Here is a 57671-nt window from a genome sequence, read left to right on the forward strand (position 1 = left end):
GCGGTCGATGTTGACGAAGCTGCGATCCTTCAGGCGCTTCTTCTCCACCTCGGAATTGCCGCCGAAATCGCCGACAACACCCATCACAAAGGGCAGTTCCTTGTTTTCGATTGCGTCGCCGATCTCCACGTCATAGGTCATCTGGACCCGTGGCGGACGGATTTTCTGCAGGCGCTTCTGGACGCTTTCGTTTTTGGACATGGCTTCTCCTTCTTTGGACTTGGTGGTTATTTCAGTGCGCCGAATGGGTCGGCGCTAGGGGTCGATGCAGGTGGTTTGACTGCCTGGGCCCTGCTGCGCACAGCATTGGCGGCGGCATTCGCGGCGGAATTGCTGCTGCGGGCCTGCGGCTTTTTATCGGCATTCGGCACCAGCACGGTCTCGCCCAGGCTCTCGCGCAGCAGCTTGGCCAGGTCTTGGGATTCGGTACGGATGGAACCGGACAGGTTGTTCTGGCGGCTCAGGTCACCCAGGGCGCGGGTGGACAGGCGCAGGCCGGAAATCGCAATGATGCTGTTGGCCAGCTGGTCGGACGGATCGCGCACCAGGATTTCCTGGGCGCTGACGATCGCTTCGCCATATTGCCCTGCGTCATAGCGGGACTGGGCGATGTTCACCCATGGCGATTTGTCGGCAGGGTATGCCGTGGCAGTTTCCTTCCACAGGGTGATGGCCTGCTCTTGTTTACCGGCCACCTTGGCTTCGGTAGCCCGGGCCAGCATGTCTTCCAGCTTCGGCTTTACCGGAGCGGCGACCTTGGGGCTCGTGGTCTGGCAAGCAGACAGGGTGGCAGCGATTGCTGCGATGCACAAAATACGGGAGACAACAGTGATTTTTTTCATAACTAACCTCATCGAACGGACAAATAGCTTTTTTACAATAGTTGCGTGCGACGAACGTTAGCAGAAAAAAAATATTACCTACGCACAATTGAATCTCACCAATATTCACACCCCCGCGCACGATTGAGCCTTTTAATACGGGCTTTCCACGGAGGTGTTATTGTTCTGGCACTTACCAGAAAACAATTATCAGAAGGATCATAGATGGCCAGCAAGGTGTTATGGGGGGAAGGTTTATTTCTGCGCCCCCAGCATTTCCAGCAACAGGACCGCTATCACGAGCACCGTTTGCATCGCAGCGTAAAGGCCGTCCACCCTTACGCGTGGGGCGTGGATCGCCTCGCGATCGACATGGAAGCCCTGGCGCATAACACATTGCGCCTGCTCGATCTGTCGTTGGTATTGCCGGATGGGGAGTTGATTGAAGCGCCGGGCCACGACAACCTGCCGGAAGCAATCGACCTGGGCCAGCTCGCGCAATCGCAGCACAGCGTGACCTGGTACGCCGCCCTGCCCGTGTTCAAGCACTTCGGCGGCAATTTCGCGCAAGCCGGCCAGCCGTCGAACGGCGCCCGCTTCTCGCAAAGCAATGCCGACACGCCCGACCTGTACACGCAAGCTGCGCAAGCCGAACTGGCCTACCTGAAAAAATCGCTGCGCCTGATGTCGGACGCGGAACCGCGCGAAGGCTATGTATGCCTGCCGCTGCTGCGCCTGCGCCGCCTGTCCACCGGCGGCTTCGAGCTCGACCCCGGCTTCGTGCCGCCAAGCCTGACCATCCGCACCGCGCAGCCCTTGTACCTGCAGCTGCGCCGCCTGCTCGACGCGCTGCAAGCCAAAGTCAACGCGCTGTACGGACACCACCGCGAACCAAGCCGCAACGTGATCGAATTCCGCAGCGGCGACATGTCAACTTTCTGGCTGCTGCATACCGCCAGCACCGCGTTCGCATCGCTGTCGCACTACTACCATAACCCCGAGCTGCATCCGGAGCGCCTGTACGAACAACTGCTGTCGCTGGCCGGCGCGCTGATGACGTATTCGCGCAGCTGGTCGCTGTCCGACCTGCCGCCGTACCGCCACGACGACCCCGGCCCCGCGTTCTCGCAGCTCTACATGATCGTGCGCGAATTGCTGGATACCGTGATTTCCTCGCGCTACTTCGCCATCGCCTTGTCGCAGCCGAAACCGGCCCACCACCGCGGCATGCTCGATTCCGGCAAGATCAGCGAAGACACCACCTTCTACCTCGCCGTCGGCGCCGAAATGCCGGCCGTCGAACTGGTGGAGGTGGTGCCGCTGCGCTTCAAGGTGGGCGCGCCGGACGACGTGGAAAAGCTGGTGCTGTCGGCCATGCCGGGCGTGCGCCTGGCACACGCGCCGCAGGTTCCGGCCGCGGTGCCGGTACGCCCGGATACCTGCTACTTCACGCTGGACTCCAAAGGCCCGCTGTACGAGCGCATGCTGCAGGCCCAGTCCATCGAAATCTATGCCCCAGCCGGCATGCGCGAATTGCGCCTTGAATTGATTGCTGTGAACTCCTGAACCAGAGCAGAACATGAACACCATCGCCCCACCTTCACTTATCGCCGAACCAATTGCCGCACCGGCCTCCAACGCCACCCTGCTGGACATGATGTACGACGGCTTCTACGCCCTGTTCATGCTGAAGAACGGCAGTGCCCCGCAGGACCACGCCGAATTCCAGTCGCGCATGGCGCGCTTCCTGGACGACTTCGGCCGCAATGCGCGCAAGAAGAACGTCTCCGCCGACGACGTCGATGCCGCCAAATATGCGTTCTGCGCCGCCGTCGACGAGATCATCCTGCGCTCCCATTTCTCGATTCGCGACGCGTGGGAACTGAAACCGCTGCAACTGACCCTGTTCGGCGACCAGCTCGCCGGTGAAAACTTCTTCAATCGCCTGGAGGCGCTGCGCACGCGCAGCAGCGAGCACGTGGAAGCGCTGGAAGTGTTCCATATGTGCCTGCTGCTGGGCTTCCAGGGCCGCTACATCCTGGAAGGTTCGGAAAAGCTGGGCTACCTGACCAGCCGCCTGGGCGACGAGATCGCCCACATGAAGGGTCGCCGTCCCGGCTTCGCCCCGCACGCCGAACGTCCCGACCAGGTCATGCACAAGCTGCGCAGCGACCTGCCACTGTGGGTGCTGTGCTCCGTGTTCGCACTGATTTCCGCGCTGGCGTATATCGGCCTGCGCACTTCGCTTTCCAGCCATACGGCGCAACAAGTGAGTTCCTATAACGATGTGGTGCGCATGGCGCCGCGCCAAGCCCACGTCACCATCACCTTGCCGTAATGCGGTCGCTGTTTGGGACAGGCCTGGCCCAGCACGGCCGCCTGTTGGCGCTCTCCAGCGCCCAGGAATCCGGCTTGCCGGAAAGCCTGATGGCGGAGCGCTGCGTCGGCCGCGAAGGCGTGAATGAGCTGTTCTGCTTCGACATCGATGCGCTCAGCACGTCCTCCAGCCTGGAGCTCGGCCAATTCATCGGCGAAGAACTTACCATCCGCCTATTGCAGCCCGATGGCAGCCACCGTTCCTGGCACGGCCTGTGCACGCGAGCCAGCTGGCTTGGCACCGATGGCGGCGTGGCGCGCTACCGCCTGCGCCTGGAGCCTGCGCTGGCCTTACTGCGCCTGCGCCGCGACAACTACATCTTCCAGGACAAATCGGTACGCGACATCGTGCAGGAGCTGCTGGCCGATTACACGCAAGTGCGGCTCGATTTCGATGCCACGCAAGAGCTGGCGCCGCGCGCCACCACCACGCAATACCGCGAGAGCGATTTCGAATTCCTGTGCCGCATCCTGGCTTCCGAAGGCTTGAACTGGCGCTTTGAACACGATCAGGAAGAGCAAGCCACGCAAGACGGCCAGTCGCGCCACCGCGTCGTGATCTTCGACAGCCAGGCTGCCCGCCCCGCCGTGCAGGCCCTGCGCTTCCACGGCGTGCGCGCCACGGAACGCGACGACTCGATCGACCAGTTCTCCGCACGCCGCGCCATCGCGCCCAACGCCATCAGCATCGCAAGCTGGGACCCGGCGCAGGTATCGGCACCAGCCGCAGAACAAACCAGCAATCTCGACGCCGGCGAACTGCCTTCGATGTCGATCTACGACGGCAGCGAAGAACGCAGCTACACCAATAGCGGCGCCGCAGACGGCCATAGCCTGCTGATGCTGCAGGCGGCCGAGCTGGCGAACAAACAATTTACCGGCGAAGGCTCGGCCCGCCGCCTGGCCGCCGGCAGCAATTTCGCGCTGACCGGCCATGAACGTTTCGACGGCGATGAATTCACCACGCTGTGGGTCGAACACGACGCCCGCAACAACTTCACGTCGTCGCTGAAAGCCGGCCCCGGCGTCGCGCCCGGCACCTACCGCAACCGTTTCTCCTGCGTGCGCTCCGCCGTGCCGCTGGTGCCGCCCGCCACCGCCCTGCGCGTGCACGGCGCGGCACTCGGTGCGCAAACTGCACTGGTGGTCGGCTTGCCGAATGCAGCCAACACCACGCAGCGCGGCCAGCAAATCCGCATCCAGTTCCCATGGCAGCGCGGCCCTGGCGCCAATGCGGGCGGTGCCAACCACAATACGGACAAGGAGGGCAATGCGCCCGGCGACGACAGCTCCGGCACCTGGGTGCGCGTCTCCGAAGCACTGGCTGGCCCGAACTTTGGCAGCCAGTTCACGCCACGCATCGGCACTGAAGTGCTGGTCGATTTTATCGAAGGCGATATCGACCGCCCAATCGTGGTGGCCCAGCTCTATACCGGCAGCGACCGCCCGCCTTTCTCGGCCGGCATTGACTCGAGCGCCAACCACGCCGGCGTCATTTCCGGCATCCATAGCCACGCCCTCGACGGCGGTGGTTACAACCAATGGGTGCTGGACGACACCAGCCAGCAACTGCGCATGCGCCTTGCCAGCAGCACGGCGGCCAGCCAGTTAAACCTCGGCCACATCGTGCACCAGGCGCCCGATTCCGCCACGCGCGGCGCGCATCGCGGCACCGGCTTCGAACTGCGCACCGACGCCTGGGCAGTGCTGCGCTCGGGCGAAGGTCTGCTGCTGACAACCAGCCGCCGCGGCGCGCAAGGCAGCGGCATCAGCTCGACCCAGCTCGAAGCCGACGACGCGATCGAACGCCTGCGCGCCAGCCAGAAGCTGGCCGACAGCCTGGCCAAGCCCGCCGCCCAACAACACGCCCTGTACAGCGCAGACGCCATCAAGGCACAGCAGGACATGCTCAAGCAGCTCGACCCGAAGCAGGACGGCAAATATAGCGGCGCCGTCAACGGCCAGGCCGCCCAGCGTGCGCAAGAAGGCGCCCGCGACCTCGATTCCGCCAAGCCGGTGGAACGCTTCGGCAGCGCCGTCACCGTGATCGACAGCGTCGACAGCATCAACTTCGCCACGCCCGCCTCCACCCTGCTGTTCGCAGGCGAGCAACTGCACTGGACCAGCGGCTCCGACCTGCACCTGACGGCCGGCCAGACCTATTCCAGCGTGGCCGCCAACGCCGCCACCCTGTTCACACGCGAAGGCGGCATCAAGGCCATCGCAGGCAATGGCGACGTCTCGCTGCAAGCCAATACCGGCGAACTGGAAATCCTGGCCGACAAGGAAGTCGTGATCATGTCGGTCAACGACGGCATTGAGATCAAGGCCAACAAGAAGATTGTGCTGCACGCCGGCCAGTCGTCGATTGTGCTGGAAGACGGAAACATCACCTTCGCCTGCCCGGGCAACTTCACGGTCAAGTCCGCCAAGCATGATTTTCAAAGTGCCGCGTCAAAACCTGCAGAATTGCAGGTGCTACCAACAAATCTCACGAGGGTGGATAACTACATAGCCTTAAGTTATCGTGATATGGACGGTGATCCAATGGCCGGAGTGAAATACAAGATCAAATTTGAGGGCGGAACTGTGATTGCCGGAGTATTGGACGATCAGGGAATCGCACGGCATGAAAATGTGCCGAGTCGACCGCTTCGCGCCGAATACGAGGCTCGCGAACCCAACGCTGAAAAGCCCTGGCCACCACTTTCTCAAATGGTTGCTCAAGCGAATAGTAAGTTCGCGCGCGGATAGCTAAGAATATGAATGACGAATTTGAGAATGCCCTTGCCTGGTTCCAGGCTGCGCCGGCAAACTGGTTAAAGAGTGCAAGACAAGACTTCGAAGCGTGTGCAGAATGGATCTGGGGCGTACTTCAAGGCGATTTCAACGAAAATGCATCGACAGCTCAAACTGTCACATCCACAGTTGTTTCGATGGTGCCTTTCGTTGACCAACTCTGTGATGCTCGAGATCTAGTCGCAAACTGCAAGAAGATTAATCAGGAGCCCAATGAAACTTGGCACTGGATCGCATTGGTGCTTACCCTATTAGGCCTTTTTCCAACCGTAGGCTCGCTACTGAAAGGCTGCGGGAAAGTCATGTTCGCGGGCATTCGGAAGGCAGCCCACAAGCGTGGAATTGCCGCAGCGGCCGGCAAAGGAATCGACGCTGCGATAGCAAACCTCAACAGGTTCCTTGAGAATCCGCAGGTAAAAAAAACGCTTAAGGCGCTTAAGATCGACAATCCGTATAAATTCCTGTCCAACAAAGTTAGCGGTCTTGCAGCACAACTCAATAGTTCCAAGCTGATGTCGGCGTTCAATGAAGTCAGGAATGCTGCGGAATCACTGCTGACCCTCGTAAAGAAATGGGGCAACGACGCACTCTCGACACGTGCAGGAGCCCTGCTGCTTACAATCGATAAAGTAGCTCGCTTTGCGCCTAACAAGCTCGCACGGGCTGTGCAGCCAGTTCAAGATCTATTGAACAGGCTCGCAACCAGACTAAATATCGAGGCCGATATGATGCATCGTGCGCGCCTCAACACTACAAACCCTCATGCATGGAAGTACCTGTCGGAGGCGGAAGAGCTGAATGAGTTCGAGAAGTTGAAGCCCAAATGGGTCGACAAGAGGGTCGACTTCCCTTATGACCCAGCAGAAAATTTCACGCCCAAAAGGGATTGGCCCGACCTCAGCGATGCCGGGCCAAAAATGACAAAAGGGAAGTTCAGGACCTTCCATGACCTTGAGGCAATTACCCTGCCTCCAGGTACTAAGATTTACCGCGTAGTGGCGCCAACTTCAGTGGACAATAGCATTTGTTGGATGTCGGAGAGCGAGTTCAAGGCGCTCAAATCCAAAGATGACTGGCGCCGCAAATTTGCGGTCTGGGCAAGTTGGAATAGCAATGGTGAATATGTAACCTACATCGTCCCCGCTGGGGCCGGTCTACGAGTATGGTCCGGCCCCGCTGCGTCACAGCGGCTTGGGGCATCGCAATACGTACTCGAGGGAGGGGCGGAACAGATTGTTCTGGATCCAACGATGTTAGAGAAGCAGTTTGTTGGGCGACGAAATCCGACAAATTGGGGTTATGACAGCTTCGGCGAAACGGTAGACCTTACTGGCGTGCCTGTTTTATCAAATAACTGGATGTAAGTGCAACGCTATGGACGCCGCAACTAAACAAACCATTTTTCTTCTGGAACGTTATACCTCACCGGAGTACTTCGCGCGACTCTTAGAAACCTGGGAGAATTTCGTTGCGCTCAACGAGGCTTCCGTCACTAAGCTTTCGTCCAACCTTCCGCTCGACCTCAGGCAAAGGCCTCTTCCAGAACAAGGCGATATAGTGTGGAATTCCATCGTGCTCCCAAATTACAGGAGGACGTTAGAAGCATTACGCGATGCGCATCACAGGATTGAACTTGGAGACTTGACTGCGCTGGCCACCGCCAACAAAGTCATGAACGACTTCAAAGGAGAGCAGGACTATTCAAACGAGTGGATGACGCCGGAGGATCAAGACAATTACTCGAACCTGTTGTCCACAGCCGTTCAGTATGCATCCAACATCGTCGCAACTGAAGATGCCAATTGGAAGGCCGGTTCCCTATCAACCGATTACTACGCTTCTGGCCGAGGACCGCTCGATCTCCCGAACAGAATGCCGCGATATCGAATAAGCTCCAAAATCTCTACTGCATCGGGTGAGCCTTTGTCCATCGCTGGAATTTACATGCCGGACGTTGAGCACAGTATGCCGCAGTTCCTTTCAACCCGTAAGGAAATTGCGCCCTCTGCTTCAATCTTGGTCGGCTACAAAAACGAAGTCGATGAAGATGGCGCAGTCACAGGCCAAAAGCGAATCCTAAAAAAGTCCGCTTGCATTTGGTCTCTGGTTGAATTGGTTGCAGATGCGACCGCTGAAGAACTGCCGCCCATTTCATCGGACTTGGAACGCGTTCCAGCGCTCGAACGCTGTCCAAGGTCCGGAGACTACTTTTCTCCAGCCAAGCCGGATTCACGCAGGTATTTCGAAGCCGGCGATCTTATGCCGGACCTGGGAAGTACGTATGGACGCACCATTTGGCAATGGGTCCAGGACCAGTAGCGCATTGCAAATGAAAGGTGTCGCACTAACCGATAGCCGCAGAATGATGAAAATGCTTTTAGCCGCCTGTATTCTTTTCACGACGACGAGCCCAACCTTCGCATTGGATGATCCCAAATCGAAGCCAAAATGCACCAGCATCCCATGCGCAAATACGCTTACTGGTGAAGACCTGACTCAATTTACCTCGACGACGAGGCAGGAAAAGAGATGGCAATTCCCGCGAGCGAGCCAATGAAGGGGGTTCTCGCCTGGTCTTTAATTGCCCTTCTCCTCCTGGCTGGCTGTACCCCCGATGTGTCAAAGCCAGGCGTATCAGATGATCTGGAAAAGCTGCGTGGAATGATTGATCTGCAAATTCCGGCCAAGTCGGGGCGCTGGGAAGTCTTTGGCACGCCTGAATACACAGGCGGCGTGCCGGGACCGACCTTTCTCATTACGCTCGTCGCCGAGCTCCATGCGGAAAGGCCCTGGCTGGATACGCAAAGGGACTCGACCGGCCCTATCTATATCGCACCCGAAGCAGCAAGGGCCTGGCTATCCGACGACTTCCGTCAGTTGCTGGAAAAGGATAAAGGCGCCCAAGTAGAACTTTCCAGCAAAGCGAACTGCAGAAAGTTCACCACCGCACTGAAGAAAACGGGCGAGCCGCTTACAGGATTCGTTTGCGCAAGCCCAGATCGAATATTGCTCTACTTGACCATATGGTCTGAACAATAGAATTCCAGTATGAAGAAAATCAAACTCGCCGCATTTGCACTTATCACCTCCTGTACCGCAGCCTTCGCGCAGTCGCCCATTGCCGCGATCGAGGGTGAGTACAAGCTCACTTCATCGACTACCGTACCGGCGAGCAAATGGGGTTACAACAAGGCCCACATTTCGATCAGGAAGCTGGATGAGCGGCACGCGGTGATCCTGCTATCCTGCGAATGGAAGGATGAACCTAAAGCCAGATGCGATGACTATTACTTCGCACAATGGCGCGATGAGGGTCTTTATCTGCAGGATATGAACACGGACGGCTTCTTCCGCATGTATTTCGATCCGGCTGCCCGCATCTTTACCGTGATATGGCGCGGCGCGGATCGAAAAGGAAGCGTCCGTCGCGACGTGTACGGACCTGCCAACGGCGCTCCTGAAGATGCGGCGTTAGCCCGGCGCCTGAAACGCGCCGAGAAGAGTTATGTACATCCGGATAACGTGCGTGCGTTCGGCACGCACGATAGATGGAAGTACGAGGCAAACCGCATCGAGTTCCAAAACACTACACTTTGATGTAGATCCTCCGCTTGTCCAGCCAATAGCCGACCAGCCAGCAAGCAAGCATGAACAGCAGCGCAAAGGCCAGCGAGGCAGCTTTAGGGCTGCCGATCGGCCCCAGCGCCGCGGCGAGAGGCGCATAGGTGCCGGTCTTGTCCAGCGCAACAACTGCTACTTGCGACAGCATGTAGATGAACAGGGTGTTCTTGCCGAACACTTCAAAGAAGTAGGTCCAGCGCTGCGCGCCACGCACCTCGATAACCCAGGCGAGCGCCGCCAGCGCGAGCAGCGCCGTTCCGGTCGAGAACAGCACGTAGCTGCCAGTCCACAGTTTCTTATTGATCGGCAGCAGCGGGGCCCAGAGCAGCGCCAGCGCCGAAAGTACGACGCCGGCCGCAGCCAACACGCCAAGCGTGCGGCTTGTCGCGCCATTCTCGCGCAGGTAGCGGCCAGCAAAATAACCGCCGATGACGTTCACCGTAGCAGGTAAGGTACCGAGCAAGCCTTCAGGGTCGAAGGGAATGCCCTCGCCTTTGTACAGGTGGCTGGAGCCAAAGACCCAAAGATCAACGGCCCGGCCAGCGTTGCCGTCCAGGCTGTAGTCGCCGAACAGCGCCATGACCAGCCAATGGCCTAGCAGCGCGACAACGCTGACCGCCAACGCACCGCGTCCGCTAAGGTAATGCAGCACCAGCGCAGCGATACCGAAGCACAGGCCGATTCGCTGCAGCACGCCGGGCAGGCGAACGTCGCTTAAAGGCCCACCCAGCTTGGGCAAAAGGCACAGCAGCAGGCCAAGGGCAACGATTGTAACGGTGCGCTTGCCGATTTTCGCCAGCACGGCGCTGCTACCCATGCCTTCATAGCGCGGCAACGTGAACGCAAGCGCATTACCCACCACGAACAGGAAACTGGGGAACACCCAATCCGTCGGTGTAAAGCCGTGCCAGGGTGCATGCAGCAGTGGCGTGTAGACGTAACTCCAGCTGCCCGGCGTATTCACGATGATCATCAGGGCCACTGTCAGGCCGCGCAGGACGTCCAGCGACTGGTAGCGAGTGGCGGCATTCATTGGACAAACTCGCGCGAAGGATTCGTGGCTGGCGCCAGGATACGCCGGTAGGCTCCCGCCGGCACATTCGTCATCGAACTGCAGTTCGGTTCCGCCCCCTTGGACGGCTTGCCGCACGGCTGATCGCGGTCAAGCGACCAATAATGGATACCCGCCATGCCCATCTTGCGCACTGCTGCGGCGGTTGCGCGCGCATCAGCCAGGGTGTAGACGTTTTCCACCACGTCGTTTACCCCGATCATGGGTGTCAATTCAATCTGCGAGTACGGCACCTTGTACTTGCGGTGCACATTTTGCGCGGCCTGGATGGCGGATGCTCCCATGTCGCAGCGCCCACGTCGTACCACGCATGCCTTTCGGCTCGCCGGCCCATAATCCATCACCATCAGGTTAAGCACGAAATCCTGGACTCCATGCTTGCGCAGCGCGGCCAGCACCTGCTCGCCCGTCTCATTGAGGCTGCGCCCACTTCCGTCAGAGGCGGCGTGGGTGGCGATGGTAAAGCTGAAACGCAGCTGTGGATGCGCCCTCTGCGCCAGGGCGATGCGCGCGAGCAGCGCATCGATCTGCGCAGCCGTCTGGCCGTGCTCGATGTCGAAGTCAAAACCGATCAGCTGTGGCGATGCGTAGCGCGATACGAAAGCCTCCATTCCCTCGTCGGTGGTGCAGGTGAAGATATTGCCCTGCCCTCCCGTCGAAACAATGTAGCCAACGCCAGCCTTGACGAAGCGCGGCACGTTGTCGGCGGCGACGGTGGCGCCATCAAGCTCGCCCCAACGCTCTTGGCCACATTCGCCGCGCGCGAAGGCCCAGGTCTGCACTCCCTGCGCCGGATCCCAAGGCGACAGGTATTTGTAGGGACTATGGACGACCGACGGCGCCGCAGCGGCAGCAGTCGTGAGGGCGGCAAGCACTGCCAGCATTACTTTGCGCATTCAAACTCCGGATACAAAAAAGGCAGGGCTCCGAGGGAACCCTGCCATAACACTCTTACATCGGGATCAATTACATCTTGCCGCGCACGCCGAAGAAGATCTGCTTGCCGTTCTTGTAGAACGCGCGCGGCTGGTTACGGGACGTAGCGTACGACTTCAGGGTCGGATCGTTCAGGTCCTTGCCTTCCAGCGACAGCGTGATGTTGTCGGTCAGGTTGTAGTTGAAGGCAGCGGACAAGGTGCCGACATCATCCTGGTAGATAGCGCTGTTACGGTCCAGGCCATTCAGGAACGCCGAACGGTAGCTGTAGTTGATACGAGCGCTGAACTTGCTGGTCTCGTAGAACACGCCCAGGTTGTAGGAGTTCTTCGAGGTGCCGATCATGCTGCAGTCGCCCAAGTCGGCACATGCTGATTTCGGTGCGGCTTCGGTTTCCTTGCCGTCGGCGTAAGTGTAGTTGGCGTTCAAGCCGAAACCGTTGCCCAGGTCCTGTAAATACTGCAGTTCCACGCCGCGTACACGAGCCTTGGTGTTCACTGCGGAGCTCATGTTGTAGGTGGTGACCCTGCCGGCCGACTGGTTGAAGAAGTCGGCCTTCGAGGAACCGAAGGTCACGTAGGAACCCATGTTCATGTTGTAGATGTTCATGCCCAGCAGGGACTTCGGCATGAAGTACCACTCCAGGCCCACATCGACGTTGTTCGACATGATTGGGCGCAGGTTCGGGTTGCCGCCGGAACCGGAGAAGGTCAGGTCGTTCAGGCTCAAGGCACCCAGCGAACCAAAGTCGGGACGAGCCAGGGTGCGGCTGGCGGCACCGCGCAGTTTCAGGTCCGGCGTCAGGTTGGTGTACAGGTTGATGCTTGGCAGGAAGTCGTTATAGGTGTTGGAGCTGTGGGTCGGGTTCCACACATTGTTCGGCGAGCCGTTGTCGACATCGATCTTGGTCTTCACGAAGCGCACGCCGACGTTACCGCCGAAGTTGCCGAACTCCAGGTCACCCATCACATATGCCGCAGTGGCTTTTTCCTTGATCAGGAATTCGCTCTGGTAGGCGTGGTTGGCGAAGCTGACGTACTTGTCGCCCCAGGCTTTCATCGATTCGGCATCGAAGGTCCATGCATTGCTCAGCAGGTTAGGCAGTGGGCTGTTCGGGAAGTTGGTCAAGCCGGTCGGACGGTTGGCCAGCAGCGAGCCGGCCGGGGCGACAGTACCGCCCAGCCAGGTCAGGGAACGCTCGTGGCTCGCGTTGCGCAGGCCGAAATGCAGGGTCGGCACGCCGTTCCACTGCGTCTTGTACTGACCGTCGATCTGGCCGTAGGTTTCCTTGTCCTTCGCGGTCACGTCCGAGGCCCAGCCGCCGAAGAAGTCGGCGCCGGTGCGCGGATTGAAGGTGCCGGCGTTGTCCACGATCACGGTGGCAGGCGAATCCAGCCCATGGGTGGTCAGGCTGTTGCCCGCATAGGCCAGCCAGGCTTCGTAACCGTAGTCGCGGGCGTAGCCGGTACCGCGGGTCGTACCAATCTGGCCTTTGAACTTCAGGTCTTGCGTAGGACGGTAGTTGAAGTCGAAGTTGACGAATTTCGAATCGCTGTAGGAGCCAGGGCGGGCAATGATGTCCTGCACCGATGGACCCATCTTCGAGCAGTCCGCCACCGGACAGGTGCTTGGGAAGGTGATCGAGGTAATGGTGTCGCCGGTGACGGTCCACTTGGAAGGGATCACGCCGCCCACGCCGGACCAGTTGTTGGTCAGCGGCTGGTATGGCGCCAGCATGAAGTTGGCGTTGATGTTGTCCGCATCCAGGCGGGTATAGAAGCCGTTGATGTCGAAGTCGAACTCTTTATTGACCTTGACCTGCACGTCGATCATGCCGCCTTTGCGCTCACGTTCCTGGTTGAACATGGCGGTACCGGTCAGCAGGGAGATGTATTTGCCTGCCACTTCAGGATTGGCGGCCACCCACTGCGGCGCATAGGCTGCGCTCAGCTTGTCCCACCACAGGAACTCCTGGCCGATACGGCGCAGGGTGCGTTTTTCGTCGAACACCTGGACCAGCACGCCCACATTGTTCTGTTCATTTTTCCAGTTGCCCAGGGCGCTGAACTGCGCATCGGTTTTCTTCGAGCCTTCGCTGTACACACCGGTCACGGCGCCCATCAGGGTCAGCGGCTCCTTGAAGCTCAGTGGCTTGCGGGTTTCGATGTCGACGTTGCCGGATGCGCCGCCTTCGATCAGGTTGGCCTGCGAAGACTTGTGCACGGTAACGCGGCCGATCAGCTCCGACGGGAACATCGAGTAGCTGACGGAACGGCCGCCGTTGGTGATGTTGGAGATGTACCAGTCGCCGCTCGACACGGTGTGGCCATTCAAGGTGGTCAGGGCCAGGTTGGATGGAGTGCCTTTCAGGCTGACGCGGTCATTCTCGCCGAAGCCGCCTTCCGAACCGCCGGCCGTAGCGACCGAGACGCCAGGCACGCGCTGCAGCGAGTCAGCCACGCTCTTGTCCGGCATCTTGCCCACATCTTCTGCGGTAATCACTTCAACCAGCGAGTCGGCATTGCGCTTCTGGTTGATCGACTGCGCCAGCGCGGCACGCACGCCGGTCACGACCACGACGTTCTGCTCGGCTGGAGCAGCCTGCTGTGCTTGCGCCATGCCGGCGGTGGCGGTCAGGATGGCGACTGCGGTCGCGATCGGTGTCATATTGCGGTTCATTTACTCCCCCTAAGTATGGGCTGTCTCAAAGCCCGGTCTGTTGTTACCAGTTTCTAAAACCACGTTCAAACCAATTGGACGCCAATATACCCCGATCAAATACCAGAACACTACCAATTTTCGTATTTTTTTCACATGTTGTACTGAAAAGACATACCACTTTTGCCTTAGAAGCCTGTTGTTAGCGCTATCCCATTGGGAGGGTGGAATAGGAGTGGCTGCATACCTCTGGCCATACGGTCTTTTTTTGGTATTATCAGCCGCACACAAGGGGAGACTAAATGGCATCGCTCGCGCAGCTCATGGAAGACCTGGTGCAGACCAGTAGCCAGCCGCTTTACCAGCTTCTGCAACGCGCCTTGCGTGAAGCAATCAACCTGCATGTGTTTGGTCCCGACGAAGCCCTGCCCGCCGAACGCGTGCTGGCAGCCGACCTGAATATCTCCCGCATCACCGTGCGCAAGGCCATCGACGGCCTGGTGGAGGAAGGCTTGCTGGTGCGCCGGCCGGGCTCCGGCAATTTCATCAACACGCGTATTGAAAAGAACTTCGCCAAGCTGACTTCCTTTTCGGAAGACATGCGTTCGCGCGGGCGCACGCCGCGCAGCGTATGGCTGAAGAAATCGGAAGGCACTGTGACGCCGGAGGAAGCCCTGCGCCTGCGGCTTAGCCCTGGCGCACCGGTGTACCGCTATCACCGCATCCGCTTTGCGGACGAAGTGCCGATGTGCGTGGAATACGCCACCATCGTGGCCGATGCGCTGCCTTCGCTGGAGTCGGTCGACGTGTCGATGTATGAGGCGCTGGAAGCGGCCGGCCACCGGCCGGTGCGCGCGCTGCAGCGCCTGTCCGCCCTGCTGCTGACAGGCGAACAGGCCAAGCTGCTGCAGGCCAAGGAAGGCGACGCCGGCCTGGCCGTCGAACGCCTTGGCTTCCTGCGCGATGGACGCGCAGTGGAGTTTTGCCGCTCGATCTTCCGCGGCGACATGTACGACTTCGTCGCGGAACTCTCCACGCCTTAGTCTTCTACATAGCCCTTGCGCAGCTTCTCGTCGACCAGCTTTTCCATTTCACGCACGGCGCGCTCCGGCGTTTCGAACTGCTTGAGCAAGGACTGGCCGGCGCTGCCGATACGGCCGTAGCTGACGGTCAGCTCGACGCCGCGCACCACGGCGCGCCAGAACTTGCGTGATGCCCCCTGTTCGAAATGCAGGCTGCGCATTTGCTCCCCGACCGCGGCGCCCGTCCCCGTTCCGCCCGTTGCCGTTTCGTCCGCGGGCGCCCCGCGCGCTGTGGCGGCCGGCGCGGTTGGCGGCGCGGTTGGAGGCGCGCTCGGCACTGGATCAACCATCTGGTCCAGCGCCCTGTCCTCGCCTGCCGACAGCATGGCCTCGATACGCTGCAAGACGGCGCCCCGGTTATCCAGCCAGTCCTTTCCTGGAATATCCAGCACACGCCAGCCAAAACTGCGCAATACGCCGGGGCGGAACACATAGCGCTCCACACTGTCGCCAACCACTTCAGCCGGAGTATCCAGCAGGATCGCCAACGCATACCCGGCGGCCGATGCGTCAACGATGGCCAGGTCGCAGCGGAACTGGGAACGGCCGACATTCAGGTGCACCTGGTGACCGCGTTCGCGCAGTGCCGCCGCCAGCGCATCGCGGATGCTGTCTTGCGGCATATCCCTGGTGAACGCATGGCGCGCACCGTGGTTCAACGCGCCCAGTACCGATTGCGCACGCTCGAACTGGCCAACTGCGCTGGCCTGTGCGAACTGCAGGAACGAGCGCAGGGCCGCCGCGCCGTCGTTGTGGATATTGGTAATGGCTTCTGCGTGGATGGTCGACACCACCGCCATGCGATGGCGCGCGCGGCTGAAGATCACGTTCAATCGCTTTTCCCCGCCGCGCTGGTTGATCGGGCCGAAATTCATCAGCATCTTTCCATCCGGGCCCGGCGCATAGCAGATACTCAGGATAATCACATCGCGTTCGTCGCCCTGTACGTTTTCCAGGTTCTTCACGAACAGGCCGTTGAACTGGTCATCGTCCTCCCGCACGTACTCGCGCTCCAGGCGCATCGCAAAATCCGAATCTTCCTCTGCCAAGGCTTCCAGGGCGGATTCAATTGCGCCCTGCTGAGCCTCGGAGAACGCCACGATGCCCAGGCTCATTCCCGTTTCGCGCCGCAACATTTCGCGCACGGTATGCGCGATATAACGCGCCTCCGCTTCATTGCGGCGCCCGATATAGACACCGTCAGCCACCTGGTGGAAGCTGACCGGGCGCGCCATCAGTGCTTCGGCGGCCGCGATGCCGACGCCTTCGTCCTCGGATCTGCGCGGTGCCGCAAGCACGGATTCCTGTTCCAGCACGCGGTCGGGAATCGTCACCAGGCGCCCTTCGTAGAACGCGGCATTGGAGAAGCTGATCAGCGACTCGTGGCGGCTACGGTAATGCCAGGCCAGCAAGGTCGCCGGCAGGTTGCGCGCCGCCTGGTTCAACAAGCTGTCCGCATCGAGGTTGATGGCGATACGTTCACCGCCCTCCTCGACCATGATCTCGTCTTCGCCTTCGCCAGCGCCGGCGCTGAAGAAGCTGGTCGGTGGCAGCTGCATTTCATCGCCCACCACCACCACCTGGCGCGCGCGGCACAGCGCCGGCACCGCTTCCTCGGTCGGGATCTGGCTGGCCTCGTCGAAGATCACCACGTCGAACAGGTCGGCCGATAGCGGCAGCGTATCCGACACCGACAATGGACTCATCAGCCAGATCGGCTTCAGGTCGTTCACCACCAGCCCGGTCTCGTCGTCGCTCAAGTCGCGGATCGAGCGATGGCGCATGCTCTTGCCGAATTCGTGCTCCAGCTCGCGGCGCCCGGTCGCATACAGCTTCTTGAACGCCTTGGCGTCGCCGTCGAGCTGGGTCGCCGATGTTGCCGAAACCCGCACATGCTCGCTGAAGCGTGCGTGCTGCGTCGCCTGCACCACCTGCGCATTCAGCGCCAGCAATTCGCGCTGCAGCGAAGACATCGCATGCACCGCTTGTGCCAGCGCGGCGCCATTGAAGCCTGCGAGTACCGGATCGACCCGTAAAATGCGGCGGAACGCTTCCTCGGCCACCAGCGCATCCAGGACGTGCGGCGCATAGTCGAGGGCTTGCAAGGTTTGCGTGCAGGCCGGGTCGGCACCATGCACTGAGCGAAGCAGGGGTAGCATGTCAGGCAAATCGTCCAAGGCTTCACGCAAGTCACGCAGCAACTCGGCCAGCTCGCCCAACCGCATGCCGGCATCCAATATCAGATCGTCCCCAACGCTGTGTGCCAGGCTGGCCAAGGCCTGCCGCGAGGCCGCTTCGGAACGCGCCGCGGCAAGGGGATCGGCCGACTGGCGCAGCCGTGCCACCAGCGCGGACGGGCTATCGGGCTTGGCGAGCCGCTGCTCAAGTTCATCCAATGCACGCAGGAAGGCCTGCATGTCTCCCACGCCGTACTGCTGCTGGCTGGCCGCGGCAAATGCCGCCTGCGTCGCCTGCGCAGCGTGTTCCGCTGCCAGCGCTTCCAGCACCTGCCGATAACCCGGGCGCACGGCGTGACGGCTGAAATCGTAGCGCCGCTGTACTTCACCACGCATGCGCCACCATGCCGGCTGCAACCAGCGCAGGATGGAGCCTTCCAAACGGCCAGCCAGTTCGAGCGCCGCTGCGGTGTCGCCCGGCGTCAGCTTGTCGCGCCAGTTTGCCGTTGCCTCCTGCGCCTTGGCCAAGGCCTGCCCGTGGCTTGCCAAAGTGCTGCGCACGGTCGTCAATCCAGCATACTGCGGTGAAGCATGGTCAAGCAGCGGGAGATGGTTCGCGATGCCGTTGTCCAGCAGCCATTGGCTGTCCGTCGCGTCGCGCAGCGCCCGCTGAAGCGTCACACCGAAACCCGGTTCCAGGGTGTCAAGCAGTGCCTCTGCCTCCCGGCAGAGCTTCTCCAGCCGGCCATATGCGTGTTCGTCGGCCACCACGGCAGTGGCCAGTCGCGAGAACGGGTGGGCCGCCAGGCTGTCCAGGCCAAAGCGCTCGCGCATGGCACGGTGCAGGCGCTGCACCAGCTCGCGTTGCTGGTCCCACGATGCCAGCGAAGGCAGGCGCTCGCGCCAGGCGTGGGAAAGCTCCGGCACGGCCGGCGACTGGGCCAGGCGCCGCAGCAGCGAGCGCACCGTGGCGCCCAGTTCGGCCGGTGTGCCGGCCAATGCCGCTTCGAACGCATCGATGCTGGCCTGCCGCGTAGCCATGGCATCGGTAAGCTGCGCACGCCGCGCAGCCAGCGCTTCGCTGGCGGGCGGCTGCGCAACCCAGTTTTCATAGCAGCCGCGCAGATCGGCAATATAGGCCTTCTTGTCGGCCTGCGAATCGTGAATCAGGCAGCACAGGGAATCCAGCCCGCTTTGCTTCAAGCGATGGAACACCACGTCGAGCGCAGCCCGCTTCTCGCATACGAACAGCACGCGCTTGCCGCGGCCTGCGAAGTCGGCAATCAGGTTGGTGATGGTCTGCGACTTGCCGGTGCCGGGCGGCCCTTGGATGATGAAGCTGCCCTGCGTGCGGGCCAGCCGCACGGCAGTGTTTTGCGTAGCGTCGGCCGCCACCACATTCCATTGCTCCGTGGGCGGCAATGGCGGGGGCAAGCCCGCTTCCAGCGCCTTCGGCTCGATCGAGAAAACGCGGTCGAAGGACGGATTGGGCGCCGGGTCGTCCAGCAGCTGGGCGTAATCGCGCACCAGCGACATCTTGCGGTAATTGAAGTTGGCCAGCGTAACCTGGGTCAAGTCCAGGTCCCATGCGTAGCGATGTCCTTCGGTTTCTTCCAGCGTATAGCCGGCACGATCCTCCGCCTCCGCCACCGGTGGCCCCATGCGCGCCAGGCGCGGCCCAGCTGCGGGCGCCGCGCCGGCCTCGAAACGCTGCGGCAGCTCGCTCGGACGAACCCAGTGCTCGAATAGCGCGCGTCCCAGCGGCCGGTAATCGTCGGCGGCGTAGCTGTATGGCGGAAGCCAGCCGTCACTGCGCTTGGCGCCAGCCGTTGATCGGCGGCGCTGGTACTGCTGCAGGCGCTGCAAGGCCTTCTGGCGCACCATGCGCACCACGGCTTTCTCGACCAGGCGCAATTCGACTGCCGGTTCCGACTGCCGGATCTGGCCCAGGATATCGGCGTGCACATCGGCCAGGGAGGTGCGTGCAAGGTCCACGGTTTCTGCCAAGCGGATGCCGTATAACTGGTTCAACTGATGCCGCAGCACAGGATTGAATTCCGCTTCCCCGCTGGTGCACTGGACGACATACTGGTCGCGCACCCCTTTTCGCTTGGCCAGTTCGACCGGAAGCCAGAGCAACGGTGTCGTGATCCGTTCATCCGGCGCTTCCTTCAGGTTGTGCCAGCGCAGGAAGGCGATCACCAGCCGCAGGTTGCTGAAGCCGTATTCGGCGCGGTCGCGCCGGGTCTCGCTGATCAGCTGGTCCAGGGCCGCCGGCAGGTATGGCTGGTCGTCAAAACGCAGCCAGCCTTGCAGCGCCACCGGTTTGCCCGCCGCCAGTTCTGCCGCAAACGGGCCGCCCCAGGTGCAGATCTGCTCCGCGCGGATGCTTTCGACCTGCAGCATCAGCGGCACGCTGGCGACAGTCAGGTTGACCGTGGCTGCCGTCGGCCGGAAGTACAGCAGGCGGTTGCGGCGCGACAGGTCGAACAGGCGGTCGCGCAAGTGATGCAACACTACCGTGCGGCGCGGCGCCGCACCATTGGCACCGGCCAGCGCACGCTCCACGTCCAGTATCTGGGGCTGTTCGCGCCAGGTGCGCAGGCGTGCTTCCAGTGCCGCCACGTCGGTCGCGCGTTCGTGGCGGTTCACTTCCGTCATTTCGACGATCACCGCGGCCACAATCGGATGCAGGCGCTCGTGCAGCAGGAACAGGTTGCGGCGCGCACCGGCAAACTCCTGCAAGTCCTGCGGGTCGCGGAAGTCCAGTCCGCAAGCCAGGCTGGCCAACAGCATGCCCAGCATGTACACGTCGCTGATTTCGTCGTGGTGGCCGACCAGCTTTTCCCAGCTTGCGGGGCCCGGCAAGTGCACCGGGCGCTCGATCGCCGCGCTCGCGTCCAGCTGGACCGACAGGTCCGTGACCTCGAATCCTTCCCCGTCGGTGCGCCGGGACTGCAGCGTACCGACGATGTTCAGGCCCGACGCGGGATGCGGCTGCACCTTGTGCACCGCCGCGATATCCATGCGCGGCGCTTCGCCTTCCGGCCGGCGCAGGCATAGCGCACCATCGCCATCGACCAGGATGTTGTCGCCATCGAGCGCGGCAACCCTGCCCTGTGCATGCAATGCCGCCACCTGGCGGAACAGCGGCAGCACCAACACCAGCACGTCGTCAGTCGACAGCGCCGCCCCGTCCTGTGCCTCAAGCAGCTTGTCCAGCGTGCCCATCATATCTTCAACTCCTTGGCCAGCTGGCGGTTATAGCGGTCCAACTCCCGTTTGCCGAAACCCGCGTCGCGACGCAGGTTGCGGCGCAGGCCTTCCAGGCTGCCCAGTTGCTGCGCCACCTCGCCGGCGCGCAGCAGTGCCTGGTCGCGCTGGCCGGCGTCGGCCAGTGCAAGGTCCAGCATGAGGGCATTCAGGTAGTCGCGCACGCCGTCGTCGACAGCCTCGGCGCCGAAGAACTCGGGTGCCATCGTTGGTTCTGTTTCCCGCCAGTCGGGGAACATCATGCGCACCTGCGCCAGCACCGTTTCGCTCGCGAGTCCGGTACCGTCCAGGAAATAGGCGAGGAAGCCGCGCGTCATCTCCTGCATGCTTGCCTGCCCCGGCAAGTCCAGTTGCGGCAGCGACAAGCGGCCATGCAGGCGCGAATCGATCCAGCGGTCCAGGTCCGCCGCCCCTTCCCACCATAGCGACAACGCCCGCGCGCGGATGAAGGTCTCCGGATGGCTGTGCGCCGTGCTGGCGCCGGCCTGGCTCGATTCGATCTCGCTGGCCTGCCGCAGGTAGGCTGCCGGATCGACGCTGCCGATGCCGGTTTGAACCTTGACCAGCGTCGACACCGCCGGCCCCACGGCTCCCGCCGCAATGGCGCCGCCGCGGTCGGCAAACAGCTCCGTATGCAGGGCAAACCGGCGGTAGGTCTCACGCAGGCTGGCGCTGGCGCTGGGCGAGGCCAGCGCGTCGGCGAGAATGCGGTCGGCGACCAGGAAGCTGCCATCGTCCTGCGACCAGAGCACGTAATGCGCCAGTTCATGCCCGAACAGTGCCAGCAACTCGTCCTGCGACAGGCGCTCCAGCACCGGCCCCTGCAAGACGATGTGCACCTCGTCCGGCACGAACACCAGCGCGGCGTTCATTTCCTGTCCCGGCGACTGGTACAGCGTGGCCGGCGCCAGGATACCCAGCCTGACCATGGCTTGCGCCAAAGTCTGGTGCACGCCGGCGTGGCTTTGCTCTTCGATACGGTAAGTGTCGCGCAACAGCAGCGCGCGCAGCGATTCGCGGTGTTCCTCATCGGAACGGCGCTCGCTGGCCCAACGCCATACGTCAGGTTCGTGGCGGCGCAGGTGGTCGACCACCTTCGCGTGATAGGCCAGGGGCTGCAGTTCCATGCTTTCCCCTTAGCGCTTGGCCTTGGCGGCGTCGCTGGCGATCACCACGGACAGCTTGGCAGGATCGATATGCTTGCGGAAGGCTGCGCTCACCTGTTCCGCGGTCAAGGCCTTCAGCTTCGCTTCATACTCCTTGCTCCAAGCGAAGGTGCGGTCCAGGTAGCGGAAGTGCGACCAGGCGCCTGCCACCACGTCGTCCTTCGAGCGGTTCTGCACGCGTTGCTGCATCAGTCCGGACTTGGCGCCCGCCACTTCGGCGGCGGTAAAGCCGCTCTTCACCGCACGCTGCAGTTCCTGGCGGATTGCAGCTTCCAGCTTGACCATGTTCTGCGGGGCGGCAATGGCTTCAACCGTGAAGCCGCCCGCATCGTCACGGTCACCCGCATCGAGCGAGGAGCCGCCGCCATAAGACAAGCCTTCCTTCTGGCGGATCCGGTCCATCAGGCGCGATTTCAGGCCTCCGTTGCCGAAGATGTAGTTCGCCAACTCCAGGGCCGGGTAGTCCGCATCGTCCGTGCGCAGCGGGATATTGATGCGCGCCGCAAACATGCCGTTCTCCTTGTCCGGCGCATCCAGCGTGATGCGGGTCGCGGCCTTGTCGACGTGTTTGTCCAGGATCGGCGCATAAGCGGCCTTGCTTTGCCAGCCGGCCAGCTCCTGGCCCACCACTTGGAGCAGTTGCGCCTTGTCGAAATCACCCACCACCGACAGCTCGCCGCGCGAAGTGCCGTAGAACTCGGCGTGGTAGGCTTTCACGTCCGCCAGCTTCATCGACTTGACCGCCTCGATCTGTTCATCGAGCGTCATCACGCTGCGCGGATCGCCCTTCGGCCAATGATCGAAGTACTCGGCCAGCGAACGGCCGGCCATGGCCTGCGGGTCGTTGCGGGAAGCTTCGATGGCAACGAGCCATTGCTGGCGCATCTGCTCGAATTCCGTCTCCGGGAAAGAAGCATCCTTCAACACGTGCATCACCAGGCGCAGCGCATCGGACAGGTGCTCGCGCGTCGTCTCGAAGTGATACAGGCTGCCGGTCATCTTCAGCTTCGACATCGCATCGGCCAGCTGCGCGCGCGAATACTTGCCGGTGCCGCGCGCCAGCATCTGGTCCGCCGCCGCCGACAGTATCTGCTTGCCGAATTGGTTCTTTTCATCGCCCCAGTGCAGGCGCATATCGACTGCCACGGTCTCGCCGCGATTCTTCTTCGGCAGCAGCGCCAGTTTCAGGCCGCCGATTTCCTTGAGCTCCGTGCGCGCCATGATGTTGTCCTGGCTCGGGTCGAAGTTCTCGGAAGTCAGTGCGCTGGCCTTGCCCTGGTAATCCTTCAGCAGTTCGGCCGCCGTCGGCGAGGCGCCGATCTCCGCCCGTTGCGGCGTATCGTCCGGCACGAAAATACCGACCGTGCGGTTGTCGCGCTTCATGTAACGCCCCGCCGCTTCCGCAACCTGTGCGGAGGTGATCGCAGCGAGCCCGTCGCGTCCCTGGAACAGCAGTCGCCAATCGCCCAGCGCGATATGCTCGCTCAATGCCACGCCTACCTGCTGCGGATTGTTCAGCGCCTTCTCGATCGCGTTGCTGTACTCGCGGCGGGTGCGCTCCATTTCCTCTTCGCTCGGCGGCGCCTTGGCAAAGCCCTCCACCGCCGCGATCAGTTCATCGCGCACCGGCGCGATCGGCTGGCCCATCTTCACCACCGCGCCGAATACTTGCAGGCTTGGGGCGAAGCCGGGCTGGCTCATGGCGAACACCTGGGCCGCCTTGCCGCTTTCCACCAGCTGCTTATGCAGGCGGCCGTTTGGCGTATCGCCCAGCACCTGTCCCATGAAGGCCAGCGGATCGGCATCGTGATGCAGGCCCGATGGAATCTTGTAGCCCACCAGGACGATCTGCACGTCGCCCTTGCGATGCACCGCATACTGGCGCTCGCCGTCCTGCGTCGGCTCCACGGTCCAGAACTGCGGCAGCTTGCGCTTCGGTTTTGGAATCGCGCCGAAGGTCTTGCTGATCCAGGCCAGCGTCTGCGAAGCATCGAACTTGCCAGCCACCAGCAGTACCGCGTTGTCCGGCTGGTAGTAGGTGCGGTAGAAAGCCTGCAGGTTCTCGATCCTGACGTTCTCGATATCGCTGCGGTTGCCGATGGTGGAACGGCCGTAGCTGTGCCAGTCGTAGGCGACGCTTTCCAGGCGCTTGTACAGCACTTCGAACGGACTGTTCTCGCCGCTCTCGTACTCGTTGCGCACCACGGTCATTTCCGAATCCAGGTCTTTCTTCGCGATGAAGGACCTGGTCATGCGCTCGGCTTCCATGTCCAGCGCCCACTTCAGGTTTTCCGGACTGGCCTGGAAAACTTCGTAGTAGTTGGTGCGGTCCAGCGACGTGGTGCCGTTGAACTCCATGCCGCGCTCGGAGAACTGCTGCGGAATATTGCGGTGCTTTGGCGCGCCCTTGAACATCAAATGCTCCAGCAAGTGCGCCATGCCCGTCTCGCCATAGTTTTCATGGCGTGAGCCGACCAGGTAGGTGACATTGACGGTCACCGTCGGCTTCGACGCATCCGGGAACAGCAGGACTTTGAGCCCGTTGGGCAGGCGGTATTCGGTGATGCCTTCGACGGAAGGACCCTTGGCAACGCCGGCGGGCAAGGTCTGGGCAAGAGCGGAAGAAGCGGTCAGCAGCAGCGCTGCGACATATCGGATTTGCATGGGGTTCTGCTCATGTTGGCAAAACCCTATCCTACCACTTAGGACTTTTCGTCAGGTAGCAGGCAAGCCTCGACGACCTGCAACTTATTGTCTTTGGCGAACTCTTTAACGAAGTTATAAGCCATCGGCTGGATTTCGCGCAGGCCTTCGTTGACGACGACCGCTTTGATGCCATTGACGACGGTCGGGGTGACGTAAGGCGAGAACTGCAGGTGGGCATGGCGGCCGCCGGAGCCTTCCGGGCGGAAGCACGCCAGTACACCGGCCAGTCGTTCCGCCCAGTCGCTTGGACGGAATTGTTTGCCGTCGGTGGTAAGCCCAAGAATGAAGAACTCGCTGGCCATATACCTGAAACCCAGTTGCTGTGAGGAACCCCAGTATTATATCTTATAGAAGACTTGAACGGGGCTCCGGGTTCAGGTCATTTTAGCCGAGCCACACCGCTCCGGACAGCAACAGCAGCAACATCATCCACAGCAGCAGCGCGCGCCATACCAGGCCGACCGTGCTTTGCAGGGCGCGCGCACCCGGCTCATCGCCCGGCAACTGGTCCACTTCCATGTCGCTGATGTCGACCGTCGCCGCATCGGATGGAATGATCTTGGCCGCGTTTTCGTTCGGCGTCCCCAGGCGCACCCCCATGGCGCCGCCGCCGGCCGACAGGATGATGCCGATCGCCTCGTCCTTCCAGCGATGGGCGAAATTACGCCAGGCATAGATCGCATCTTCGAAATTGCCGACCACCGCGAAGGCCACGGCAGTCAGGCGCGCCGGAATCCAGTCGATCCAGTAGAAAGCCTTGGCGGCAAAAATGCCGAACGCTTCCTGGCGCATATGCTCAGGCTCATTCCAGGCACGGGCCAGGTATTCGGACACGCGGTACAGGATCGCGCCGCACGGGCCGAGCGGCATCAGGAACCAGAAGAACACGCCGAATACATTGCGGTGGGTGGTGACCAGCGCCTTCTCCACGGCAATGCGCGAAATCTCGCTCACTTCCATGCCCACGGTATCGATCTTGCACCACTCTGCCAGCAGCGCACGGGCCTGGCTTTCATCGCCCGCGCTCAGCGCCAGCTGGATCGAGGTGAAGTAATGGCTGTAGTGGCGGAAGCCCAGTGTCAGGTAGACGATCAGCACGTTCCAGGCAAAGGCCGCCAGCACCAGGTTGTAGCGCAACAGCAGCCAGTAGACCAGGCCGGCCGGCAGCGTCAGTGCCCCCATCAGCAGGAACCAGCCTATGCGGCCGTGGCTCGCATGCCCGGCATTGAACCACTGCTCCATGCGCACGGCCAGGCGCTTGAATTCCGCCCAGATCGGGTTGTCCGCTCGCAGGGGCTTCAGTTGCTCAAACAGCAAGGCCACGAGAATGGAGAGAAAAGTCATCTAAATCCTTTGATTAGCAGTACCACAATGCCCGCTACGATAGCTTATGCGCGCAAGAAATGAAACAGGTTGCGCAGCATGCCGGCCGTTGCGCCCCAGATAAAATAGTTCTGGTATGGCATTGCGTAAAAAGTGCGGCGCCCGCTCGGCAGTTCAGCCGCCAGGCGCTGGTGGTTGGCGCCATCCATCAGGAACTGGAACGGCACCTCGAAGATCTCCGCCACCTCGAACGGGTCGGCCTTCATGTCGAACGGCGGCGTTACCAGGCCGACCACCGGCGTCACGGCATAGCCGGTGCCGGTGTAATACAAAGGCAGGGTGCCGATCACGTCGATATGGCGGCGATCCAGGCCGATCTCCTCCTCCGTTTCGCGCAAGGCGGTGTCGATCGCATCGGCATCGGTCGGCTCTGCGCGGCCGCCGGGGAACGCCACCTGCCCCGCGTGGTCGTTCAAGTGCGCGGTGCGCATCGTCAGCAGCAGGTACAGGCCATCCTCGCGCAGCACCAGGGGCACCAGCACCGCAGCCGGTGTGGGTTCTCCGCGATGCACGCCAAGCGCAGACTCGGACGGTTCGGGGGTCCATTCGGGCGGGGCGGCAAAGCGCTGGCGCAGCCAGTCCGGCGCAAGATGCTCCAGCAGCACGGCGGCTTCGCCGGCAATCGCTTCAATCGGCAACTGGGTCGGGTCGAAAGGTGTTTTGGCCATAGGCGGCATTGTACCAAGCTGAAAAAAAAGGACGCCCGAAGGCGTCCTTTTCGAATCCGATACCGGGGTATGGATTACGCTGCGGTTGCCGCAACTTTGCGGTTTGGCAGTTTTTCCTTGATACGTGCGGATTTGCCCGAACGCTCGCGCAGGTAGTACAGCTTGGCGCGGCGAACGTCACCACGACGCTTCACTTCGATCGAAGCGATCAGTGGGGAGTACAGCTGGAAGGTACGCTCAACGCCTTCGCCGGACGAGATCTTACGAACGATGAAGTTCGAGTTCAGGCCACGGTTGCGACGGGCGATAACGACGCCTTCGTAAGCCTGGGCGCGCTTGCGGGTGCCTTCGACTACGTTGACGTTGACGATCACGGTGTCGCCAGGGGCGAACTCAGGGATGTTCTTGCCCAGGCGAGCGATTTCTTCTTGTTCCAGTTGCTGGATCAGGTTCATTTTAAAACTCCTATTACCATCTTGCCGGCGCCAAAAAGATGCCCGGTAGAGGATGGGGTTGAAACACGGCAGGCAACATGCCTGCCACGGTACTGCAACGGGTTTACAAACCCGCCAAAAACTTTTCGTCCTTCTTCGAGAGCAGGCCGGCTTCGCGGGCCTTTGCCAGCAGGTCGGGCCGCTTGCGCGCCGTCGCTTCCAGCATGCGCTCACGGCGCCACTTCTCGATCTCGGCGTGGTTGCCGCCCAAAAGCACCGGGGGCACGGCCTCGCCTTCGTAAATCTCCGGCCGCGTATAGTGCGGCGAATCCAGCAAGCCGTTGACGAAACTGTCTTCGACTGCGGAAGCATCGGTATTCAACACGCCTGGCAGCTGGCGCACCACGGCATCCATCAGGGCCATGGCAGGCAGTTCGCCGCCCGACAGCACGAAATCGCCAAGGCTGATTTCTTCGTCGATGCAACGGTCCAGCAAACGCTGGTCCACCGCCTCGTACCGGCCGCACAGGATCACGAGGCCGGGTTCCTGCTTCAACTGCATCACGCGTTCATGCGCCAGCTGCTTGCCCTGCGGCGACATGTACACCACGCGCGGCGCCGGCAGGCCGGAAACCACCTGGCGCTGCTTGGCGGCCGCGATGGTCTGCTCCAGCGGCTTGGCCAGCATCACCATCCCCGGGCCGCCGCCATAAGGGCGGTCATCCACGGTGCGGTGATTGTCGGTGGTGAAATCGCGTGGATTCCACAACGACAGGCCCCAGCGCTTCTGCTCGAACGCACGGCGGGTTACGCCGGACTGCGTCAAGGCAGCGAACATCTCAGGGAACAGGCTAATGACGTCGAATTGCATGGTGCGGTTCCGGATTAGTAATCCAGGCCCCAGTCCACGATGATCAGCTTCGCGTCCTTGTCCACCTTGATAACAAACTGGCTTACAAATGGGATCAGGCGCTCTTGCGCCTTGCCATCAGCCTGGTACTCGACGCGCAGGATGGATTGTGGCCCATTGCTCATCATGTCCGCGACTGTTCCAAGGCTTTCGCCCTGTTGATTCTCAACTGCCAGGCCGAGCAAGTCGCCCCAGTAGTATTCATCCTCTTGCAGCTGCGGGAAGTCGGCACGCGCCACGAAAACGCCAGCGCCTTTCAGCGCCTCTGCTTCGTTCCGGTCCGTCATCCCGACGATAGTGGTGACGACGTCGCCACCATGCAGCTTAGCCCGCTTGACTTCGACGTCACGCAGGCTTGGCTTGTCGAGCCACCAGGTGGTGGCATGCAGCAGCGCATCTGCTTCGGAGTTGAAGGGCCGGACACGGACCCCGCCAGTGATGCCATAGGCACCGAAAACAAAGCCAACCTGAACCAGGTCAGCCGGGGCTTGCACCCCAGATGCGGTCTTGCTGCTCAAAGCTTGAATTAAGCTGCTTTCTGGGTAGCAACCAGCTTGGCAACAGCTGGGGACAGCTGCGCGCCAACGCCTTGCCAGTAAGCCAGACGGTCAGCAGCAACGCGGAAGGTTTCTGCTTGGCCGGTAGCCATTGGGTTGAAGAAGCCGATACGTTCTACGAAACGGCCGTCACGACGATTGCGGGAATCGGTTGCAACGATGTTGTAGAAAGGACGCTTCTTGGCGCCACCACGAGCTAAACGAATAACGACCATAATAATTCCAAAAAAGTGTGCTGAGTCGGAAAAAGCCGCAAATTATAGCGCGCTTTAACTCCAACCGGCAAGATTAATCAAATTGGTGGGGAATTGGACAATCCGGGATTATCCCCCGAACTGGCCTCGGCGGCAACAGCTTTGTTGTGCGATACTGCCGGTTTTTCGGACTTATCGGCAGCAATCATGTCTGTTTTACACAAGAACAAAACTTTCGCCACTTTGCTTGCCACGGTCACCGGCGGCGTTGGCCTGCACCGCTTCTACCTGCGCGGCCAGGCCGACAAATGGGGCTGGCTGCATGCGGCCAGCCTGCTCGGCTGCGCCGCCGTGTTTTCGCTCTGGCCGCAAGCCGATGCCTACTTCCTGCTGCTGCCGCTGATTGTGTCGATCCTGATCGGCATCCTCGAAGCGCTGGTGCTGGGCCTGATGCCCGATGAGAAATGGGACGCCGCCTTCAATGCCGGCACCGGCCGGCAATCCGACTCGCGCTGGCCGCTGGCCATGGTACTGGTCGCCACCCTGATGGTCGGCGCCTTCGGCCTGATCGCCGCCATCGCCCGCCTGTTCGACCTCCTGTATACAGGCGGCATCTACGGCTAAGCTCGTGTCCCACCGTGGGGTCACACCCGAAATGAGACACAAGCCCAACTGTTGATGCACTTGAGGCCGTGTCCCGATTCGGGTGTGACCCCAAGGTGGGACACGGCCTGATCCACGGCTAACGTCTTGTCACAATTTAGCATTCCATTCGGCAACTATTGACCTATACTCACTAGCATCACAACCGCTTTTGGAGAGCCCATATGAAAGTAATTAAATTCCTCTTGCCAGCAATCCTGGCCGTAACGGTTACCGGCGCTCATGCGCAACCGAAGCGCGGTGTCTGCGCGGATTGCGGCACCGTGACTGCCGTTAAAGTCATCGAGAAAGATGGCGAAGGCGGCGCGGCGGGCATGGTAGCCGGTGGTATCGCTGGTGGCCTGCTGGGCAACCAGGTAGGCGGCGGTACCGGCAAAACCCTGGCCACCGTCGCCGGTGTGGCAGGCGGCGCTTACGCCGGCAAGAAGATCGAAGGCAAAATGAACAAGGTCAAGGAATGGCACGTGACCGTCAAGTACGAAACCGGCAAGGTCGGCACCGTCGTACTGAAGCACGATCCAAACCTGCGTAACGGCGACCACGTCAAGCGCGAACACGGCGGCCTGAACCGCATCTAAGTCCTCCGCGACAGCAGCAACCCCATCCCCGCGCCGGCCAGCAGGCCGGCGCAACTCCGATTGAATACCCTCCTCCCGCGCGGTTGCGCGAACCACTTCTGCATGCGCGCCCCCATCCAGGCGTAAGCCGCCAGCGCCACGACTTCCAGTAACAGGAACAATACCCCGAGCACGAAGAACTGCGCCCCCACCGGGCCTGCAGGATCAACGAACTGCGGCAGGAAGGCAGTGAAGATCAGGATCGCTTTCGGGTTGCCCGACGCGACAAAGAATTCCTGTCGCGCCAACTGCCACCAGCCCGCCGCCGGCGTAGCGCTTTCCACCTGCCCGCCCGGTGCCGCGCGCCACAGCTGCCACGCCAGGTAGAACAGGTAGATCGCACCGCCCGTCTTGATCCCGTAGAACAGCAGCTCTGATGTGTGCAGCACCGCCGCCAGCCCGGCCGACGCCAGGGCGATCATCCCGGCAAACGCCACCAGGCGTCCGGCGCCCGCCAGGCATGAGCGGCGAAAGCCATAGCGCGAGGCATTGCTGACCGAGAGCAGGTTGTTCGGCCCCGGCGCCATGTTCAGCGCAAAACAGGCAGGCACGAACAGCATGAGGGTTGAAGCATCCATGGTCGGCTCCATATGGGAATTTTAGTTAATATACAACTCCAAATGCGCAAGGAGACATCGTGACAGACAATACCACGCCACACTTTCCACCCCAGTGGCAGCCGCTGGTCGAGCGCGCGGCCAGCGCCTTGCGCGAGCTGGCCGTCAACGAAGACGCCAAGGCCCGCTTCCTGGATGACCCGATGCTGCGCCCTTACATGGAGCGCGTATCGCAGCGCTATGTTGCCGGCAGCACGGTGGTCGATGCGATCGTGCGTGCCGCCATGATCAACCGGAACGGGCACCGCGCTTCCGCCGAATACATGGGCGAGAGCGTGCGCGATGAGGCTTTCGCCAATGCGGAGACCAGCGTGTTCCTGCAACTGGTGCAGGCCATCGGCGAGCAGCGCCTCGATTGCTCGATCTCTTTCGACCTGTCGCATGTCGGCTCCCTGGTTGACCCGGAACTGGGCTATCGCAACGCACGCCGCATCGCGCGTGCAGCGAACGAGATCGACCAGGAAGTCATGATCTCGATGGAGGCATCAGACCGCACGTCCGGCATCTACGAGATCTACAGCCGGCTGCACGATCAGGATGGGCTATCGAATGTCGGCATCACCGTGCCGGCCAAGCTGCACCGTACTGCCAACGACCTGCCGGCACTGCTGCGCCATCCGGGCCGCATCCGCCTGGTCAAGGGCGCCATGTTCGAGCCGGTGCAAATCGCCTATCCTCGCAACAGTCCCGAACTGGCATCGGCCTATCGCCGTTACGCAGCATTACTCCTGCGCAGCGGCCACAAATGCTCGATCGCCACGCACGACCGCTCGATCCAGGATGAGCTGGCGGCCATGATTCGCGCCGAAGGCATTGCTGCCGGCCCTTACGAATTCGAATCGCTGATCGGCCTGGGTGAACAAAACATCTCAGACCTGCGCGATGGCGGCTTTGCCACGCGCGAATACGCAGTTTTTGGAAAGGAGTACTTCTTGTACGTATTGAACCGCATCTCCGAAGAACCAGTCCGCGTCTACCAGGCGGTCATTGACGCCCTGGGTGCCGCATGATGCGCCGCCTTCTCGCCGCAGCCGCGCTAGCCGCCGCCAGCGCCGCCCAGGCGCAATCGATTGCAATCACCATGGATGACGGGCCGAATGCCGGCAGTACGCCGCGCATGTCTGCCGTTGAACGCAACCAGGCCATCCTGAATGCACTGGCCAGGCACCGCGTGCAGGCGGCCCTGTTCGTGACAGCCGGCTTCGGCGCCAACACGCCGGAAGGGTTTCCGTTACTGAAGGCATGGAGTGATGGCGGCCACGCCATCGCCAACCACACCGTGAGCCATCCGGACCTGGAAAAAGTCTCGCTGGCCGAGTATCAGCGGCAGGTATTGGAGTGCGACCGCCTGATCAGCACTTTGTCCGGCTACCAGAAATGGCTGCGCTTCACCTATCTGCGCGAAGGCAACACGCCGGAGAAGATCGACGGCATGCGCAAGTTCATGCGCGAGCATGGCTATCGCAATGGTCATGTCAGTGTCGACACCAGCGATTGGCGCCTTAACGAGAAACTGGTGGAAGTGCTGACAAAGGACCCGAAGGCAGACGTGAGCGCGATCCGCACCGCCTACCTTGCCCATATCCGGCAGCGCATGCTGGCGTACCGCGAACTGTCGCAAACCCTGCAAGGGCGCGATATCGCGCAGGTGCTGCTGGTTCACCATAACCTGATCAACGCAATGTGGCTGGACGATGTGCTGGCCGAGATCGAGGGCATGGGCTGGAAGATCATCACGCCGGCCGAGGCGTTTGCCGATCCGGTCTACAAACTGGATCCGGTGCGCAAGGTGGCGGGACAAAGCATGCTGCTGTCGCTGGGCCGCATCCTCGGCCTGGGACTGGCGCCGGGCGGCGAGCGCCTGGTGGATGACGGCGACTTCGAGATTGCCGAGCTGGCGAAGAAAGGCCTGTAACGCCCCGGCGAAATATAGTCGTCCGTTTTTCGGTTGCCGTGGCGGCAGGAGCCTCGTTAAGCTCCTGCCATCACTGCAACCGGAATCGATCTTATGTCCCCCTTCTTTTCACCCGCCCCGCTGCTGCTGGCCAATGCCTGGGATGCGTCAAGCGCGCAAGCCGCCGAAGCAGCCGGCTACCATGCAATAGGCACTTCCAGCGCGGCAATTGCCGCCATGCTGGGTTACCAGGGCGGCGAGCAAATGCCCTTCGACGAATTGTTGTTCATGGTACGCCGCATCCGTGCCAGCACCGCGCTGCCGCTAAGCGTCGATATCGAGGCCGGCTATGGCGACAGCAACGACGCTGTCGATGCCAATGTCGCGCGGCTGGCGGAATTGGGTGTGGCAGGCATCAATATTGAAGATAGCCGCGTGGTTGGCGGACGCCGTGAGCTTTTGCCTCCAGAGCATCTGGCCGAGCTCCTGCGCGCCCTGCGCCCGGCATTTCCGCACCTGTTCCTCAATGCCCGAACCGACACTTTCCTGCTTGGTCGTTCCGCAGCGCTGGATGAAACCATTGCGCGTGGCCAAGCCTACCTGGAGGCCGGCGCCGACGGCCTGTTCGTGCCCGGCATCACGGCAGCGGCCGACATCCACGAGGTGGCGGGTACAATTGCATGCGCCGTCAACGTGATGTGCATGCCTGGCCTGCCTGATTTCGCCACGTTGGCGCAACTGGGTGTACGACGCATCAGCATGGGTAACTTCGTGCACGACGCGGCAGCGCGGCAGGTTCGCGCCGTGCTCGCAACGATCCGCCACCAGCAATCTTTCGCATCCCTGTTCGACGATGAAATTCACTGATCCTTCCGACATCGAGCGCTGCTACCAAGCCCTGGTGGCACGCTCGCCCGAGCATGTCGGCGCTTTTTATGCAGCGGTCAAAACCACCGGCATCTTCTGCCTGCCAACCTGCCGTGCGCGCAAGCCAAAAGCGGAGAATGTCGATTTCTTCTCCGACATCAAGGAACCGCTGGCGCTGGGCTTCCGTCCCTGCAAGGTGTGCCGGCCGACCGAAAACGCACCGGACGTGCCGCCGCAGGTGGCCCGCGCCGTAGCCCTGGTGCGGGAGCAGCCCAAGCGGCGCATCCAGGATGCCGAGCTGCGCGAACTGGGCATCAGCCCGGAACTGGTGCGGCGCTGGTTCCAGAAACACCACGGTTTCAGCTTCCAGGCTTACCAGCGGATGTTGCGCATCAATCTCGCCATGACGGAATTGAAAGAGGGCCGCAGCGCGACCGATGTGGCGCTCGACAGCGGCTATGAATCGCTCAGCGGCTTTGCTTATACCTACAAGAAGATGACCGGCAACGCCCCGAGCCAGGGCGCCATGCAACTGGTGCTGCATCGCTTTGCGACGCCGCTGGGCCCAATGTTCGTTTGCGCCAGCGAAAACGGCGTGTGCCTGCTGGAGTTCACCGACCGGCGCATGCTGGAAACGGAGTTCCGTGATCTACAGCGCCTGTTCAAGGCCCGCATCCTGGCCGGAGAAAACGCGCATACGCGTGAAGCGGAAGTCCAGGTCGCCGAATACTTCGAAGGCAAACGCCGGCAGTTCAGCGTGACGCTCGATGCACCGGGCAGCGATTTCCAGCGCAGCGTCTGGAGCGCCCTGCGTGCAATGAAGTTCGGGGAAGTGACACATTACGCCGACCTGGCGGCGCGCCTGGGAACGCCCAACTCAGTGCGGGCCGTGGCGGGAGCGAATGGAGCAAACAGGATTGCAATCATCATTCCCTGCCATCGGATAATCGGCAAGGATGGATCGCTGACTGGATACGGCGGCGGATTGGCGCGCAAGGAGTGGCTCCTTGCGCACGAAGGGCGGCGCGACGGCCGCCCTGCTACAGCTTAGAACTGCTCGAGGCTCAGGCCCAGCACACCTGCGCTGCCATCGACGATGGCGGCACGCATGCCGGTGGAACCGGACACGATGTGGTCCGCGAAGAAGCGCGCGGTCACGATCTTGGCGTGATAGAACGATGCATCGCCCTCGCCTGCCGACAGCTTCGATTGCGCGATCAGCGCGGCACGGCCCATCTGCCAGCCGCCAAACACGATACCGGCCAGTTTCAGGTACAGCACGGAACCCGAGAACACGCCCTTGATATCCGACTTGGCGTGGTTGACAACGTAGTCCACCACGGCTTCCAGGTCGTCCGCGCCTTGCACCAGGTGCTTGCGGATCGCCGCGAAGTCAGGGCTGTTCACTCCAGCCAGTTCTTCGGCGGTCGCGCGCACTTGCGCAATGATCGACTTGGCCAACGCGCCGCCGTCACGCACGGTCTTGCGGCCGATCAGGTCATTGGCCTGGATCGCGGTGGTGCCTTCGTAGATGGTCAGGATCTTGGCGTCGCGGTAGTGCTGCGCCGCGCCGGTTTCCTCGATGAAGCCCATGCCGCCGTGTACTTGCACGCCGTCGCGGGTGACGTTCTCGGACATCTCGGTCGACCAGCCCTTCACGATCGGCACCAGGTACTCGTACACAGCCTGGTTGGCAGCGCGCACTTCAGCGTCGGCGTGGTGGTGAGCCACGTCGTGGATGCCGGCCGCCACGTAAGCCAGCGCGCGCGCCGCTTCGGTCTGCGCGCGCATCGACATCAGCATGCGGCGCACGTCCGGGTGGTTGATGATCGCCACGCCGGCCGGGGAGCCGTTCAGGTCGCGCGACTGCACGCGGTCCTTGGCGAAGGTCACTGCCTGCTGGTACGCGTTCTCCGCCAGGCCAATGCCCTGCATGCCGACGCCGAAACGGGCTGCGTTCATCATGATGAACATGTATTCCAGGCCGCGGTTTTCCTCGCCCACCAGGTAGCCAACGGCGCCGCCGTTGTCGCCGAATTGCAGCACGGCGGTCGGGGAAGCCTTGATACCCAGCTTGTGCTCGATCGACACGCAGTGCGCATCGTTGCGCCCGCCCAGCGAACCGTCGGCATTGACCATGAACTTGGGAACGATGAACAACGAGATACCCTTCACGCCCGGAGGCGCATCGGGAGTACGCGCCAGCACCAGGTGGATGATGTTCTCGGCCATGTCATGCTCACCGTAGGTGATGAAGATCTTGGTGCCGAATACTTTGTAGGTGCCATCGCCCTGCGGCACGGCGCGGGTGCGCACGGCTGCCAGGTCGGAGCCGGCTTGCGGCTCGGTCAGGTTCATGGTGCCGGTCCACTTGCCGGTCACCAGCGGCTCCAGGTAGGTCGCCTTCTGCTCGTCGGAGCCGGCAGTCAGCAGCGCTTCGATCGCGCCGTCGGACAGCAGCGCCACCAGCGCGAACGACAGGTTCGCGCCGTGCAGCATTTCCACGCATGGGGTGCCGATCAGTTTCGGCAGGCCCTGGCCGCCGAAATCGGTTGGGTGCTGCAAGCCTTGCCAGCCGGCTTCGGCGAACTGCTTGAAGGCTTCCTTGAAACCTTTCGAGGTGGTGACCTTGCCATCGGCCCAGGAGCTTGGCTCCTTGTCCGCAGCGTGGTTCAGCGGGGCGATCACGCCGCTCACGAACTTCGCGTTTTCTTCCAGTACGGCTTCCGCGGTTTCCGCGTTTGCATCTTCACAGCCCGGCAGCGCGGATACGCCAGCCAGGTTCGCCAGTTCGTTCATCACGAACAGCATGTCTTTCATTGGGGCTTGATAGCTCATGACACCTCTCCAAGGTAGTAAAAGGGCCACTTGCGTGGCCCCGGTACTCAGTCCTTTTTCAGGACATTTATTTGATTAACCCAGTTCCTTGACCAGTTGAGGAACAACCTCGAACAGGTCGCCTACGATGCCGTAGTCGGCAACGGAGAAGATAGGAGCTTCAGGGTCTTTGTTCACAGCCACAATGACCTTGGAATCCTTCATGCCGGCCAAGTGCTGGATCGCGCCGGAGATACCGACGGCGATGTACAGGGACGGAGCAACGATCTTGCCGGTCTGGCCAACCTGCCAGTCGTTCGGCACGAAACCTGCATCCACTGCAGCGCGCGATGCGCCCATGGCGGCGTTCAGCTTGTCGGCCAGCGGTTCCAGGATCTTGAAGGCGTCAGCGGAGCCCATGCCGCGGCCACCGGAAACGATGATCTTGGCAGCGGTCAGTTCTGGACGGTCCGACTTGGCCACTTCACGGCCGACGAAGGCGGACTTGCCGAAATCGGCAGCGGCAGCCACGGTTTCGACAGCAGCGGAACCGCCTTCGGCAGCAGCAGCGTCGAAGCCGGTGCTACGCACGGTGATGACTTTGACTTTGTCCGACGATTGCACGTAGGCGATCGCGTTACCGGCGTAGATTGGGCGCTCGAAGGTGTCAGGCGCGTCAACCTTGGTGATTTCGGAGATCTGGGCCACGTCCAGCTTGGCGGCTACGCGCGGCAGGATGTTCTTGCCGTAAGCGGTTGCAGGAGCCAGGATATGGCTATAACCGCCGGCGATCGCCAGGATCTGCTCGGAGACGTTTTCGGCCAGGCCGTCGGCGAAGTGGGCTGCGTCAGCATGCAGCACTTTGGTGACGCCGGCGATTTTCGCGGCGGCGGCAGCGGCGGCGCCGGCGTTCGCGCCAGCTACCAGTACGTGGACTTCGCCTGCGCATTTGGCGGCGGCGGTAACGGTGTGGAGGGTGCTGCCCTTCAGGGATGCGTTGTCGTGTTCTGCGATGACGAGTGCGACCATGATTGAGTTCCTAGAGTATTCGGTGAATTAGATGACTTTAGCTTCGGTGCGCAGCTTGGACACCAGGGTCGCTACGTCAGGCACTTTGATACCAGCGGAACGCTTGGCAGGTTCGGCCACTTTCAGGGTTTTCAGGCGTGGGGTCACGTCGACGCCCAGGTCTTCCGGCTTGACGGTATCCAGCGGCTTCTTCTTCGCCTTCATGATGTTAGGCAGGGTCACGTAGCGCGGTTCGTTCAGGCGCAGGTCGGTGGTCACGATAGCAGGCAGTTGCAGCGCCAGGGTTTCCAGGCCGCCGTCCACTTCGCGGGTCACGGTGACTTTGCCGTCGCCCAGTTCAACCTTCGAAGCGAAGGTCGCTTGCGGCCAGCCCAGCAGCGCTGCCAGCATCTGGCCAACCTGGTTGGAGTCGTCGTCGATGGCCTGCTTGCCCAGGATGATCAGTTGCGGTTGCTCTTTGTCGGCAACGGCCTTCAGCAGCTTGGCCACCGCCAGCGGCTCCAGCTCAACGCCGGTTTCGATCAGGATGCCGCGGTCGGCGCCGATCGCCATGCCGGTGCGCAGGGTTTCCTGGCACTGCGTCACGCCGGCGGACACGGCAACCACTTCGGTTACTTTGCCAGCTTCTTTCAGGCGGGTCGCTTCTTCCAGTGCGATCTCGTCGAACGGGTTCATCGACATTTTGACGTTGGCGATATCTACGCCAGTGCCGTCGGATTTGACGCGCACTTTCACGTTGAAGTCGACGACGCGCTTGACAGGTACCAGGACTTTCATAGGTGTGCCTTTGAAAAAGAGATAAGTAAAATTAGTGGGCTAGATTATATTGGAATTCGATATCACTTATCGAATAAAAGCACGATCGTGCGTTTTTTAAGTACAATCCGGCGCCGAAAATCAGCAACCGGTAGCATACCGCAGTTTTTACTTGCGGCGCATCAAAAACGTAAATTCAGTGCCCTGCTGGACGTGCGACAAGAGTGCATTGCCAGTCTGCTTGGCAAAGGCCTGGAAGTCACGCACTGACCCTGGATCGGTAGCCACGATACGCAATACCTGGCCGCTTTCCAATTCCGCCAAGGCTTTCTTGGCTTTGAGGATAGGCAGCGGGCAATTCAGGCCGCGCGCGTCGAGGTCCTTATGAAATTCCATGATCTCGGACTCGAGAGTAAGAGTTTCGCTCATCAATATCTCGCTTCTGTACAACTGGTTCCAACATACTACTCCAATTTTGCGCGTCTGACGCACTGCACCAAAATAGTTAATGTTGCGTTGCAAAATCACAACGACATTGCAATGTCGGAAAGGCCCGCCCTAGCAAGCGCGGGCCGTCAGCAGCTCTTAGATACGCGACTCCACCCATGCTGCAACGCCACCGAGCGCACTTGGCAGCGCGTCCGGATTGGTGCCGCCGGCCTGCGCCATGTCGGGGCGGCCACCGCCCTTGCCGCCCACTTGCAGTGCAACGAAGTTGACCAGCTCACCGGCCTTGACCTTGCCGATCGAGTCGGCGGTCACACCAGCGATCAGGCTTACCTTGCCGTCGTTGACGGAAGCCAGCACGATGGCGGCGGACTTCAGCTTGTCCTTCAGCTTGTCCATGGTTTCGCGCAGCGCGGTGACGTCGGCGCCTTCCATGGTCGCCGCCAGGACTTTCAGGCCCTTGACGTCAACTGCCTTGTTGACCAGTTCATCGCCCTGGCCGGAAGCCAGCTTCGACTTCAGTGCCGCCAGTTCTTTTTCCAGCGACTTCACCTGGTCTTGCACGGCGCTGATTTTGGCAGTCAGTTCTTCAGGATTGGACTTCAGCGCGGCAGCAGCTTCGTTCAGCTTGCGGGCCATGCCTTGCACCAGCGCCAGCGCGCCTTCGCCGGTCACCGCTTCCACGCGGCGGACACCGGCAGCAACGCCGCCTTCCGACACGATCTTGAACAGGCCGATATCGCCGGTGCGGTGCACGTGCACGCCGCCGCACAGCTCTTTGGAGGAACCGATGTCCATCACGCGCACCTCGTCGCCGTACTTCTCGCCGAACAACGCCATCGCGCCATGCTTCACAGCATCGTCGAAGGACATGTTGTGCGACTGGGTCGCAGCGTTAGCCAGGATCTCGGCGTTGACGATGGCTTCCACCTTGGCGATTTCCTCGGCGGTCATCGGCGCATTGTGGGAGAAGTCGAAACGTGCCTTGTCCGGATCGACCAGCGAGCCTTTCTGCGCCACGTGGGAGCCCAGCACTTCGCGCAGGGCTTTATGCATCAGGTGGGTGGCCGAGTGGTTGCGGATGGTGCGGCCGCGCGCATGCTGGTTCACTTCCGCGCCGACAGCGTCGCCAACCTTCAGCGAGCCGGATGCCAGAACGCCGTGGTGGCCGAACACGTCTGGCTGGATCTTCAGCGTGTCTTCCACTTCAAACTTGGCGCCAGCGGACTGGATCAGGCCCTGGTCGCCCACCTGACCGCCGGATTCAGCGTAGAACGGAGTGGTATCCAGGACGACGATGCCCTGCTCGCCTGCTTTCAGTTCCTGCACCGGTGCGCCGTTGGCGTACAGTGCGATCACTTTCGAATTGTGCTGAAGTTGGTCGTAGCCGACGAACTTGTTCTTCTCGCCAGAGTAGTCAACTTTGGTCACACGATTCTTGAACGTGCCGCCCTCGCGCGCCTTGCGCTTCTGCTCTTCCATCGCCACATTGAAGCCTGCTTCGTCCAGTATCACTTCGCGTTCGCGGCAGATGTCGGCGGTCAGGTCCAGCGGGAAACCGTAGGTGTCGTACAGGGTGAAAGCGGTAGCGCCGTCCAGGCTCTTCGGATCCTTGGCCAGCTGCGCTTCCAGGATCTTCATGCCATTTTCCAGGGTCTCGCCGAAACGCTCTTCCTCGGCCTTCAGCACCTGCGCAACGCGATTCTTGGCCTCAGCCAGTTCAGGGTAGGCACCGCCCATTTCGATATTCAGGTCTTCTACCAGCTTGTAGAAGAAGGCCTTGGTCTGGCCCAGCTTGTGGCCGTGACGCAGCGCACGGCGGACGATGCGGCGCAGGACGTAGCCGTGGCCTTCAGGGCCAGGGATGATGCCGTCGACGATCATGAAGGCGGCAGCGCGGATGTGGTCCGCGATCACGCGCAGCGATTTGTTTTCCAGGTCGGTCGCGCCGGTTTCGCGGGCAGCAGCCTTGATCAGGGCCTGGAAGGAATCGATCTCATAGTTCGAGTGCACGTGCTGCAGGACAGCGGCCAGGCGCTCCATGCCCATGCCGGTGTCGACGCAAGGCTTCGGCAGCTTGTGCATCACGCCCGCCTCGTCGCGGTTGAACTGCATGAACACCAGGTTCCAGATTTCGATGAAGCGGTCGCCGTCTTCCTGGTCCGAGCCTGGAGGGCCGCCCCAGATGTCGGCGCCGTGGTCGTAGAAGATCTCGGTGCACGGACCGCAAGGACCGGTGTCGGCCATCTGCCAGAAATTGTCCGACGCGTAGCGCGAGCCCTTGTTGTCGCCGATACGGATGATGCGCTCTTTCGGCACGCCGATTTCGTTAGCCCAGATGTCGTAGGCTTCGTCGTCTTCGATGTAGACGGTGACGGTCAGCTTTTCAGGCGGCAGGCCGTAGACTTTGGTCAGCAGCTCCCATGCGTACTGAATCGCATCGCGCTTGAAGTAATCGCCAAAGCTGAAATTGCCCAGCATTTCGAAGAAGGTGTGGTGGCGCGCGGTGTAGCCGACGTTTTCCAGGTCATTGTGCTTGCCGCCTGCGCGCACGCAGCGCTGCACGGTGGTGGCACGGGAATACGGGCGCACGTCCTGGCCCAGGAACACATCCTTGAACTGCACCATGCCGGAGTTCGTCAACAGCAGGGTTGGGTCGTTGCCTGGCACCAGCGGGCTGGAACGGACAATCGTGTGACCCTTGGATTCGAAGAATTTCAGGAACTTTTCGCGAATTTCAGCAGATTTCATGTCGTAAAAGGTAGGTTGCAGGCTGGTGCAAAGGGTTGATTATACGTGAACAGCCCGCCGTTGCGGTGGGCGGCGGCCTCTAAGCCGCTATATGAAGTCGGGGCCGATCAGGTCGATGCGGTCGGTGCAGAAACCGTCCACGCCCAGCGCGAAGACCTCCCGCGCTCGCTCAAGGGAATTCACGGTATAGCAAAACAGGCCGAGGCCAGCCGCCTTCACCGCTTTCGCCTGCTCCGGCGTAAGGTATTTGTGGTTGGTATGGATCGCCACGGCGCCCAATTCACGCGCCGTTTCCAGCCAGTCCGCCGGGATCTTATCGAAAAGACAAGCTCGTGGTAATTCAGGCGCGGCATCGCGTGCCGCCGCCAATGCAGGCATGCTGAACGACGACAGCAAAGGCATTTGCGCCGCATCGCCCGCCGCCACTTCCGCCGCAAACCTGGCCCGCGCGGTGTGCGCCACCCAGCGGCCGGTCGCTTCATCGTGGCCTTCGGCCGGCTTGATCTCGATATTCATCCAGATCTTGTGCTCTTTGCAGTAGTCGACCCATTCAAGGAACAATGGCACCGGCTCGCCGCGGAATTCAGGACCGAACCACCGGCCCGCATCCATCTTCGCCAGTTCCGCCGCCGTGAAGTTGGGCACATAGTCATCGCCATACACTGTGCGGCCGAAATGCGGGTCGTGCATCACTACACCGATGCCGTCGGACGACAGCATGACGTCGAATTCCACCGCGCGGAAACCATAAGCCAAACCGGCGCGCAGGCCGGCGATTGTATTTTCCGGAGCCAGCGTGCCGCCTCCGCGATGCGCAACGATTTTTGGGTAGGGCCACATAGGATTAAGACACTAACACGGTTGGATGCGTTAAGCTAACGCTCCCTGAAAACAGTAGGAAGAAGACAACATGACTCCGAAGGCCCTTGGACACATTCGCGTACTGGACTTGAGCCGCGTGCTGGCCGGCCCATGGTGCTCGCAGAACCTCGCCGACCTTGGCGCGGACGTGATCAAGATCGAACGTCCTGGCGCGGGCGACGATACGCGCGCCTGGGGTCCGCCATACGCCAAGGATGCCACCGGCGCCGACACCACGGAGGCTGCCTACTACCTGTCCGCCAACCGCGGCAAACGCTCGGTGACCTGCGACATCTCCAAGCCGGAGGGGCAGGCGCTGATCCGCGAACTGGCGAAACACGCCGACGTGGTACTGGAAAATTACAAGGTCGGCCAGTTGAAAAAGTATGGCCTGGACTATGAATCGCTGAAGGCAGTCAAGCCAGACCTGGTGTACTGCTCCGTGACCGGCTTCGGCCAGGACGGCCCCTATGCGCACCGCGCCGGCTATGACTTCCTGATCCAGGGCATGGGCGGCTTGATGTCCGTGACAGGCGAGCGTGACGACCTGCCAGGTGGCGGTCCGCAAAAAGCGGGCGTCGCACTGACCGACCTGATGACAGGCATGTACTCCACCATCGCCATCCTGGCGGCGTTGACCCACCGCGACCGCACCGGCGAAGGGCAGTACATCGACATGGCGCTACTGGACGTGCAGGTCGCGATGCTGGCCAATATGGGTTCCAACTACCTGAATAGCGGCAAGGCGCCCAAGCGTTGGGGCAACGCGCACGCCAATATCGTGCCGTACCAGACCTTCGCCTGCGCCGACGGCTACATCATCGTCGCCACCGGCAACGACGGCCAATACCAGAAGTTCGTCGAAGTCGGCGGCCGCGCCGACCTGGCTTTCCACGAAAGCTACGCCACCAATCCCTTGCGCGTAAAGAACCGCGACGAGCTGGTACCGATCCTGGCTGAGATGGTGAAGGCACAGCCGCGCGACTGGTGGATCGAACAACTGGAAGCGGTTGGCGTACCATGCGGCCCAATCAACGACCTGCATGATGTATTCAAGAACCCGCAAGTGCAAGCACGCGGCATGATGATCGAAACCGACCATCCAACCGCCGGCAAAGTAAAACTGGTGCGCAACCCGATGCGCCTGAGCGCCAGCCCGGCCGAGACCGACATGGCCCCGCCCCTGCTTGGCCAGCACACCGACGAAGTGCTGCGCGAAGTCCTCGGCCGCAGCGAAGAAGACATCGCCACCCTCCGCAGCAAAGGCATCCTGTAAACATCGATACGGCCGAGCCCGTGTCCCACCTTGGGGTCACACCCGTTTTGAGACACGGACTCTTCCTTAACAAGGCAGAGCTCGTGTCCCATTTCGGGTGTGACCCCATGGTGGGACACGGGCTCAACTGGCTACTTGTTTAATGCAGGTGTTGCTTGAAGTCGAATAGCTCGCGGTGCATGAAGTTGACTGCGGCTTTCATCTCGGGCGTCACTTGGATGCGCTCGCTGGCGCACACGCGGCGGGCTCGGGCGCCAAGCATTTCCATGTCGTCTACCAACTTGGGGACGTTGGCGTAGTCTTCGCTGACCAGCATTTCACTGATGTCGTCGGAGCGCCGGTCCAGCTTCTGGATCGTGTCGCGCAGCTCGCCTGTCAGGTGGCGCTCGGCCGATAACGCTTGCGCGGCCTGGCTGACTGCCATTTGGATGTTGCTGAGCCTGATACGGATTTCGCGATCGTGCATCATGATGATCTCCTCGCTCAAAACGGCACCCAGCGTGCCGGTCGGACTTGGAGATCATTGGCACTCGGCGGTTCAATCACCCTGCCTCAGCTTTGATCTGGCTCAACCTTGGTGCAATCGGCGTCAACCGGCGCAAGTGGATTGCAATCGCGATGGCTCCAACCAGGCAAGCGCCCAGAAGCCCGACCACGCCTGCCCAACCTGCCCTGCCCCATAAAACCCCGGCAGCCCAACCAACCACGCTGGAACCGAGGTAATAGAAGAACAGGTAGAGCGCCGAGGCCAGTGCCGCCCCGCGCGCGCGCCGGCCAACCCAGCTGCTGGTCATCGAGTGCGATGCGAAAAAGGCGAAGGTGAACAGGGCCAGTCCGCCCACAACCAGTGGCAGCCAGTTCGACAAGGTCAGAACAATACCTGCCAGCATCAGGCTCAGCACCAAATACAGCACGCCTTTGCGGCCATAACGGTCAGCCAGCTTGCCGGCCCAGACCGAACTGAAAATCCCCAGCAGGTACAGCAACGAGATCCCGCCAACCACACCCTGGCGCAGTTCGAATGGCGCAGCCAGCAGGCGGTAGCTGATGTAGTTGTAGGCGCTGACCATGCAGCCCATTAACAGGAAAGCCAACGCGAACAGCCATGGCAGGCCGTCGTCGCTCAGGTGCCGGCGCGCCTGTCCGGGCAGCGCGCGCCAACCTCCGGTCGCGGGGCGGAACCGGCGCGATGCCGGCAGGCTGCGCCAGAACTCGGCAGCCGCCAGCACGCCGGCCACGCCCATCGCCACCAGGGCGACGCGCCAGGAGAAAAAGTCGCTCAGCACGGAAGTCACCATGCGCCCGACCATGCCGCCGAACGCGCTGCCGCTGATATAGAGGCCCATCGACAGGCCCAGTGATTCGGGCTCGATTTCCTCGGCGAGGTAGGCCATGGCGACTGCCGGCATGCCGCCCAGTGCAACACCAAGCAGCACGCGGGCGGCGAGCAATTGGCCGTAGCCGCCGGCCAGTGCGCATAGCAGCGTCATGACGGCGGAGATGGCCAGCGCGCCCACCATCAAGGGCTTGCGTCCGCAGCGGTCGGAGATGGCACTCGACGCGACCAGCGAAACCGCCATCGCCGCCGTCGCCAGCGACAACGACAAGCTGCTCTGCGCCGGGGTCAGCGCAAATTCGTGGGACAGCAGCGGCATCAGGGGTTGCACGCAGTACAGCAGTGCGAAGCAGGAGAAGCCGCCGAAGAACATGGCGCGGTTGGTGGGGTGGCTGAGGGCTTTCATCGTGAATTGATCTTAGGATTGCCCTGTATTACTGTCCAATATATATTTAAGGCGTTATTAATCGCTTTTAAATATTATGGAATTGCGTCACCTGCGCTATTTCGTGGCCGTGGCCGAGGAGCTCAGTTTCACCCGCGCGGCGGAACGGCTGCATATCGGCCAGCCGCCCCTTTCCCAGCAGATCCAGGCGCTCGAGGCCGAAGTGGGTGCGCGCCTGTTCGACCGCAGCAAGCGCTGGGTGCGCTTGACCGAGGCTGGCAAGCTGTTTCTCGAAGACGCGCGGGCCATCCTGGCCCAGTCCGAGCGGGCGGCCGAAAGGGCGCGCCGGGCGCAGCGTGGCCAGGCGGGCGAACTGCGCGTGGGCTTTACGTTTTCCACGCCCTTTACGCCGCTGTTCGCGCGCACCATCCGGCGCTACCGCCAGCTGTATCCTGATGTTGCGCTCACCTTGCATGAGATGACGACGCTGCACCAGATCGACGCCCTGGAGGCGCGCAAGATAGATCTTGGTTTTGTGCGCCCGCCGGAGGTGGCTTTGCCGGAGCAGCTGGTGCTGACGACGCTGCGCCGGGATGCGCTGCTGCTGGTGCTTGCCGGCGATTCACCGCTGGCGCGCAAACGCAAGATCAAGGTGGCTGACCTGGCGGAACTTCCGTGGGTGATGTATCCGAAGGAGTCTGGCGTGGGGATTAATCACGCTATCCTGGGCATGTGCCGGGCGGCGGGCTTTGTGCCGCAGGTGGCGATGGAGGCGGGTGAGGCGGCAACCATTATCGGCTTGGTTGCGGCGGGGATCGGGGTGTCGGTGCTGCCGTCGCCGTTCCAGTCGATGCATTTGGAGGGCGTGGTGTTTCGCCAGCTGGATGACGCGGGGGCGGTCACTTCGCTGCAATTGGCGCAGCGGCGGGCCGATGGCGGGGCGCTGGTGGAGGCGTTTGTGCGGGTGGCGCTTGAAGAGAACCGGTAAACCGGCCGGATGGCCATCCGGCCGGCTGCTCGGCAGCCAACGGTTTTAGTCGTAGTCTGCGTCGAGCTCGGAGCCGGCGTAGTTTTCCAGCTCAGTCCAGAGGGTCTTCATCGCGAAGCGTCCCGGCAGTTTTTGCAGCACGGTGCAGGTGCGGCGATACAGGTCGATGCGGTTCAGCAGCACGGGACGATGCTGCTCCGGCACCGCTGCGACCAGCGCTTCCCAGCCTGCCTCGTAATCCGGCTTGGCCTTGCGCACAGCCTTCACGAAGCGTTCGAATTCCTTCTGGCCGGTGCGGGCGACGATGCGGCCGCCGCCTTCCACCGCGAAGATGATCGCCAGCGCGATCACGCCTTCCGCGTTCAGGTCGGGGTCCTTGATGGCACCGTCCAGGTTATGGCGGCGCAGCCAGTTCGCCAGCCGCACCACGGCCTGCACTTCCTGGCGCTGCTTGAACTGGGCCTGGTATTTGGATGGACCATCCCAGTTGGCGCCCGGTTCGGTGAAGCAGATGTCGAAGAACAGGTCGCGCAGGCGGCGCTGTGCGTACATCGGGTCGTTGTCGTACTCACCGATCAGCGTATCTTCCGGCATCGCAGCCAGGTCCTTCAGTTGGAGGAAGCCGGCCTGGAAGGCCAGCTCGGCGCCCTGCTCCACCAGGAAATCCAGCGCCAGCTCGTCGGAATCGACGGTCAGCAACTGCTCCAGGCCGAGCGACACGCCGCCGACAGTCAGGTTGACCGCCTTCTGGATGCCTTCCGCCGTGCGGTTGTTGGTGAACTTGTCCGCCACCATGGCCGTGATGCCGCTCAATTCCTCGGCCAGGATGACGGCCGCATCTTCGCGGTCGTCGCCTGGCAGCAGTTTGATGGCGCGGGTCAGTCGCGGCAGGCTTTCTTTGACCAGTGCGGGCAGCATCAGCCGAAGATCCCGGTACCGATCGAGCGGCGTGCGCGTTCGCGGCCGGTGCCACTGCGGGTGGTCGGCACTTGCTTGCGCAGGCGGTACAGCAATTCCTTGGTGGAGCGCTGCAGATGCTCCGGTTCTTCGTCCGGATCGTCGCTGAACTCCGCATCGGCCAGGTCGGCGCTATGGCGGAATTCCGGGAACAGTTCGAACAGCGCGCGGTCCCAGCCATCTTCATTGGCTTGCGCCAGCGCCACGGCGACCGGCACGATGTCGTTGTCCGACGCGGTCTGGCCCGTCAGGTAGGCGCCCTTCGAAATCACTTCGCCTGCCACTTCCAGCACCTCTTTCGGCGCCAGCGAGAACAGGATCGCGAATGCGGTGCAGCCCCAATCGGTGGCCGAAGCCTCCCTCAGCAGCTCGACGCGGCGCTCTTCGTCTTCGGTGCCGAAAACCACGCCGTGGATATGCGCGAACAGCGATTCGGCGATGCGCTCGGGATCGTCTTCGATCATGTCGTCCGGCCAGGTGGCAGCCAGGTAAGCCAGGCTTTCGGCCCACTGCTTCGGCGGCACCAGCAGGGTCGCCAGCGACATCTTGCCGCCGTCGAAACCGGACATGTGCAGCGCCGTCACGTGCGGCGGCAACTCCTGCAGCACTTCGACCACGGCCAGGTCGCCGTGGGTGTCCGCTGCTTCGGCAAAGGCGCGTTCGGCGTGCTCCAGGGAGCCCGCCAGAACGAGTTCGGTGACCTGCTTGCGAATGGCTGGCAGATTCTTGTCGGTCATGCTCAATCCTCCTGCTGGTCAAAGATGCCGGTGAAGTCGTCGGTGGCGACATCATCCGCGTAATCGTCTTCATCATCGCCCTCGTCGCCCTCAGCCAGGCGGTCGAGCGAAGTGTCCTCGTCGTCCCACATGCGCGGATGCTTGTGCAGCAGCGCGGTGATGATGGCCTGGCGCGCCAGGTCCGGGTGGTTCTCTTCCAGCGCTTCCAGCAAGCCTTGCGCTTTCGGGCAGGTAGCGGCGCCGAACACGCGGGCCGGGTCGCCGTATTCGAAGTCTTCGGCGTCGGCAAAAGCCGCCTTCGGGTCGTGGAATTCAATCACGTCCACCAGGGCGAAAGCCATCATGTTCAAATCGTCGATGCCGCCGCCGTTCAGGTATTCGGTGCGCAGGGCTTCGACCATCTTCTTGTAGTTCTTGTGGTCGGGCGGATCGCCGAGGATGCCCTCGATCTGCCCTTCCAGCTCGCGCGCCTGGTAGGCGAACTCTGGGTGTACTTTTCTCATTTGCTGCAGTCTTTCTGTTGATTCAGGCGGCGGGAATCGTCACGCCGTTGACGCTGAAAACGGAACGCCACTGTTGGTAGGCTTCCGCTTCCGGGTCGATGATGATGCGGTGGTGCACACTCTGGTTGTATTCTTCCCGTTTCTCAGGGTCGGACAACACTTCGTAAGCTTTGACGATGGCCTTGAAGCGGGCGTCGGCGCCCGGTTCCTGGTTGCGGTCCGGATGGAAACGCATGGCCAGGGAACGATAGACCTTCTTGATTTCCTCGTCAGAGGCATTAGGCGCGACACCGAGCACATTGTATAAGTTTTCCATAAAGCAACTCCGGGCCGGTTTTTAAACGCGTAAGGACGAATTATCCTATAAAATGCCCTGTTTACGCTGAATATCACCCTAAAACCGGCAAACCAGGCTCTGACTCTAGGAGTCGGGCCCTGGTTTACCGGTTTTAAACCACTAACATACATGAGCAACGACAAAAAAACTGCCGCCCCGGCCCCAGCGCCGAATTTCCTGCGCAATATCGTTGAAGCCGACCTGGCCTCCGGCGCGCATACCCGCGAAGGCTTGCCGCCGGTCATTACCCGCTTCCCGCCGGAGCCCAACGGCTACCTGCACGTCGGCCACGCCAAATCCATCTACACCAATTTCGGCCTGGCGCGCGATTTCGGCGGCCGTTGCCACCTGCGCTTCGACGATACCAATCCTGAAAAAGAAGAACAGGAATACGTCGACTCCATCATCGACAGCGTGCGCTGGCTCGGTTTCGACTGGAACTACAAAGGCCCGGTAGGCGCCGGCGATCACCTGTATTACGCCTCCGACTACTTCGACAAGCTGTATGAAATGGCCGAATACCTGATCAAGGCCGGCAAGGCCTACGTCGATAGCCAGAGCGCGGAGGAGATGAAGAACACCCGCGGCGGCTTCGGCGTCGCCGGCACCAATTCGCCGTTCCGCAACCGCTCGGTGGAAGAAAACCTGCAGCTGTTCCGCGACATGAAGGCGGGCAAATACAAGGATGGTGAGCACGCACTGCGCGCCAAGATCAGCGAAGACGCCATGTCCTCGCCCAACATGAACATGCGCGACCCGGCGATCTACCGTATCCGCCACGCCCATCACCACCGCACGGGCGACGACTGGTGCATCTACCCGATGTACGACTACACGCACCCGATCTCGGACGCGCTGGAAAACATCACCCATTCGATCTGCACCCTGGAATTCCAGGACCACCGCCCATTCTACGACTGGCTGCTGGAAACCCTGTCCGAAGGCGGCTTCTTCGCCAAGCCGGTGCCGCACCAGTACGAATTCGCGCGCCTGAACCTGACCTATATCGTCACCTCCAAGCGCAAGCTGCGCCAGATGGTGGAAGAAGGCATCGTGGACGGCTGGGATGACCCGCGCCTGCCAACCATGGCCGGCATGCGCCGCCGCGGCTTCACCCCGGAAGGTATCCAGTTGATGTGCGAACGCACCGGCGTGACCAAGTCCGACGGCTGGATCGACTTCGGCGTGCTGGAAGGCGCCGTGCGCGAAGACCTGGACCCGAAAGCACCGCGCGCCATCGCTGTGCTGCGTCCACTGAAGCTGATCGTCGAGAACTTCCCGGAAGGCCAGTCGGTCGAGTGCACTTCGCCGGTCCACCCGCACCACCCGGAACTGGGCCATCGCACCTTCCCATTCACCCGCGAACTGTGGATCGAGGAAGAGGACTTCATGGAAGTGCCGACCAAGGGCTACTTCCGCTTCACCCCTCCGGTCGGCGACCAGCCCGGCGCCCGCGTGCGCCTGAAATACGGCTTCGTGGCCGAATGCACCGGCTTCGACAAGGATGAAAACGGCAAGGTCACCGCGGTGCGCGTGAAGTACTTCGAAGATTCCAAGTCCGGCACCCCGGGCGCCGACACCTATAAGGTGAAGGGCAATATCACCTGGGTCAGCGTCGACGCGGCCCTGGAAGCGGAAGTGCGCCTGTATGATCGCCTGTTCACCGAAGAGAAGCCGGATGCCGGCGGCAAGGACTTCAAGGAATTCCTGAACCCGAAAGCATTGGAAATCGTGAAAGCCTACCTGGAGCCGGGCCTGAAGGATGCCGCCGCCGAGCAGCGCTACCAGTTTGAACGCCATGGCTATTTCGTGGCGGACCGTGTGCTGTCGCACCCTGGCAAACCGGTGTTCAACCGCATCGTCACACTGAAAGACAGCTGGTCAAAATAACTGACCCGAACTGTGACAAAAAAGCCGCCTTCGGGCGGTTTTTTATTGTTAGTTTGATTTCAATCAAAGTGGCGTTTTTGCAACTTGACCTTGAAGCATGGAAATTCTTATAGTCGGTCAATGACACGCCTACAGCTCAGCCTGTTCTCCCCTTCCAAGCCCTTGTGGTGGCTGGGGATTGCGTTGTCGCTAGGCGTCGGTTTGGGGCTGTATACAGTCGCCACGCGCTCCGTCGAAAGTGAAGCCCGTGCACGCTTCCATAACCAGGCCCGCAACACGCAGTTCAATATCAATGCCAGCATCAAGGCCTACACTGATGTTTTGCGCGCCGCCGCCAGCTACTTCCAGGCGGGCGGGGAAGTCACCCGGGAAACCTTTCACCGCTACGTGCAAGGCCTGGACCTCCAGCACAACTACCCGGCCATCGACAATATCAACTTCGCCGAGTATTACACCGATGCCAAGCGTCCGGCAGCGGAAGCCCGCCAGCGCCAGCTCAGCGACACCCTATACCCCGCCTATCAAGTCCACCCGGCGGGTAAGCGCGCCGAATATGCGGTACTGACCCTGATCGAGCCGCTGGAGGGCTTTGGCGACCGCTATGGCCTCGATATCGCGGCCCGTCCCGGCGTGGCGCAGGCGCTGTTCACAGCGCGCGACCAGGGCGCCATGAGCAGCTCCGGCCAGCCCATCCCGTTGCGCAGCGCCCCAAGCCACGTCGGCATGGCGGTGCGCATTCCGATTTACCGCAACAACATGCCGATTACCACCATTGCGGAACGGCGAGAAGCCTGCATTGGTTCGGTGGGCCTGGGGTTCAGCGTGCCACGCCTGGTTGGCGCGGCACTGGGCGAAATGCCGGTCCGAGCGGTGCGCGTGACCCTGCGCGGCAGCAGCGGCATCGGCAAGCCGCCTAACCTGCTGTTTGACAGCCAACCCACCATGCCGGGCGCGGACAGCGACCATTTCGTCACCGAATTGCCGGTACAGTTCCATGGCCGCACCTGGCATGCCCAGTTCAGCGTACCGAAGCGCGCACTGTTCTCGAACTTCGACCAGTTCCTGCCCGCGCTGGCGGGCAGCATGGGATTCGGTGCGAGCGTACTGATTTATGCGCTATTCGTCACACTGGCCTCTTCGCGCCGCCGCGCCGTGAAGCTGGCGCGCGCCATGACGCGCGAATTGCGCGACAGCCAGGCGCGCCTGCAACTGTCGCATCACCGGCTGCGCCGCCTGGCCGCGCACGCGGACCACATCAAGGAAGAAGAGCGCAAGCGCATCGCGCGCGAGATCCACGATGATCTGGGCCAAAACCTGCTGGCCCTGCGCATTGAAGCCGACATCCTGGCCACGCGCACCGAAAAAACCCACCCGCGGCTGCATGCGCGCGCGCGCGCCACGCTGCACCAGATCGACAACACCATCCGCAGCGTGCGACAGATCATCAACGACTTGCGGCCGAATGTGCTGGACCTCGGCCTGTCGGCGGCTGTTGAATGGCAGATCGCGCAGTTCCGCCTGCGCTCCGGCATCAAGTGCGAATTCGTCGAAGACGCGGTGGCCGACCATGGGGTCGACGATCATTGCGCGACCGCCTTCTTCCGCGTGCTGCAGGAATCGCTCAGCAATATCCACCAGCATGCTTCGGCCACCGTGGTGCGCGTCGAACTGCATCAATCGCATGGCATGCTGCGCATGACCATCAGCGACAACGGCATCGGTATCAATACAGCCTGCCGCCATAAGGCCGGCTCTTTCGGCCTGGTCGGCATCGAGGAACGCATCAGCCTGCTTGGCGGGAACTGTTCGATCAACAGCCTCCCGCACGGCGGCACCACGGTCAGCATTGCAGTGCCGGTTGGCTACCGGGTGGCCCCTGCCGACGATCTGCGCCTCAGCGCTTAGGCATTTTTACCACGCGGTAGGAGTTTACCTGCCGTTGTTGATCCAAATCAAACTCCCTTTCCATAGCTCAGCAAAAATGCATTTGTAACATTTGATGGCGCGACAAGCTATTGATTTGCAAGGATGTTGCCGTGTGTTGTTTATGCCGCGTACCCTTAAATTGTTACTTGCATTGCCTGGGGCTATGTCTATACTTGAGCTAGTTGATCTACATCAACATCTGTGTTCCCAACTCCGAGCACACCAGATGCCTGGCACCACAGCACCAGCCCCCTAGAACGGCGTCTTCTCTCTCTCAGTCTTACATTCGCTCACTTTTAAAGGGATTGTCACTCATGATTTCTGCTGAAAGCTTCAAGGCTATTGCCGACCTCGACCTGGAACCAATCAAGGTGAAACTGATGCACGTGGAATCTGGCGAAGGCTGGTCGCTGGAACGGGTCAATGCTGTCGAATTCGAATACCGCCGCTTCCTGTACCTGATGAAAACGTTCCCTAACGAGCAGACTGCTCCGCTGATGGACGTGGACATCTTCTGGCACTACCACATCCTCGATACGATGAAATACTTCATCGACTGCGAGAACGTGTTCGGCTACTACCTGCACCACTTCCCATACATCGGCCTGCGCGGCGAAGATGATGAAGAGGCGCATGAGCGCGTGGGTAATCGCATGAAGGAACTGTATGAAGAAACCTTCGGCGAAGATTACTTCCGTAGCGCGGTTGCTTACTCGGGCCGCGTTGCCGCCGAGGTTGCTGCAGACACTACCCAGGTAGCTTATTCGGGCCGCGTTGCCGACGAAGCCGGCCAGCAGGTAGCGTACTCCGGTCGCGTTGCTGCCGAAGCTGGTGCACAAGTTGCATACTCGGGCCGCGTCGCCGCCGAAGCTTCGCCACAAGTCGCCTACTCCGGCCGCGTCGCAGCTGAAGCCGGACCACAGGTAGCCTACTCGGGCCGTGTCGCTGCCGAGGCCGCGCCGCAGGTCGCCTACTCCGGCCGTGTCGCTGCGGAAGCCGCGCCGCAAGTGGCTTACTCGGGCCGTGTCGCCGCCGAAGCCGCACCAAAGGTTGCGTACTCGGGCCGCGTTGCGGTGGAGGCTGCACCGCAAGTGGCTTACTCGGGCCGCGTCGCCGCCGAAGCCGCACCAAAGGTTGCATACTCGGGCCGCGTCGCTGCCGAAGCCGCTCCGCAAGTCGCCTACTCCGGCCGTGTCGCGGTTGCCTACTCGGGCCGTGTGGCGTCGAACGCTTCGCCGCAGGTCGCCTACTCCGGTCGCGTAGCCGCTGAAGCCTCGCCTCAAGTAGCTTACTCCGGCCGCGTGGCAGCCGAAGCAAAGACTGCGTACTCGGGTCGTGTGGCGGCAGAAGCGCAAACCGCTTACTCCGGCCGCGTCGCCGCTGAAACGCAAACCGCTTACTCCGGTCGCGTTGCAGCCGGCGCCCAGACTGCCTACTCCGGCCGCGTCAGCGCCGAAGCCCAGGCGGCATCGCAATCGTTGTTCTACACCGCCCGTCCGCGCCTGGCTTCTGCCTGAGCCTGAACCGAGCGCCCAAGTAAAAACGGCCGCCACCTGCTAGCAGGTGCGGCCGTTTTTTTACGTCCGAACGAAGGCTTAGTGCGCCATCAGGTCGCGCAGTTCACGGATGCTGAAATCGCTGATTTCATGCATGCGGATCAGGATGGTCGCGCCGATGGGCAAGGTGTTGTGACGGATCTTGCTGATCACAGGTGGCGCAACTTCCAGCGCGCGGGACAGGGCCGCGTCATTTTTCAGTTGCAGCTTTTCGATGATGGCGTCCAGGACGCGGTTCGGATTGTAAGACGACGATGCAGTAATTTCTTTCAGAGAGCTCATGACTAGTACTTTTTCAATGTGTTGCGCGGTCGCAACAAAATTATTGGCGGAATTTTCGACAAAGAGCGCCAGAAAAAGCCGTTATTGACGCAATTTTCGGCACACGGACGGTATCATACACCGTTTAATTGCCGTTCGCTTAACGCCGTGAGATTTTGATAGATTCTAGCGCGTAAAGCTGTGCTAGGAATTCATATAGTTTAACAAAAAGACTACTTATGGTCTTTTGTTGCTAAAGTAAATGGCAGGCAGAACCAGGCGAACGTGATCCAAACCAGGGCGGGAGGCAGGTACATCAGCGCCGCAGGCATTGGAGTGTACTCCGAACGCCAGTCCAGGCGGCGCCTGATTTCCTCAGGTGAAGGCGGGGGTAAGTGGGCGTGGCCGCGCTGGGCCAGGTAAACACGGACTTGCTCCTTGGTGGGATGGCTGTACATGGCGCCCTCCTTGGCAGACATTGGCACAAGTAGCGCCGGCAGCATCACGGGCGCCTGATGCATTTCAAGGCGGCTGCAACATCCGGATAATGCAGCCGTACCTGCAACTCCGCCTTCAAGCGCCGGTTCGCCAGCCTGCGCGACTCCGACATGAAGGACAACAAAGTTGGCGCCACAGCCTGCGCCAATGCTGCGCGATCCAGGCGAGGGGGGCGCGGCAGGCCGAAATGATCGGCCACCATGTCGAAATAGTCCCCCATTTTAAGTTCCGTGTCATCCACTGCGTGATACACACGGTTACAAATTCCTTTGCGCAAGGCCGCCAAAACAACACGCGCCAGATCATCGGCATGGATATGGTTGGTGAAAACATCATCTTCCGCACGCAGGGCAGGCGTGCCCTGCTCCAGCCGCTTGAGCGGCAGGCGGTCTTGCGCATAGATACCGGGCACGCGCAGGATGGACAGCCGCCCCTGCGCGCGGCGCGCCCACGCCCGCAATACCTGCTCCGCGTCGACCCGCCGCAAGGCCCTGGCATTGCGCGGCGCGACGGGCTGGGTTTCGTCGGCCCACCGCCCGCCCAGGTCGCCATACACGCCGGTGGTGCTCACATAAACCACTTGCGCCCGGTCAGGTAAAATGGCGGTCACATTGCGGGTGCGCCGATCCAGCACACCCTCGCCCGGCGGTGGAGCCAGGTGCACGATCTGGTGCGCCAGCCCGGCCAGGCGACGCAAAGACTCGGGCTGGTCCAGGTCGGCCAGCAGCGGCACGGCGCCCGCCGCACGCAATTCGGCAAAGCGCTCGCGCTGGCTGGTCACGGCAAATACGCGGTAATGCGCGCGCACCAACGGCAGCAAACGCATGCCGACATCGCCGCAACCAATGACCAGCAGGCGCGGCTTGTTGAATTTTTTACTGATTTCCATATTTAAGATTGTATGTCTTTCCAAATTACTGTTCAGCCTAGCGGCCACCAATTCATCTGCGAAGACGACGAAACCGTGCTGGCCGCAGCCATGCGCGCCGGTGTCGGCCTGCCATATGGCTGCAAGAATGGCGCCTGCAGCTCCTGCAAAGGCAAGGTGGTGTCGGGCTCCGTCAGCCACAAGGCGCATCAGCGCCGCGCCTTGAGCGAGGAAGAAGAAGCCGCCGGCATGTCCCTGTTCTGCTGCGCGATTCCGCATTCCGACCTGGTGCTGCAAGCGCGCGAAGTAGTGGGCAGCGGCGAATTCCCGATCAAGAAAATGCCGACCCGCGTCAATTCGCTGGAAAAGATGGCGCCGGACGTGATCGTGCTGACGCTGCAACTGCCGGCCAACGAAACCTTCCAGTACAAGGCCGGACAATACATCGAGTTCCTGCTGCGCGACGGCAAGCGCCGCGCCTACTCGATTGCCACCGCACCGGAAGGCGGCGCGATCACCCTGCACATCCGCCACATGCCGGGCGGCCTGTTCACCGACCAGGTGTTCAGCACCATGAAGGAACGCGACATCCTGCGCTTCGAAGGCCCGCTGGGCACGTTCTTCGTGCGCGACGATTCCGACAAGCCGATGGTGCTGCTGGCATCCGGCACCGGCTTCGCGCCGATCAAGGCGATTGTCGAACACGAACGCGCCAGCGGCTCGAAACGCCCGATGACGTTGTATTGGGGCGGTCGCCGCCCGCAAGACCTGTACATGGACGCGCTGTGCCGCCAGTGGGCGCAAGAACTGCCGAACTTCACATACGTGCCGGTGGTTTCCGACGCCCTGCCGGAAGAAAACTGGCGCGGCCGCACGGGATTCGTCCACCAGGCCGTGGTCGACGACCTGCCGGACATGTCGGGCTACCAGGTCTACGCCTGCGGCGCCCCGATCGTGGTCGAATCGGCCAAACGCGATTTCGTCAAGGAATGCAAGCTGCCGGAAGAAGAGTTCTTCGCAGACGCCTTCACTTCCGAAGCGGACCTCCAGCAACCTTAAGTCATCCCCCGCGCCGCGTGCCGTGGGGCGCGCAGCGCTCCACGGCCCTCCCAAGCACGCAAACGTATGGCATCCAACGGCTTCTCCGTCCTCCGTCACCGCAACTTCGCTTTCTACCTGTCAGCCCGCCTGCTCGGCACCATCGCCGTGCAAATGCAGAACGTCGCCATCGGCTGGCAAGTCTATGCGCAGACCAAGAACCTGTATTACCTCGGCATGATCGGACTGGCGCAATTCGCGCCCTTCCTGTTGCTGATCCTGTACGCCGGCCACGCCGCCGACCGCTACAACCGCCGCAACATCATCGCCACCTGCCTCGGCGCGCAACTGGTGTGCGGGCTGGCGCTGCTTGGCTACACGCACAGTGGTTTCAGCGCCGTATGGCCGATCTTCGCCGTGCTGGTGCTGTATGGTAGCGCTCGCGCTTTCATGAGTCCCGCCACGCAAGCGGTACTGGTGAACATGGTGCCCACCGAAGATTTCAGCCGCGCCGTGGCCCTCTCCAGCTCCACGTTCCAGGTCGCCGTGATTCTCGGCCCGACCTTGGGCGGCCTGCTCTACATCTACGGCCCCGCCACCGTGTACGCCGTCACCTCCCTCATGCTGCTGTCGGCCGTGGTGCTGATGACGCTCACGCGACCTGCCCCGCAAGCGACGCGCAAGGAGCCGGCCACTTGGCACAGCGTACTGGAAGGCTTGCGCTTCGTCTGGTCGCGGCCCATCATGCTGGGCGCGATTTCGCTCGACCTGTTCGCCGTGCTGTTCGGCGGCGTGACCGCGCTGCTGCCCGCGCTGGCACACGACGTGCTGCACGTCGGCCCCACCGGATTGGGCCTGCTGCGCACCGCGCCTGGCGCCGGCGCCGCGATCACCTCCATTGCGTTGGCGTTCTGGCCGATCACCCGCCGCGTCGGCGCCTGGATGTTCGGCGGCGTCGCGGTC

At 61.6% G+C, this 57671-nt stretch carries 51 protein-coding genes (2 of these 51 cut by a window edge); 21 read left to right on the forward strand and 30 right to left on the reverse strand.

Annotated elements, in window-relative coordinates:
• Both tssB and BM269_RS29885 read right to left on the reverse strand, forming a co-directional pair.
• Window positions 1-201 carry the start of a type VI secretion system contractile sheath small subunit gene (tssB, locus tag BM269_RS23380; protein ID WP_090442952.1) on the reverse strand. The gene continues 303 nt to the left of window position 1, outside the view, so only the first 201 of its 504 coding nucleotides appear in the window; it begins with the start codon at window positions 199-201; its stop codon lies off the left edge, out of view.
• Window positions 202-227: 26 nt separating this feature from the next.
• Window positions 228-842, reverse strand: a complete 615-nt coding sequence (locus BM269_RS29885) for a tetratricopeptide repeat protein (protein WP_229204773.1) — start codon at window positions 840-842, stop codon at window positions 228-230.
• Window positions 843-1046: 204 nt separating this feature from the next.
• Between BM269_RS29885 and tssK the strand changes: the two genes are divergently transcribed.
• The 7 genes from tssK (at window position 1047) to BM269_RS23420 (ending at window position 9593) form a co-directional block, all read left to right on the forward strand.
• Window positions 1047-2387 (forward strand): type VI secretion system baseplate subunit TssK, encoded by a 1341-nt coding sequence (gene tssK / locus BM269_RS23390; protein ID WP_090442955.1) that lies wholly within the window; start codon window positions 1047-1049, stop codon window positions 2385-2387.
• Window positions 2388-2400: 13 nt separating this feature from the next.
• Window positions 2401-3159 carry a type IVB secretion system protein IcmH/DotU gene (icmH, locus tag BM269_RS23395; RefSeq protein WP_090442957.1) on the forward strand — a complete coding sequence of 253 codons (759 nt, stop codon included), beginning with the start codon at window positions 2401-2403 and terminating at the stop codon, window positions 3157-3159.
• The gene (locus BM269_RS23400) at window positions 3159-5951 is read left to right on the forward strand and encodes a type VI secretion system Vgr family protein (RefSeq protein ID WP_090442958.1); all 2793 of its coding nucleotides are present in this window, start codon (window positions 3159-3161) and stop codon (window positions 5949-5951) included. The genes icmH and BM269_RS23400 overlap by 1 nt, the downstream gene beginning before the upstream one ends.
• Window positions 5952-5959: 8 nt before the next feature.
• Complete coding sequence (locus tag BM269_RS23405; protein WP_090442960.1) at window positions 5960-7360, forward strand: hypothetical protein; 1401 nt, start codon at window positions 5960-5962, stop codon at window positions 7358-7360.
• A 10-nt stretch (window positions 7361-7370) separates the two neighbouring features.
• Window positions 7371-8315, forward strand: a complete 945-nt coding sequence (locus tag BM269_RS23410; RefSeq protein WP_090442964.1) for a hypothetical protein — start codon at window positions 7371-7373, stop codon at window positions 8313-8315.
• Window positions 8316-8525: 210 nt separating this feature from the next.
• On the forward strand, window positions 8526-9035 hold the full coding sequence (locus BM269_RS23415; protein WP_090442967.1) for a hypothetical protein: 510 nt from the start codon (window positions 8526-8528) through the stop codon (window positions 9033-9035).
• Between the two features lie 9 nt (window positions 9036-9044).
• Window positions 9045-9593: a hypothetical protein gene (locus BM269_RS23420; protein ID WP_090442969.1), complete on the forward strand. Its 549-nt coding sequence runs from the start codon at window positions 9045-9047 to the stop codon at window positions 9591-9593.
• Here the strand turns inward: BM269_RS23420 and BM269_RS23425 are convergent.
• From BM269_RS23425 to BM269_RS23435, 3 genes are all read right to left on the reverse strand, one after another.
• Window positions 9583-10650, reverse strand: a complete 1068-nt coding sequence (locus tag BM269_RS23425; protein WP_090442972.1) for an acyltransferase family protein — start codon at window positions 10648-10650, stop codon at window positions 9583-9585. The genes BM269_RS23420 and BM269_RS23425 overlap by 11 nt on opposite strands.
• Complete coding sequence (locus BM269_RS23430; RefSeq protein WP_090442975.1) at window positions 10647-11585, reverse strand: glycoside hydrolase family 18 protein; 939 nt, start codon at window positions 11583-11585, stop codon at window positions 10647-10649. Before BM269_RS23430 ends, BM269_RS23425 begins: the two co-directional genes overlap by 4 nt.
• Window positions 11586-11655: 70 nt before the next feature.
• A complete protein-coding gene (locus BM269_RS23435; RefSeq protein WP_090442977.1) occupies window positions 11656-14304 on the reverse strand; it encodes a TonB-dependent receptor in 2649 nt (882 codons plus the stop codon).
• 281 nt (window positions 14305-14585) lie between these two features.
• Here BM269_RS23435 and BM269_RS23440 point away from each other — a divergent pair, with 281 nt between their 5' ends.
• Window positions 14586-15326 (forward strand): GntR family transcriptional regulator, encoded by a 741-nt coding sequence (locus BM269_RS23440; RefSeq protein WP_090442980.1) that lies wholly within the window; start codon window positions 14586-14588, stop codon window positions 15324-15326.
• Here the strand turns inward: BM269_RS23440 and BM269_RS23445 are convergent.
• The 10 genes from BM269_RS23445 to rpsP form a co-directional block, all read right to left on the reverse strand.
• Entirely contained in the window at window positions 15323-20776 is a 5454-nt protein-coding gene (locus tag BM269_RS23445) for an AAA domain-containing protein (RefSeq protein WP_090442982.1), read from the reverse strand. The genes BM269_RS23440 and BM269_RS23445 overlap by 4 nt on opposite strands.
• Entirely contained in the window at window positions 20773-21942 is a 1170-nt protein-coding gene (locus BM269_RS23450) for a M48 family metalloprotease (RefSeq protein ID WP_090442985.1), read from the reverse strand. The genes BM269_RS23445 and BM269_RS23450 overlap by 4 nt, the downstream gene beginning before the upstream one ends.
• Before the next feature lie 9 nt (window positions 21943-21951).
• Complete coding sequence (locus BM269_RS23455) at window positions 21952-24645, reverse strand: M16 family metallopeptidase (RefSeq protein ID WP_090442988.1); 2694 nt, start codon at window positions 24643-24645, stop codon at window positions 21952-21954.
• A 38-nt stretch (window positions 24646-24683) separates the two neighbouring features.
• Window positions 24684-24989, reverse strand: coding sequence for a DUF3579 domain-containing protein (locus tag BM269_RS23460; protein WP_090442991.1), 306 nt, complete (start codon window positions 24987-24989; stop codon window positions 24684-24686).
• A gap of 82 nt (window positions 24990-25071) precedes the next feature.
• Entirely contained in the window at window positions 25072-26031 is a 960-nt protein-coding gene (locus tag BM269_RS23465; protein ID WP_090442994.1) for a CobD/CbiB family protein, read from the reverse strand.
• Between the two features lie 44 nt (window positions 26032-26075).
• On the reverse strand, window positions 26076-26738 hold the full coding sequence (locus BM269_RS23470) for a CoA pyrophosphatase (protein WP_090442997.1): 663 nt from the start codon (window positions 26736-26738) through the stop codon (window positions 26076-26078).
• Window positions 26739-26812: 74 nt separating this feature from the next.
• Window positions 26813-27193 carry a 50S ribosomal protein L19 gene (gene rplS / locus BM269_RS23475; RefSeq protein WP_090443000.1) on the reverse strand — a complete coding sequence of 127 codons (381 nt, stop codon included), beginning with the start codon at window positions 27191-27193 and terminating at the stop codon, window positions 26813-26815.
• A 103-nt stretch (window positions 27194-27296) separates the two neighbouring features.
• Window positions 27297-28043, reverse strand: a complete 747-nt coding sequence (gene trmD, locus BM269_RS23480; RefSeq protein ID WP_090443004.1) for a tRNA (guanosine(37)-N1)-methyltransferase TrmD — start codon at window positions 28041-28043, stop codon at window positions 27297-27299.
• A 14-nt stretch (window positions 28044-28057) separates the two neighbouring features.
• Window positions 28058-28600, reverse strand: coding sequence for a ribosome maturation factor RimM (gene rimM / locus BM269_RS23485; RefSeq protein WP_090443007.1), 543 nt, complete (start codon window positions 28598-28600; stop codon window positions 28058-28060).
• Between the two features lie 8 nt (window positions 28601-28608).
• Window positions 28609-28854: a 30S ribosomal protein S16 gene (rpsP, locus tag BM269_RS23490; RefSeq protein WP_055936763.1), complete on the reverse strand. Its 246-nt coding sequence runs from the start codon at window positions 28852-28854 to the stop codon at window positions 28609-28611.
• Between the two features lie 186 nt (window positions 28855-29040).
• Between rpsP and BM269_RS23495 the strand changes: the two genes are divergently transcribed.
• Both BM269_RS23495 and BM269_RS23500 read left to right on the forward strand, forming a co-directional pair.
• The gene (locus BM269_RS23495; protein WP_090443181.1) at window positions 29041-29457 is read left to right on the forward strand and encodes an NINE protein; all 417 of its coding nucleotides are present in this window, start codon (window positions 29041-29043) and stop codon (window positions 29455-29457) included.
• 203 nt (window positions 29458-29660) lie between these two features.
• Window positions 29661-30074 carry a glycine zipper 2TM domain-containing protein gene (locus BM269_RS23500; RefSeq protein WP_090443010.1) on the forward strand — a complete coding sequence of 138 codons (414 nt, stop codon included), beginning with the start codon at window positions 29661-29663 and terminating at the stop codon, window positions 30072-30074.
• Here the strand turns inward: BM269_RS23500 and BM269_RS23505 are convergent.
• Entirely contained in the window at window positions 30071-30691 is a 621-nt protein-coding gene (locus BM269_RS23505; protein WP_090443184.1) for a LysE family translocator, read from the reverse strand. The genes BM269_RS23500 and BM269_RS23505 overlap by 4 nt on opposite strands.
• 59 nt (window positions 30692-30750) lie before the next feature.
• Between BM269_RS23505 and BM269_RS23510 the strand changes: the two genes are divergently transcribed.
• The 4 genes from BM269_RS23510 to BM269_RS23525 all read left to right on the forward strand — a co-directional run bounded on the left by BM269_RS23510 (window position 30751) and on the right by BM269_RS23525 (window position 34542).
• Window positions 30751-31740, forward strand: a complete 990-nt coding sequence (locus BM269_RS23510) for a proline dehydrogenase family protein (RefSeq protein WP_170860464.1) — start codon at window positions 30751-30753, stop codon at window positions 31738-31740.
• Entirely contained in the window at window positions 31737-32645 is a 909-nt protein-coding gene (locus BM269_RS23515; protein WP_229204774.1) for a polysaccharide deacetylase family protein, read from the forward strand. Before BM269_RS23510 ends, BM269_RS23515 begins: the two co-directional genes overlap by 4 nt.
• A 93-nt stretch (window positions 32646-32738) precedes the next feature.
• Window positions 32739-33491 carry an isocitrate lyase/PEP mutase family protein gene (locus BM269_RS23520; protein WP_090443013.1) on the forward strand — a complete coding sequence of 251 codons (753 nt, stop codon included), beginning with the start codon at window positions 32739-32741 and terminating at the stop codon, window positions 33489-33491.
• On the forward strand, window positions 33478-34542 hold the full coding sequence (locus tag BM269_RS23525) for a bifunctional transcriptional activator/DNA repair enzyme AdaA (protein WP_090443015.1): 1065 nt from the start codon (window positions 33478-33480) through the stop codon (window positions 34540-34542). Before BM269_RS23520 ends, BM269_RS23525 begins: the two co-directional genes overlap by 14 nt.
• Here the strand turns inward: BM269_RS23525 and BM269_RS23530 are convergent.
• The 6 genes from BM269_RS23530 to ugpQ all read right to left on the reverse strand — a co-directional run bounded on the left by BM269_RS23530 (window position 34539) and on the right by ugpQ (window position 42131).
• On the reverse strand, window positions 34539-36329 hold the full coding sequence (locus BM269_RS23530; RefSeq protein WP_090443018.1) for an acyl-CoA dehydrogenase: 1791 nt from the start codon (window positions 36327-36329) through the stop codon (window positions 34539-34541). The genes BM269_RS23525 and BM269_RS23530 overlap by 4 nt on opposite strands.
• A gap of 75 nt (window positions 36330-36404) precedes the next feature.
• Entirely contained in the window at window positions 36405-37337 is a 933-nt protein-coding gene (locus BM269_RS23535; protein WP_090443021.1) for an electron transfer flavoprotein subunit alpha/FixB family protein, read from the reverse strand.
• 27 nt (window positions 37338-37364) lie between these two features.
• Window positions 37365-38114 (reverse strand): electron transfer flavoprotein subunit beta/FixA family protein, encoded by a 750-nt coding sequence (locus BM269_RS23540; protein WP_057261578.1) that lies wholly within the window; start codon window positions 38112-38114, stop codon window positions 37365-37367.
• Window positions 38115-38261: 147 nt separating this feature from the next.
• Entirely contained in the window at window positions 38262-38489 is a 228-nt protein-coding gene (locus BM269_RS23545; protein ID WP_090443023.1) for a sulfurtransferase TusA family protein, read from the reverse strand.
• A 189-nt stretch (window positions 38490-38678) separates the two neighbouring features.
• Window positions 38679-41291, reverse strand: a complete 2613-nt coding sequence (alaS, locus tag BM269_RS23550; RefSeq protein ID WP_090443026.1) for an alanine--tRNA ligase — start codon at window positions 41289-41291, stop codon at window positions 38679-38681.
• A gap of 87 nt (window positions 41292-41378) precedes the next feature.
• A complete protein-coding gene (gene ugpQ, locus BM269_RS23555) occupies window positions 41379-42131 on the reverse strand; it encodes a glycerophosphodiester phosphodiesterase (RefSeq protein ID WP_090443029.1) in 753 nt (250 codons plus the stop codon).
• Window positions 42132-42201: 70 nt separating this feature from the next.
• Between ugpQ and BM269_RS23560 the strand changes: the two genes are divergently transcribed.
• Complete coding sequence (locus tag BM269_RS23560; RefSeq protein ID WP_090443031.1) at window positions 42202-43428, forward strand: CaiB/BaiF CoA transferase family protein; 1227 nt, start codon at window positions 42202-42204, stop codon at window positions 43426-43428.
• 139 nt (window positions 43429-43567) lie between these two features.
• Here BM269_RS23560 and BM269_RS23565 read toward each other — a convergent pair whose 3' ends face one another.
• On the reverse strand, window positions 43568-43897 hold the full coding sequence (locus tag BM269_RS23565) for a hypothetical protein (RefSeq protein WP_090443034.1): 330 nt from the start codon (window positions 43895-43897) through the stop codon (window positions 43568-43570).
• Window positions 43898-43970: 73 nt separating this feature from the next.
• Window positions 43971-45170, reverse strand: a complete 1200-nt coding sequence (locus BM269_RS23570; RefSeq protein ID WP_090443037.1) for an MFS transporter — start codon at window positions 45168-45170, stop codon at window positions 43971-43973.
• A 76-nt stretch (window positions 45171-45246) separates the two neighbouring features.
• Here BM269_RS23570 and BM269_RS23575 point away from each other — a divergent pair, with 76 nt between their 5' ends.
• The gene (locus BM269_RS23575; RefSeq protein WP_090443040.1) at window positions 45247-46137 is read left to right on the forward strand and encodes a LysR family transcriptional regulator; all 891 of its coding nucleotides are present in this window, start codon (window positions 45247-45249) and stop codon (window positions 46135-46137) included.
• Between the two features lie 45 nt (window positions 46138-46182).
• On the opposite strand, the gene BM269_RS23580 is transcribed toward BM269_RS23575, so the two are convergent.
• Genes BM269_RS23580 through BM269_RS23595 form a run of 4 tightly spaced genes read right to left on the reverse strand, consistent with a single transcriptional unit; the run spans window position 46183 to window position 48650 of the window.
• Window positions 46183-47055: a hypothetical protein gene (locus tag BM269_RS23580; RefSeq protein ID WP_090443042.1), complete on the reverse strand. Its 873-nt coding sequence runs from the start codon at window positions 47053-47055 to the stop codon at window positions 46183-46185.
• A complete protein-coding gene (locus BM269_RS23585) occupies window positions 47055-47831 on the reverse strand; it encodes a hypothetical protein (protein ID WP_090443045.1) in 777 nt (258 codons plus the stop codon). Before BM269_RS23585 ends, BM269_RS23580 begins: the two co-directional genes overlap by 1 nt.
• Window positions 47832-47833: 2 nt before the next feature.
• The gene (locus BM269_RS23590) at window positions 47834-48334 is read right to left on the reverse strand and encodes a hypothetical protein (RefSeq protein WP_090443048.1); all 501 of its coding nucleotides are present in this window, start codon (window positions 48332-48334) and stop codon (window positions 47834-47836) included.
• A 22-nt stretch (window positions 48335-48356) separates the two neighbouring features.
• Complete coding sequence (locus BM269_RS23595) at window positions 48357-48650, reverse strand: DnaJ domain-containing protein (RefSeq protein WP_055936718.1); 294 nt, start codon at window positions 48648-48650, stop codon at window positions 48357-48359.
• A gap of 150 nt (window positions 48651-48800) precedes the next feature.
• On the opposite strand from BM269_RS23595, the gene BM269_RS23600 reads away from it, so the two are divergent.
• The 3 genes from BM269_RS23600 (at window position 48801) to BM269_RS29210 (ending at window position 54004) form a co-directional block, all read left to right on the forward strand.
• A complete protein-coding gene (locus BM269_RS23600; RefSeq protein WP_090443051.1) occupies window positions 48801-50561 on the forward strand; it encodes a glutamine--tRNA ligase/YqeY domain fusion protein in 1761 nt (586 codons plus the stop codon).
• A 120-nt stretch (window positions 50562-50681) separates the two neighbouring features.
• Window positions 50682-52466 carry a CHASE domain-containing protein gene (locus BM269_RS23605; RefSeq protein ID WP_170860465.1) on the forward strand — a complete coding sequence of 595 codons (1785 nt, stop codon included), beginning with the start codon at window positions 50682-50684 and terminating at the stop codon, window positions 52464-52466.
• A 335-nt stretch (window positions 52467-52801) separates the two neighbouring features.
• Window positions 52802-54004 carry a glycine-rich domain-containing protein gene (locus BM269_RS29210; protein ID WP_139232850.1) on the forward strand — a complete coding sequence of 401 codons (1203 nt, stop codon included), beginning with the start codon at window positions 52802-52804 and terminating at the stop codon, window positions 54002-54004.
• A gap of 78 nt (window positions 54005-54082) precedes the next feature.
• On the opposite strand, the gene BM269_RS23615 is transcribed toward BM269_RS29210, so the two are convergent.
• Entirely contained in the window at window positions 54083-54325 is a 243-nt protein-coding gene (locus BM269_RS23615; protein WP_055936706.1) for a hypothetical protein, read from the reverse strand.
• A gap of 481 nt (window positions 54326-54806) precedes the next feature.
• Window positions 54807-55691, reverse strand: a complete 885-nt coding sequence (locus tag BM269_RS23625) for an SDR family oxidoreductase (protein WP_090443057.1) — start codon at window positions 55689-55691, stop codon at window positions 54807-54809.
• A gap of 12 nt (window positions 55692-55703) precedes the next feature.
• Between BM269_RS23625 and BM269_RS23630 the strand changes: the two genes are divergently transcribed.
• Both BM269_RS23630 and BM269_RS23635 read left to right on the forward strand, forming a co-directional pair.
• Window positions 55704-56729, forward strand: coding sequence for a CDP-6-deoxy-delta-3,4-glucoseen reductase (locus BM269_RS23630; protein WP_090443060.1), 1026 nt, complete (start codon window positions 55704-55706; stop codon window positions 56727-56729).
• Between the two features lie 66 nt (window positions 56730-56795).
• Window positions 56796-57671, forward strand: the 5' portion of a protein-coding gene (locus tag BM269_RS23635) for an MFS transporter (protein WP_090443063.1). Its footprint extends 348 nt past the window's final position; only the first 876 of its 1224 coding nucleotides appear in the window; its start codon is at window positions 56796-56798; its stop codon lies off the right edge, out of view.

The sequence above is a fragment of the Duganella sp. CF458 genome, from assembly GCF_900113115.1.
In the GTDB taxonomy this organism is placed as follows: domain Bacteria; phylum Pseudomonadota; class Gammaproteobacteria; order Burkholderiales; family Burkholderiaceae_D; genus Rugamonas.

Bases quoted from the DNA above. Each gene is read 5' to 3' on its own strand.
- BM269_RS29885 (WP_229204773.1), bottom strand. From the start codon at position 842: ATGAAAAAAATCACTGTTGTCTCCCGTATTTTGTGCATCGCAGCAATC.
- tssK (WP_090442955.1), top strand. From the start codon at position 1,047: ATGGCCAGCAAGGTGTTATGGGGGGAAGGTTTATTTCTGCGCCCCCAG.
- icmH (WP_090442957.1), top strand. From the start codon at position 2,401: ATGAACACCATCGCCCCACCTTCACTTATCGCCGAACCAATTGCCGCA.
- BM269_RS23400 (WP_090442958.1), top strand. From the start codon at position 3,159: ATGCGGTCGCTGTTTGGGACAGGCCTGGCCCAGCACGGCCGCCTGTTG.
- BM269_RS23405 (WP_090442960.1), top strand. From the start codon at position 5,960: ATGAATGACGAATTTGAGAATGCCCTTGCCTGGTTCCAGGCTGCGCCG.
- BM269_RS23410 (WP_090442964.1), top strand. From the start codon at position 7,371: ATGGACGCCGCAACTAAACAAACCATTTTTCTTCTGGAACGTTATACC.
- BM269_RS23415 (WP_090442967.1), top strand. From the start codon at position 8,526: ATGGCAATTCCCGCGAGCGAGCCAATGAAGGGGGTTCTCGCCTGGTCT.
- BM269_RS23420 (WP_090442969.1), top strand. From the start codon at position 9,045: ATGAAGAAAATCAAACTCGCCGCATTTGCACTTATCACCTCCTGTACC.
- BM269_RS23425 (WP_090442972.1), bottom strand. From the start codon at position 10,650: ATGAATGCCGCCACTCGCTACCAGTCGCTGGACGTCCTGCGCGGCCTG.
- BM269_RS23430 (WP_090442975.1), bottom strand. From the start codon at position 11,585: ATGCGCAAAGTAATGCTGGCAGTGCTTGCCGCCCTCACGACTGCTGCC.
- BM269_RS23435 (WP_090442977.1), bottom strand. From the start codon at position 14,304: ATGAACCGCAATATGACACCGATCGCGACCGCAGTCGCCATCCTGACC.
- BM269_RS23440 (WP_090442980.1), top strand. From the start codon at position 14,586: ATGGCATCGCTCGCGCAGCTCATGGAAGACCTGGTGCAGACCAGTAGC.
- BM269_RS23445 (WP_090442982.1), bottom strand. From the start codon at position 20,776: ATGATGGGCACGCTGGACAAGCTGCTTGAGGCACAGGACGGGGCGGCG.
- BM269_RS23450 (WP_090442985.1), bottom strand. From the start codon at position 21,942: ATGGAACTGCAGCCCCTGGCCTATCACGCGAAGGTGGTCGACCACCTG.
- BM269_RS23455 (WP_090442988.1), bottom strand. From the start codon at position 24,645: ATGCAAATCCGATATGTCGCAGCGCTGCTGCTGACCGCTTCTTCCGCT.
- BM269_RS23460 (WP_090442991.1), bottom strand. From the start codon at position 24,989: ATGGCCAGCGAGTTCTTCATTCTTGGGCTTACCACCGACGGCAAACAA.
- BM269_RS23465 (WP_090442994.1), bottom strand. From the start codon at position 26,031: ATGACTTTTCTCTCCATTCTCGTGGCCTTGCTGTTTGAGCAACTGAAG.
- BM269_RS23470 (WP_090442997.1), bottom strand. From the start codon at position 26,738: ATGGCCAAAACACCTTTCGACCCGACCCAGTTGCCGATTGAAGCGATT.
- rplS (WP_090443000.1), bottom strand. From the start codon at position 27,193: ATGAACCTGATCCAGCAACTGGAACAAGAAGAAATCGCTCGCCTGGGC.
- trmD (WP_090443004.1), bottom strand. From the start codon at position 28,043: ATGCAATTCGACGTCATTAGCCTGTTCCCTGAGATGTTCGCTGCCTTG.
- rpsP (WP_055936763.1), bottom strand. From the start codon at position 28,854: ATGGTCGTTATTCGTTTAGCTCGTGGTGGCGCCAAGAAGCGTCCTTTC.
- BM269_RS23495 (WP_090443181.1), top strand. From the start codon at position 29,041: ATGTCTGTTTTACACAAGAACAAAACTTTCGCCACTTTGCTTGCCACG.
- BM269_RS23500 (WP_090443010.1), top strand. From the start codon at position 29,661: ATGAAAGTAATTAAATTCCTCTTGCCAGCAATCCTGGCCGTAACGGTT.
- BM269_RS23505 (WP_090443184.1), bottom strand. From the start codon at position 30,691: ATGGATGCTTCAACCCTCATGCTGTTCGTGCCTGCCTGTTTTGCGCTG.
- BM269_RS23515 (WP_229204774.1), top strand. From the start codon at position 31,737: ATGATGCGCCGCCTTCTCGCCGCAGCCGCGCTAGCCGCCGCCAGCGCC.
- BM269_RS23520 (WP_090443013.1), top strand. From the start codon at position 32,739: ATGTCCCCCTTCTTTTCACCCGCCCCGCTGCTGCTGGCCAATGCCTGG.
- BM269_RS23525 (WP_090443015.1), top strand. From the start codon at position 33,478: ATGAAATTCACTGATCCTTCCGACATCGAGCGCTGCTACCAAGCCCTG.
- BM269_RS23530 (WP_090443018.1), bottom strand. From the start codon at position 36,329: ATGAGCTATCAAGCCCCAATGAAAGACATGCTGTTCGTGATGAACGAA.
- BM269_RS23535 (WP_090443021.1), bottom strand. From the start codon at position 37,337: ATGGTCGCACTCGTCATCGCAGAACACGACAACGCATCCCTGAAGGGC.
- BM269_RS23540 (WP_057261578.1), bottom strand. From the start codon at position 38,114: ATGAAAGTCCTGGTACCTGTCAAGCGCGTCGTCGACTTCAACGTGAAA.
- BM269_RS23545 (WP_090443023.1), bottom strand. From the start codon at position 38,489: ATGGAATTTCATAAGGACCTCGACGCGCGCGGCCTGAATTGCCCGCTG.
- alaS (WP_090443026.1), bottom strand. From the start codon at position 41,291: ATGAAATCTGCTGAAATTCGCGAAAAGTTCCTGAAATTCTTCGAATCC.
- ugpQ (WP_090443029.1), bottom strand. From the start codon at position 42,131: ATGTGGCCCTACCCAAAAATCGTTGCGCATCGCGGAGGCGGCACGCTG.
- BM269_RS23560 (WP_090443031.1), top strand. From the start codon at position 42,202: ATGACTCCGAAGGCCCTTGGACACATTCGCGTACTGGACTTGAGCCGC.
- BM269_RS23565 (WP_090443034.1), bottom strand. From the start codon at position 43,897: ATGATGCACGATCGCGAAATCCGTATCAGGCTCAGCAACATCCAAATG.
- BM269_RS23570 (WP_090443037.1), bottom strand. From the start codon at position 45,170: ATGAAAGCCCTCAGCCACCCCACCAACCGCGCCATGTTCTTCGGCGGC.
- BM269_RS23575 (WP_090443040.1), top strand. From the start codon at position 45,247: ATGGAATTGCGTCACCTGCGCTATTTCGTGGCCGTGGCCGAGGAGCTC.
- BM269_RS23580 (WP_090443042.1), bottom strand. From the start codon at position 47,055: ATGCTGCCCGCACTGGTCAAAGAAAGCCTGCCGCGACTGACCCGCGCC.
- BM269_RS23585 (WP_090443045.1), bottom strand. From the start codon at position 47,831: ATGACCGACAAGAATCTGCCAGCCATTCGCAAGCAGGTCACCGAACTC.
- BM269_RS23590 (WP_090443048.1), bottom strand. From the start codon at position 48,334: ATGAGAAAAGTACACCCAGAGTTCGCCTACCAGGCGCGCGAGCTGGAA.
- BM269_RS23595 (WP_055936718.1), bottom strand. From the start codon at position 48,650: ATGGAAAACTTATACAATGTGCTCGGTGTCGCGCCTAATGCCTCTGAC.
- BM269_RS23600 (WP_090443051.1), top strand. From the start codon at position 48,801: ATGAGCAACGACAAAAAAACTGCCGCCCCGGCCCCAGCGCCGAATTTC.
- BM269_RS23605 (WP_170860465.1), top strand. From the start codon at position 50,682: ATGACACGCCTACAGCTCAGCCTGTTCTCCCCTTCCAAGCCCTTGTGG.
- BM269_RS29210 (WP_139232850.1), top strand. From the start codon at position 52,802: ATGATTTCTGCTGAAAGCTTCAAGGCTATTGCCGACCTCGACCTGGAA.
- BM269_RS23615 (WP_055936706.1), bottom strand. From the start codon at position 54,325: ATGAGCTCTCTGAAAGAAATTACTGCATCGTCGTCTTACAATCCGAAC.
- BM269_RS23625 (WP_090443057.1), bottom strand. From the start codon at position 55,691: ATGGAAATCAGTAAAAAATTCAACAAGCCGCGCCTGCTGGTCATTGGT.
- BM269_RS23630 (WP_090443060.1), top strand. From the start codon at position 55,704: ATGTCTTTCCAAATTACTGTTCAGCCTAGCGGCCACCAATTCATCTGC.